Annotated in this window: 41 protein-coding genes (1 of these 41 only partly in view); 18 read left to right on the forward strand and 23 right to left on the reverse strand. The window is 67.1% G+C overall.

The genetic code is table 11. The features are described from left to right. From VF167_16745 to VF167_16780, 8 genes are all read right to left on the reverse strand, one after another. Positions 1–758 carry the 5' portion of a sulfatase gene (locus VF167_16745; protein ID HEX6927074.1) on the reverse strand. Its footprint begins 703 nt before the window's first position, so 758 of the gene's 1,461 nt are visible here — the first part of the coding sequence; its start codon is at positions 756–758; its stop codon lies beyond the left edge, outside the window. A 74-nt stretch (positions 759–832) separates the two neighbouring features. Next, a complete protein-coding gene (locus tag VF167_16750) occupies positions 833–2,386 on the reverse strand; it encodes a RagB/SusD family nutrient uptake outer membrane protein (GenBank protein ID HEX6927075.1) in 1,554 nt (517 codons plus the stop codon). A 79-nt stretch (positions 2,387–2,465) separates the two neighbouring features. Further along, the gene (locus tag VF167_16755) at positions 2,466–5,498 is read right to left on the reverse strand and encodes a TonB-dependent receptor (GenBank protein HEX6927076.1); all 3,033 of its coding nucleotides are present in this window, start codon (positions 5,496–5,498) and stop codon (positions 2,466–2,468) included. Positions 5,499–5,528: 30 nt separating this feature from the next. Next, positions 5,529–7,271: an arylsulfatase gene (locus VF167_16760; GenBank protein ID HEX6927077.1), complete on the reverse strand. Its 1,743-nt coding sequence runs from the start codon at positions 7,269–7,271 to the stop codon at positions 5,529–5,531. Between the two features lie 100 nt (positions 7,272–7,371). Next, on the reverse strand, positions 7,372–9,393 hold the full coding sequence (locus VF167_16765; GenBank protein ID HEX6927078.1) for a glycoside hydrolase family 2 TIM barrel-domain containing protein: 2,022 nt from the start codon (positions 9,391–9,393) through the stop codon (positions 7,372–7,374). Positions 9,394–9,458: 65 nt separating this feature from the next. Then, on the reverse strand, positions 9,459–10,922 hold the full coding sequence (locus VF167_16770; GenBank protein ID HEX6927079.1) for a sulfatase-like hydrolase/transferase: 1,464 nt from the start codon (positions 10,920–10,922) through the stop codon (positions 9,459–9,461). 83 nt (positions 10,923–11,005) lie between these two features. Beyond that, a complete protein-coding gene (locus VF167_16775) occupies positions 11,006–12,085 on the reverse strand; it encodes a glycoside hydrolase family 43 protein (GenBank protein HEX6927080.1) in 1,080 nt (359 codons plus the stop codon). 86 nt (positions 12,086–12,171) lie between these two features. Next, a complete protein-coding gene (locus VF167_16780; protein ID HEX6927081.1) occupies positions 12,172–13,203 on the reverse strand; it encodes a LacI family DNA-binding transcriptional regulator in 1,032 nt (343 codons plus the stop codon). Positions 13,204–13,592: 389 nt separating this feature from the next. Here VF167_16780 and VF167_16785 point away from each other — a divergent pair, with 389 nt between their 5' ends. From VF167_16785 to VF167_16800, 4 genes are all read left to right on the forward strand, one after another. Then, complete coding sequence (locus VF167_16785; GenBank protein ID HEX6927082.1) at positions 13,593–16,730, forward strand: TonB-dependent receptor; 3,138 nt, start codon at positions 13,593–13,595, stop codon at positions 16,728–16,730. Positions 16,731–16,770: 40 nt separating this feature from the next. Continuing rightward, the gene (locus tag VF167_16790; GenBank protein HEX6927083.1) at positions 16,771–18,246 is read left to right on the forward strand and encodes a RagB/SusD family nutrient uptake outer membrane protein; all 1,476 of its coding nucleotides are present in this window, start codon (positions 16,771–16,773) and stop codon (positions 18,244–18,246) included. 132 nt (positions 18,247–18,378) lie between these two features. After that, entirely contained in the window at positions 18,379–19,374 is a 996-nt protein-coding gene (locus tag VF167_16795; protein HEX6927084.1) for a glycoside hydrolase family 43 protein, read from the forward strand. A 74-nt stretch (positions 19,375–19,448) separates the two neighbouring features. After that, positions 19,449–21,923: a glycoside hydrolase family 43 protein gene (locus VF167_16800; GenBank protein ID HEX6927085.1), complete on the forward strand. Its 2,475-nt coding sequence runs from the start codon at positions 19,449–19,451 to the stop codon at positions 21,921–21,923. A 111-nt stretch (positions 21,924–22,034) separates the two neighbouring features. Here the strand turns inward: VF167_16800 and VF167_16805 are convergent, their stop codons facing one another. Both VF167_16805 and bla read right to left on the reverse strand, forming a co-directional pair. Continuing rightward, positions 22,035–23,312 (reverse strand): serine hydrolase domain-containing protein, encoded by a 1,278-nt coding sequence (locus VF167_16805; GenBank protein HEX6927086.1) that lies wholly within the window; start codon positions 23,310–23,312, stop codon positions 22,035–22,037. Positions 23,313–23,335: 23 nt separating this feature from the next. Next, positions 23,336–24,247, reverse strand: a complete 912-nt coding sequence (gene bla, locus VF167_16810) for a subclass B3 metallo-beta-lactamase (GenBank protein HEX6927087.1) — start codon at positions 24,245–24,247, stop codon at positions 23,336–23,338. Between the two features lie 115 nt (positions 24,248–24,362). On the opposite strand from bla, the gene VF167_16815 reads away from it, so the two are divergent. Then, the gene (locus tag VF167_16815; GenBank protein HEX6927088.1) at positions 24,363–26,171 is read left to right on the forward strand and encodes a stage II sporulation protein M; all 1,809 of its coding nucleotides are present in this window, start codon (positions 24,363–24,365) and stop codon (positions 26,169–26,171) included. On the opposite strand, the gene VF167_16820 is transcribed toward VF167_16815, so the two are convergent. The 7 genes from VF167_16820 to pgm all read right to left on the reverse strand — a co-directional run bounded on the left by VF167_16820 (position 26,138) and on the right by pgm (position 33,548). Beyond that, positions 26,138–27,484 (reverse strand): DUF58 domain-containing protein, encoded by a 1,347-nt coding sequence (locus tag VF167_16820; GenBank protein ID HEX6927089.1) that lies wholly within the window; start codon positions 27,482–27,484, stop codon positions 26,138–26,140. The two genes, VF167_16815 and VF167_16820, sit on opposite strands and share 34 nt — an antisense overlap. 3 nt (positions 27,485–27,487) lie before the next feature. Next, positions 27,488–28,441 (reverse strand): MoxR family ATPase, encoded by a 954-nt coding sequence (locus VF167_16825; protein ID HEX6927090.1) that lies wholly within the window; start codon positions 28,439–28,441, stop codon positions 27,488–27,490. 5 nt (positions 28,442–28,446) lie between these two features. Then, the gene (locus tag VF167_16830; protein HEX6927091.1) at positions 28,447–29,619 is read right to left on the reverse strand and encodes a DUF4350 domain-containing protein; all 1,173 of its coding nucleotides are present in this window, start codon (positions 29,617–29,619) and stop codon (positions 28,447–28,449) included. Then, the gene (locus tag VF167_16835) at positions 29,612–30,253 is read right to left on the reverse strand and encodes a DUF4129 domain-containing protein (GenBank protein ID HEX6927092.1); all 642 of its coding nucleotides are present in this window, start codon (positions 30,251–30,253) and stop codon (positions 29,612–29,614) included. The genes VF167_16830 and VF167_16835 overlap by 8 nt, the downstream gene beginning before the upstream one ends. 164 nt (positions 30,254–30,417) lie before the next feature. Next, positions 30,418–31,323, reverse strand: coding sequence for a hypothetical protein (locus VF167_16840; GenBank protein HEX6927093.1), 906 nt, complete (start codon positions 31,321–31,323; stop codon positions 30,418–30,420). 73 nt (positions 31,324–31,396) lie between these two features. After that, complete coding sequence (locus VF167_16845; GenBank protein ID HEX6927094.1) at positions 31,397–31,906, reverse strand: OsmC family protein; 510 nt, start codon at positions 31,904–31,906, stop codon at positions 31,397–31,399. 1 nt (position 31,907) lies between these two features. Continuing rightward, a complete protein-coding gene (gene pgm, locus VF167_16850; protein ID HEX6927095.1) occupies positions 31,908–33,548 on the reverse strand; it encodes a phosphoglucomutase (alpha-D-glucose-1,6-bisphosphate-dependent) in 1,641 nt (546 codons plus the stop codon). A 117-nt stretch (positions 33,549–33,665) separates the two neighbouring features. Between pgm and VF167_16855 the strand changes: the two genes are divergently transcribed. Both VF167_16855 and VF167_16860 read left to right on the forward strand, forming a co-directional pair. Then, positions 33,666–36,497 (forward strand): glycoside hydrolase family 2 TIM barrel-domain containing protein, encoded by a 2,832-nt coding sequence (locus tag VF167_16855; GenBank protein ID HEX6927096.1) that lies wholly within the window; start codon positions 33,666–33,668, stop codon positions 36,495–36,497. Between the two features lie 154 nt (positions 36,498–36,651). Beyond that, a complete protein-coding gene (locus VF167_16860) occupies positions 36,652–37,464 on the forward strand; it encodes a hypothetical protein (GenBank protein HEX6927097.1) in 813 nt (270 codons plus the stop codon). A gap of 16 nt (positions 37,465–37,480) precedes the next feature. Here the strand turns inward: VF167_16860 and VF167_16865 are convergent, their stop codons facing one another. Then, on the reverse strand, positions 37,481–39,937 hold the full coding sequence (locus VF167_16865; protein ID HEX6927098.1) for a PAS domain S-box protein: 2,457 nt from the start codon (positions 39,935–39,937) through the stop codon (positions 37,481–37,483). Between the two features lie 796 nt (positions 39,938–40,733). On the opposite strand from VF167_16865, the gene VF167_16870 reads away from it, so the two are divergent. From VF167_16870 to VF167_16905, 8 genes are all read left to right on the forward strand, one after another. Next, positions 40,734–42,284 carry a TolC family protein gene (locus VF167_16870; GenBank protein HEX6927099.1) on the forward strand — a complete coding sequence of 517 codons (1,551 nt, stop codon included), beginning with the start codon at positions 40,734–40,736 and terminating at the stop codon, positions 42,282–42,284. A gap of 23 nt (positions 42,285–42,307) precedes the next feature. Beyond that, positions 42,308–42,697 (forward strand): BlaI/MecI/CopY family transcriptional regulator, encoded by a 390-nt coding sequence (locus tag VF167_16875; protein ID HEX6927100.1) that lies wholly within the window; start codon positions 42,308–42,310, stop codon positions 42,695–42,697. Between the two features lies 1 nt (position 42,698). Further along, entirely contained in the window at positions 42,699–45,185 is a 2,487-nt protein-coding gene (locus VF167_16880; protein HEX6927101.1) for a M56 family metallopeptidase, read from the forward strand. A gap of 192 nt (positions 45,186–45,377) precedes the next feature. Next, on the forward strand, positions 45,378–47,183 hold the full coding sequence (locus VF167_16885) for an AAA family ATPase (GenBank protein HEX6927102.1): 1,806 nt from the start codon (positions 45,378–45,380) through the stop codon (positions 47,181–47,183). Positions 47,184–47,229: 46 nt separating this feature from the next. Next, positions 47,230–47,814, forward strand: a complete 585-nt coding sequence (locus VF167_16890; GenBank protein HEX6927103.1) for a DinB family protein — start codon at positions 47,230–47,232, stop codon at positions 47,812–47,814. A 369-nt stretch (positions 47,815–48,183) separates the two neighbouring features. Next, positions 48,184–48,513, forward strand: coding sequence for a hypothetical protein (locus VF167_16895; protein ID HEX6927104.1), 330 nt, complete (start codon positions 48,184–48,186; stop codon positions 48,511–48,513). Further along, entirely contained in the window at positions 48,498–49,340 is an 843-nt protein-coding gene (locus VF167_16900; protein HEX6927105.1) for an arginase family protein, read from the forward strand. The genes VF167_16895 and VF167_16900 overlap by 16 nt, the downstream gene beginning before the upstream one ends. 45 nt (positions 49,341–49,385) lie before the next feature. Further along, the gene (locus VF167_16905) at positions 49,386–49,973 is read left to right on the forward strand and encodes a DinB family protein (protein HEX6927106.1); all 588 of its coding nucleotides are present in this window, start codon (positions 49,386–49,388) and stop codon (positions 49,971–49,973) included. Positions 49,974–50,033: 60 nt separating this feature from the next. On the opposite strand, the gene VF167_16910 is transcribed toward VF167_16905, so the two are convergent. Together VF167_16910 and VF167_16915 are read right to left on the reverse strand one after the other, a co-directional pair. Continuing rightward, positions 50,034–51,527, reverse strand: a complete 1,494-nt coding sequence (locus VF167_16910; protein HEX6927107.1) for an RtcB family protein — start codon at positions 51,525–51,527, stop codon at positions 50,034–50,036. A 21-nt stretch (positions 51,528–51,548) separates the two neighbouring features. Continuing rightward, positions 51,549–52,448 (reverse strand): universal stress protein, encoded by a 900-nt coding sequence (locus VF167_16915; GenBank protein HEX6927108.1) that lies wholly within the window; start codon positions 52,446–52,448, stop codon positions 51,549–51,551. A gap of 313 nt (positions 52,449–52,761) precedes the next feature. Here VF167_16915 and VF167_16920 point away from each other — a divergent pair, with 313 nt between their 5' ends. The 3 genes from VF167_16920 to VF167_16930 all read left to right on the forward strand — a co-directional run bounded on the left by VF167_16920 (position 52,762) and on the right by VF167_16930 (position 55,650). Continuing rightward, on the forward strand, positions 52,762–53,214 hold the full coding sequence (locus tag VF167_16920; protein HEX6927109.1) for an Hsp20/alpha crystallin family protein: 453 nt from the start codon (positions 52,762–52,764) through the stop codon (positions 53,212–53,214). Positions 53,215–53,573: 359 nt separating this feature from the next. Further along, complete coding sequence (locus VF167_16925; GenBank protein ID HEX6927110.1) at positions 53,574–54,287, forward strand: CDP-alcohol phosphatidyltransferase family protein; 714 nt, start codon at positions 53,574–53,576, stop codon at positions 54,285–54,287. 7 nt (positions 54,288–54,294) lie between these two features. Beyond that, positions 54,295–55,650: a nicotinate phosphoribosyltransferase gene (locus VF167_16930; GenBank protein HEX6927111.1), complete on the forward strand. Its 1,356-nt coding sequence runs from the start codon at positions 54,295–54,297 to the stop codon at positions 55,648–55,650. Positions 55,651–55,724: 74 nt separating this feature from the next. Here the strand turns inward: VF167_16930 and VF167_16935 are convergent, their stop codons facing one another. The 3 genes from VF167_16935 to VF167_16945 are packed head-to-tail and all read right to left on the reverse strand — an operon-like array spanning position 55,725 to position 57,596. Beyond that, positions 55,725–56,180, reverse strand: a complete 456-nt coding sequence (locus VF167_16935; GenBank protein ID HEX6927112.1) for an archease — start codon at positions 56,178–56,180, stop codon at positions 55,725–55,727. Positions 56,181–56,194: 14 nt separating this feature from the next. After that, the gene (locus tag VF167_16940) at positions 56,195–56,656 is read right to left on the reverse strand and encodes a YbhB/YbcL family Raf kinase inhibitor-like protein (protein ID HEX6927113.1); all 462 of its coding nucleotides are present in this window, start codon (positions 56,654–56,656) and stop codon (positions 56,195–56,197) included. Beyond that, a complete protein-coding gene (locus tag VF167_16945; GenBank protein HEX6927114.1) occupies positions 56,589–57,596 on the reverse strand; it encodes a hypothetical protein in 1,008 nt (335 codons plus the stop codon). Before VF167_16945 ends, VF167_16940 begins: the two co-directional genes overlap by 68 nt. Between the last annotated feature and the right edge of the window lie 75 nt (positions 57,597–57,671).

Genomic DNA, 57,671 nt, shown 5'->3' on the forward strand with positions numbered 1-57,671 from the left:
AGCATGTCCAGCAGCCGTCCCACGTTGCGGTCCATCTTCGTGATGTCGGTATAGTAGCGCGCCCGCGAGGCCCGGTACTCCGGTGTGTCGATGTGGCGCGCCGGCACGTCCACCTCTGCCGGGTCGTACTCGGCCTTCTCGGGCCAGTGTACGTGTGGGCTGTGGTCGGCAACGATGAGGAGGAAGGGCTTCCCCGCGGGACGCTGGCTCAGCCAGGTGTCCACCGGGTCGAGCACGAGGTCGGTCCAGAGCACGCCGTCATTCTCGTGCCCCGGCTCCTTCTGGTTGGTCCCCTCGATCAGCTCGAACGGTAGCGCCTCGCGCGGGCCCACGTGCAGCTTTCCCGCGAGGGCCACGTCGTAGCCGAGCGGGGTGAGGTACTGCACCAGCGAGCGAGTCCCATCGCGGACGCCCGTGTGGTTGGCGTGCGCCCCGCTGCGGAACGGATACAGCCCTGTGTAGATCGAGCTTCGGGAAGGCGAGCAGGTCGGCGACGCCGCGAAAGCGCTGGTGAAACGCAGCGCTTCGCTGGCCAGCTCCTGGAGATTTGGTGTTCGCACTACCTGATTGCCGTACGGCTGGATGTCGCCGATCCCGAGGTCGTCCGCGATGAAGAGGACGATGTTGGGCGGCGTTTCGGGAGCGCCCTGAGCATGCGCAGTTGGTGCCGCCAGACCCGTGGCCAGCAGGCCGAGAGCCGTCAGCCACAGGCGGAGAAGGGGCGACCGTCGATCGGGCGAGCGGTTCGTCACGTTCATTTCTTCACGGTGTGTCAGTGAGCGGGTACGGCGCGCCGGTCGCAGGTTGCCGACCGGGCGCCGCCGCCCTGGGCTCAGTAGCCGGGATTCTGCTGGATGCTCGGGTTGTAGTTGACCTCGACCAGCGGGATCGGCAACAGCTCCGACTTCGGGTGGGGCGCGCCGAAGGTGTTGTAGTCGAAGCCATTGAAGTCGCGATCACGCGCGACGAGCACCTGCTTTTCCGCCTCGTCCCGAGGGAGAAGGTCGTGTCGGACGAGGTAAGGCCAGCGCGCCATCTCCCACCCCAGCTCCAACAACTGCTCCTTCTCCACGATCGCGCGCATCTCCTCCTGCGTGCCCAGCGGCACAGGATCGAGTCCCACGCGCTCCCGCACCTGGTCGATCGCGGTCTTCGCCGCCGCGAGATCCCCCATCTCCGCTGCCGCTTCAGCGTACATCAGCAGGACGCCGGCGAAGCGGATCACCGTGAAATTCACGGGCGAGTCGAAATCGTGAGTGTCCAGCCAGTGCTGCGACCACTTCTTCCAGTAAATGGTGGTCGGTCCCGGGTTCGGATAGCGGTCGAGGAACTCTCGACCGAACACGATCATTCCTCCGGGCTTGTTCCAGAAGATGGTGTAGTCGAGGCGCGGGTCGGGCGCTCCGGCGTTGGTCCCTGCATCCTGCGGCGCGGCCAGGCAGGCCTCGGGATCGGGGAAGAACTGGCAGAAATACCAGGGGGTCGGCTGGGTCTCGATGAAGCTCGGACCCTGCGGGCCGCGTAGACGCGGCACGTCGAAGCCACGGGCGCCGCTGGTACCCGCGGTGGCAGCGTCGACGAACTGGACCTCGAAAACCGACTCCACGTGGTTCTCATCCTGGTCGTCGAAGAGCGCGCCGTACTCGGGCAGCAGCGAGTACTCACCCGAATCGATGACCTCCTTCAGTATCGCTGCGGCTTCCTCCCACTCCTGCTGCTGGAGGTGCACCATGCCCTGGAGCGCCGTGGCTGCCCCGCGGGTCGCCCTGCCCAGGTTCGCTCCGCCCTGACGGTACTCGGTGACGGGTGGGAGAACCGTGCGAGCTTCCTGGAGGTCCGCTTCGATCTGCGCCCACACCTCCTCGGGAGGCGCCTGTTCGGGACGGGCGCTCGCCTCCAGCGGCTCCAGCACCAGAGGGACGTTCCGATAGAGGATCAGCAGGTTGTAGTACATGAGCGCCCGGATGAACTTCGCTTCCGCAATCGTCCGGTCGCGGACGGCGGCGTCCATGTCGATTCCGGGCGCACGCGCGATGACCTGGTTGGCCCGGAAGATCGTGTGATAGTGGTCGTCCCACGCACCGGAGCTGAAGCCGTTGCCGTTGTAGTTCAGCAGCTGGAAGTGGAGCACTCCGTTGAGACCACCGTTGGCTCCCAGCCCATGGGCGAGGTCGGAGCGGCCGTCGTACAGGAGGTTTAGGTGACGGCCGTAGGTGCCGTCCAGCGTGAGTCCCGCGTACGTCGCAATGATGCCCTCCTCGAGGTCGCTGGCGGTGCGCCAGAATGTATCGGTCGACCGCTCGTTCGGGTTCGGCTGCGTCAGGTCGACGCACCCGGCGAGCAGGGCGGAGGTCAAAAGAGCGTAGCCGAATCGGATCAGCTTCATGGTTGCGTCCCTGAAGATGGCTTGGATCGTCCACGGGCGTGGCGAGCACGAAGCTCCTCTCCGCCCGTGGAGTCGTTGATCAGAGGCTCAGGTTCATCCCGACCGAGATGGTCCGCACGTTCGGGAAAATGTTGGCGTTGTCGACACCGCGGGACAGGACGCCCGATCCCAGAGCCTCCGGGTCCCAGCCGATGTAGTCGGTGACGGTGTGCAGGTTCTGAGCGTTGACGTAGAGACGCACCGAGCTGCCGACGCCGATCGCGCTGCTCGTCGACGCGGGAAGGGTGTATCCCAGTTCGACGTTCTGGATGCGCAGGAAGGAGCCGTCCTCGAGGAAGCGGTCCGAGTCGGCCTTCATGTTGACGTTGCCGCCCGAACCGTAGATCGCCCTGGGGGTCGATGTGTTCGGATTCTCCGGCGTCCAGGGCTTCAGCCCCTTGCGGTAGTGCGACGCCTCGAAGGTCTGCTCGGTGAGATACTTCGGACCGCTCCAGACCAGCTGTCCGTAGGATCCGCGCAGGCCGACGCTGAGGTCGACGTTGCGGAATCCCATGTCGAAGTACAGGCCTCCCTCGAAGTCAGGGAATGAGCTGCCCGCCACGTATTTGTCGTCGTCGTTGATCAGACCGTCCTGATTCAGATCCACATAGCGCACGTCGCCGGGCTTCGCGCTCGGCTGCAGCACCACCACGGTGCCGTCTTCGAGCGTGGTGGTGTGGGCCTGAACTTCCTCTTCACTCTGGAAGAGCCCGTCCGTCTTGACGACGTAGAACGCGCCTACAGGGCCGCCCACCGAGGTCCGCGTGACCCCGAGGTCCCCCATGATCGGCTCGCCGTTGTTGCCGAGGGAGAGCACCTCGTTGTCGATGGTCGAGACGTTGGCGGAGGTGCGCAGCGAGAAATCCCCCCGCTCGTAGCGATGGGCGAGCTCGACCTCCAGGCCGCGGTTGCGGATGCTCCCGATGTTCAGGAAAGGTCCGTTGCGGGCACCCAGCGAGGAGGGGAGTGGCGGACGTACCAGGAGCCCCGACGACTCGTTGATGAAGAAGTCGGTGGTGAGTGAGAAGGCACCGAACTCCGCGTCCAACCCGAAGTTCGTGGCGGTGTTCTCCTGCCACCGAATGGCGGGGTTGGCGATGTCGAGCTGGATGGCGCCGGGGATGATCGTGCCGGAACTCCCCAGCGGGTAACTGTGGTTGGAGGCAATGAGCCCGGCATACTGGTAGTTCGGGATTCCCTGGTCTCCCAGCGTACCGTAGCTGGCCCGGAGCTTCAGGAAATCGGCGTACCTTCCCAGCAGCGGCAGCGACGCGAAGAAGGGCTCGTCGCTGACCACCCAGCCGAGGGAGGCGGAAGCGAAGTTCGCGTAACGTCGGTCGGGCCCGAAGCGGGAGGAGCCGTCGCGCCGGAAGCTGGCACTGAGCAGGTACTTGCCGGCGTAGGAGTAGTTGGCGCGCACCAGGTAGGAGCGGAGAGCATACTCCTGGATCGCGCCGGAGTTGGTGGGCTCGATGGTGCCGGCGTTGATCACCCGCAAATCGAGATCGGGGTAGCCCCGCCGCGAGGCGCCGAGCGTCTCGCGGTCCTCGCTCTGCTCCGTGAAGCCGACCACGGCGTTCACGCTGTGGTCCCCGAAGGTCGTCTCGGCGGTGAGCAGGTTCTCATACAGCACCGACGTTCGCGCGTCGCGGCTGTTGAAGTACGAAGCTGGCTGCTCGACGTCGCGGTAGCGGAGCTCGGCGTTCTCCGAGAAGGCCTCGTCGGTGATCGTCTCGTAATTGAATCCCAGGTTGAAGCGGTAGCGCAGAAAGCTGGTGAGCGCCGCTTCCGCGAAGACCGTCCCGAAGGCCTGGTCGAGCTGCCGGGTCACGTCGTTGGTGAGCTGCAGGCCGACCGGGTTGGTGGCGAACGTCTGCACCTCGTCGGTGCCGTATCCCCACCCGCTGGGGTTGTTGGGATCCTTCACGCGGAGCACCGGCGCCATCCTGAGCGCCTCGCGCAGCGGGTTGCCGGTCATGTCGGCAAGGACCGATCGCGAGAGCGCGATGTTCTCGCCCACGGTCAGGATTCCTCGCCGGAGCTCCGTGTTGACCCTCAGGTTGCGCCGATCGAAGCCGGTTCCGATCACGGCCCCTTCCTGGTCCAGATAGCCGGCGCTCACAAGGTAGTTGGCGCTCTGCGACGCACCCGAGAGGGTGACGTCGTGGCTCTGGATCATTCCGGTCTGGATCACCTCCTTCTGCCAGTCGAGGTCCGGGTAGCCGGTGAAATCGGTGGCGGAGCCGTCCGGCATGAAGCCGTTCTGGTAGGCCTGGTTGATGATCTGCGCCCACTCGTCACGTCCCGCGAGCGGGATCAGGCGCGGAACGCTCTGCGTGCCGACGTACGACTCCGCGGCGATCCGCATCTCGCCGCTTTGCCCTCGTTTGGTGGTGATGACGATCACCCCGTTCGCGCCGCGGGCGCCGTACTGGGAGGCAGCCGAGGCGTCCTTCAGCACCTCGATGGAGGCGATATCCGAAGGGTTCAGGTTCGGATTCGCCTCCATGTACATGCCGTCGACCACGTAGAGCGGCTGTGTGTTGCCGCCCACGAAGTTCACCCCGCGAATCTGCACCCGTCCCGTCGAGCCGGGCATACCGGACGACTGGATGTTGACGCCGGCGATCTTCCCCTTCAGCGCCTCCTCGAGAGTGGCGGTCTGTGCGTTCGCGATTGCGGTCGAATCCACGCTCACCACCGACCCGGAGACGTCACGCTGTCGCTGGGTCGTATAGCCGACCACCACCAGCTCTTCCAGCTCGAGCGCCGAGGGCTGGAGCGCGACGTCGATGATCGAGCGACCGTTGATGTCGATCTCCTGGGTGGCGAAGCCGATCGAGGAGACGATGAGTTGCTGTGCACCTGCGGGAGCGGTGATCTGGTACGCGCCCTGGGCATCGGTAACGGTACCCTGGTCGAAGGCATCCACGCGCACCGTGGCGCCGGCGATGGGTTCCTGCGTTTCCGCGTTTGTCACGCGTCCGCGGATGGTTTCTTGGGCAGTCGCCGATGTCGCAAGGGCGAACAGGGCAATGCCCAGCATCGAGCTGACTCTAGCGGCTTTGCTCATAGGACTCGGAGGAGTGTTCTGGTTCGGGGCCTACGGCCTCGGCAGCACCTGACTGCTGCGTGCCCAGGCAGTCCACTTCGCTTCCAGCTCTCGCACCCGCTCGGGATGTTGCTCGGCGAGGTCGTGCAGCTCGGTCCGGTCGGTGGCGAGGTTGTAGAGCTCCCAGGGTTGGTCGGCGCCCGTGCTGACGAGCTTCCAGTCACCACTGCGGACCGCTCGCGCACCCATGTGCTCCCAGAAGTAGGCATCGTGCCCCTCCCGCTCCTCCCCGCGGAGGATCGGTAGGAGGCTCTTGCCGGCCAGGGGAGTGATCCGACGCCCCTGATAGGTGGCGGGGTAGTCCACTCCCGCCGCATCGAGCACCGTCGCCATGAGGTCGATGACGTGACCCGGCTGGTCCGTGATGCTGCTCGGCGGAACCTGCATCTCCACCGGCCAGCGGATGATGAGCGGCGTGGCGATTCCGCCCTCGTGGGCGCGCGCCTTCCAGAAACGGAACGGAGTGTTGGCAACGTTGGCCCAGCGAGGGCCGATGCCCGCGTGCACCGTCTGCGGACCCGGCAGGACTTGCTTGTCGACGGGGAAGACGACGGGGCGACCATCACGGGTACTGCCCGGTCGGTCGAATCCCGGACCGAACTCGGAGGGTCGCTCGGGGCTCGCGCCGTTGTCGGAGAGGAAGAAGATGAGCGTGTTTTCCAACTCGCCGGTCCGTTCCAACGCGCCGATCAGCCGGCCGATCCCCTGATCCATGCGGTCGACCATGGCAGCGTGCACAGCCATCGCGCGCGCGTCGAACTCCCGGTGCGGGTTCTCTGCCCAGGTGAGCTCGGGGTCGATGCGGGGCGAAAGCGGCGCGGTCTCCGATGAGAGCAGACCCATCTCTACCTGGCGACGGTAACGCGCTTCCCGGATCGCCTCCCAGCCGATGTTATAAGTGTTCTCGTACCTGGCGATGTCTCCGGGGAGGGCGTGTAGCGGCCAATGCGGAGCCGTGTACGCCACGTAGAGGAAAAAGGGTGCGTCGTCCCGAGCGTAGCGCTCGACGTAGGCGACCGCGGAGTCGCTGATAGCGTCGGTGTGGTAATAGCCCTCAGGAACCGAGTCGACCGGCTCGAGCCCGTTGACCAGGCTGAAGGGGTCGAAGTAGTCGACCACACCCCAGATGTTGCCGTAGTAATCCTGGAAGCCGCGGTTGACCGGGTACTGCTCCAGTGGCGAGAAGGGGCCGTAGTCCGCCCGGTGCGCCAACCAGGCGAGTTGCTCCTCCTCGTTCTGCCGCCGCAGAGTGTTGGAGACGTGCCATTTTCCCACCATCCCCGTGCGATAGCCGGCGTCGCGCAGCACCTCCGCGATCGTGACGGTGTTTTCGGTGAGATGACCCCGGTAGCCGGGCAGACCGCGGTCGAAGGTCCCGGCACCGATTCCCGCCTGATGGGGATAGAGGCCGGTGAGCAGCGAGGCGCGTGTGGGATAGCAGCGAGCTGTGTTGTAGAACTGGGTGAAGCGCAGGCCTTCGGCCGCCAGGCGATCCAGGTTAGGGGTGCGGATCTCTCCGCCGTAGCTGCCGATGTCGGAGAACCCAAGATCGTCCGCCAGGATGATCACCACGTTCGGCCTCTGACCGGCGGCTTCCCGCGATCGATCAGCCGTGCCTGGCGGCTTTGCCGCGCCGGCGCAGGCCGACAGCAGAATCGCTGCGGCACAGCCGGCGAGCGCCGTGGCAAACCGGAGTCGGCGGGGGAAAGATTTTTCCCAAAGGATGCGGGCCATCGCTCATCGACCAGGGTTGGAGGAGTCTTTTGCTGGGAAGCGGCCGTGGCCGGGCCTCCGCACCACGGTTGGAGGTGCGGCGGGAGGCCCGACTACAGGATCATCTGCCGGTTACGGGTTCGTATAGAGGAGCATGCAGCTCCTTCAGCACCGCCGGATCGAGTTTGACCACCTCACGGTCGTACGTGAGCAGACCGTTCACCTCCCCTTCCACGTCGGTGGTCTGCGTGTAGACGGCCGCCCGGATGGCGTGGGTTCTCCGTCCCTCCTTGATCTGGTCGAACCTTGCGCGGTACTGGCGGAGGAGCTCGTCTGCGTCTTGGTAGGTCTGGTATCCCCAGTTTCGATCGCTCTGCCAGAGGTGTCCCTCGACGGGATAGCCGAGGCCGCCGAACTCATCCATCACCGCCACCCGCTTCTTGTCGAGGTCAGGCAGGAGGTTACGTCGGCCATCGCGCGTCCGATCCCAGATGTCGATGTCGTAGCTGTGCTGGGCGACGAAGTGGCCCGCGGGGACGTCTTTCCACCCGCTCGCGGCGTTCACCAGCCGTGACGGATCGCGCTCCGCGACGGCCGCGGCAATGCGTCGGGTGTCGTACTGCCCCCATCCTTCGTTGAACACCACCCAGGTGACGATCGAAGGGAAGTGGTGCAGGCCGTCCATCATCCGCTGCAGCTCCCACTCGAACTGGGCGGCTGACTCGGCGCGCCGCAGCATCTCCCCCTCGTCCTCCTCCATGACGTGCTGCTCGCTGCTGCGCTCCTTGAAGCGCTCGTTGCCCATCATCATCCCGCTGGGCATGTCCTGCCAGACGAGGATGCCCAGGCGGTCGGTCCAGTAGTAGTAGCGAGCCGGCTCGACCTTGATGTGCTTCCGCAACATGTTGAAGCCCGCCTCCTTCAGGAACTCGAGGTCGTAGCGCATCGCCTCGTCGCTGGGCGGGGTCAGCACGCCGTCCGGCCAGTAGCCCTGGTCGAGTGTGCCGTACTGGAAGAGCGGCTGGTTGTTGAGCATCAGCTGCGGATAGCCGTCGGGGCCGGGGGCGACCGAGATCTTCCGCATGCCGAAGTAGCTGTCGACCCGATCGATGGGCGTGGCATCCGCGGGAATGGAGAAGAGCGCCTGCTCGGCGTCCCCCCGCCGAACGATACGGCGCGGCCCGGTCTCCACCTGGGGGAGCTCCACCGGATCAGGAATGCGGAAGAGCTCCACGCGCAGGTCGTAGAGGAAGGGGCTATCCGGCGACCATAGCTTCGCATCCGGAATGGTGAGGGTATGCACTCGGTCGATGCGGTTGACCGACTGCGCCACCTCGCGATCTCCGTCGAGGGCGGTGACGCGCACGGCGAACTCGTCCGAGTTCATCGCCTCGTGTCCCAGCACGGCTACCGCCAGCACGCCGCGGTCGACATCGGGAGTGACCTTCAGCTCACCGATCGACGCCTCGCGCGGCACCGGCTCCAACCAGACGGTCTGCCAGATCCCGGTGGTCGGCGTGTACCAGATCCCCTGGGGCTGTAACCGCTGCTTGCCCCGGGGCTGGTCACCGGTGCTGGTGGGATCCCACACTGAAAGGGTAATCTCCTGCGGCTGTCCCGGGCGGACGTAGTCAGTGATGTCGATGGTGAACGGATCATAGCCGCCGCGGTGGATGCCGGCCGGAGCGTCGTTCACCCACACCGTGGTCTCCCAATCGACCGCGCCGAAATGAAGGAGGACCCTCTGGCCCTCCCAGCCGGCGGGAAGCTCGAAGGAGCGGCGGTACCAGAGGCGCTGATCCGGCAGCACCGGTTTTCCCACGCCGGAGAGCGCGGATTCGACCGTGAACGGCACCAGGATGGAGCCGTCGAACCGTGCGGGTTCGGACGCCGACTTCTCCGTGATCGCGTACTCCCAGAGGCCATTCAGGCTCATCCACTCTTCCCGTACCATCTGAGGGCGCGGGTATTCGGGCCACACGTTGTCGGGGGTCACGGCGCGGCCCCACCGGGTCATGAGCGGCGCTTCCGCGGGAGTCCATTGCGATGCCCCCGCCCCGCCCGTCACCTGAGCCCGGGTCGCAGCCGGTATCGAGCTCGCGAGCAGGACGGCGAGGAGTGTCTGCTTACGAAGTGAGATCATCGATCGGTTCTCGGAGGAGGAGGTTCGGTTCACGGATCAGGACTCACGCTCGGGATCGAACGGCCTCACGGGGCCGCCGAGCGAGGCGGCCCGGCGTTGTGCGCGAGTGATTGCCACCAGGAAAGCGTCTGTGCCGTCAGCCGCTCGACAACCTCCGGGTGGGCGGTTGCAAGGTCGGTTTGCTCGTAGGGGTCGCTCGAGAGGTCGTAGAGCTCCGCGCCGCTACCGTCCTGCTCGACCAGCAGCTTCCATCGCCCCTCCCGGACGGCCAGAGTGGGAGTAACGAATTCCGGGTTGCCGGGCTTGAGGTCGTTGGGGTAGTACCAGTAGATCGGCGAGGTCCGGTCGACCGTTTCGCCGAGCAGGGCTCGGCTCATGTCCTCGCCGTCGAGCTTCACTTCTTGCGGCAGGGAAGCGCCGGCAATCCGTGCGAGCGAGGGGAAGAGATCCATCGCCGCGATCACGGTGGTTTCATCCGCCCGCCCCGCGGGCACCCGGCCAGGCCAGCGGACGATCAGAGGCTCCCGGATACCCCCTTCGTAGAGGCTCCACTTCCTCCCCTTCAGGCCGGCGGTGCTGCCCGGCGGCTCCACTCCCGCGCGGTAGTAGCGCGGCCAGTCGGTCGGGCCGTTGTCGCCCGTGAGCAGGATGAGGGTCTCCTCTGCGAGCCCCAGCGAATCGATCGCGGCGAACAGACGGCCAAGCTGGCGGTCCATCTCGTCCAGCACGGCGAAGAAGGCCTGCTCGTACTCGTTGCGAGCGATGCCCGCGTACTTTTCAGCCAGCGCGGGATCGGGCAGGTGCTCGTCGTGGACGTCGTTCGGCCAGAGGTTGATGTAGAAGGGCTGGTCGCGGTGCCGGCCCATGAAGTCGATGGCGCGATCCACGTAGTGGCGCGTCATCTCGTGTTTTTCCGTCCAGCGGATCTCCCCCCGGCCCAGGTCGGCGCTCTGCTGGTTGAGGCCGTTGGGAGCGTTGTCCGGCCAGAGATAGCGGTCACCCAGCCCCTCGAAGGAGGTGAGGGACTCGTCAAACCCGTATTCGGTGATCAGGGGCGCATCTCCGACGTCACGGCCACCCCCCATGTGCCACTTGCCGAAGTGGCCGGTGGCGTAGCCGGCGCTCTGCAGGGTGCGAGCGAGAGTGGGCGCGGAGAGGTCGAGCCAGTCGGCCATTCCGCGCGCGCGATTGCGCTCGCGGGAGTTCAGGAACGAATGGATCCCCCAACGGGAGGGATAGGTGCCCGTGGTGATGGCCACGCGCGATGGGGAGCAGATGGGGGAGTTGACGTAGAAGCGCGAAAAGAGCGTTCCCTCGCGCGCGAGTCGATCGATGTTCGGCGTGGGGACCTGCGTGTTACCGGTTACGCCGAAATCGCCATAGCCGAGATCGTCTATGAAGATGAGGACGATGTTCGGCGGACGCTCACGGGCGGGAGCCTCTTCGGGAGCGCCTCCGCAAGCGCCCACCAGCAAGAGTAGCAGCACCGTGACCACCGCCCCCCATGGCCCCCACGGTGGCGGTCTCACTCGCCAGCGCCCGCCGCGCGCCGGCCGTCGTCGCTGCCCACCCCGCAACCGCACCTCTCCGCCCGAACTCACGCGCCCCACCCTCACTCCGCCTCCCCCGACGGACGTGGGATCGGCTGCCCGATCGGCACGGGCGTCCCGAAATCGGGTGTGCCATCATCCCGCCATTCGATCCGCTGCATGCGGGGCGAGCGTCGTCCACTGCAGCCCATCCCCGGTTCCGGATTGGCGTGATAGATGATCCAGTCCTCAGTACCGTCCGGAGACACGAAGAACGAGTTGTGGCCGGGAGCGTAAGCGCCCGCCTCGGGCGATCCCTGGAAGACCGGTGTCGGCGACTTGGTCCACGAGGCAGGGTCGAGCAGGTCGCTGTCGGCATCCGCGCTCAGCATCCCCAGGGCGTAGCTGTCCGTCCAGCAGCCGCTCGCGGAATAGACGAGGAAGATGCGGTCGCCGCGCGCCAGGATCTGCGGTCCCTCGTTCACGTCCACGTGGGGCGGGCCGTTTGCCGGATTCTCCCGGTGGATGTCGCCCACCTTCTCCCAGTCGTAGGTCGGGGTGGAGAGGAGCACACGCTCGCCGGCCAGCGTCCAGGGGTTGCTCATGGGAGCGATGTAGATGTTCTGCACCCCGTTCTCCGCGCCTGGCCAGCCGGACCAGAGGAAGTAGCGCTGCCCTTGGTGCTCGAAGACCGTCCCGTCGATGGCCCAGCGGTCGGACGGATCCGAGACCTTCCCCCGCAACGTCCACTCTCCCTCGAAGGGATCGGCGGAGGGGTTCTCGATCACCCACATCCGGTGGTTGCGGTTCGCGCCATCGTCGGCCGCGAAGTAGATGTACCACTTCCCGTCCAGGAAATGGATCTCCGGAGCCCAGATGTTCTTCGAATTGGGCCCGCTCTCCGGCGGCGTCCATACCACCTTCTGCTCCGCCTCCGCGAGCCGGGAGAGATTGGTCGTCCGGCGGAGGGTGAGATTGTTCCCGGTGGTGTGCATGTAGTAGTAGACGCCGTCCTTCTGCAGCACCCAAGGATCCGGACCGGAAGGGAGGAGCGGATTGGTGAAGGTGGCCTCGCCACTGCCGCTCCCCTCGTCGGCTGTGGTGGTGCCGCAGGCCGCGGCGACGAGTACCAGGAGCAGCAGCGGAACGGCTCTCGATCTCATTGGGAATCGGGTCTGGTTGCGGTTGCGGTTCCTCTCAGAGGCCGGGAATCGCTCACCGGGTTCGTGGCGCGCCGGCGAAAGGATGGTCATCCGTTGAGCGCGCGGGTCGAATCGCGCACCACCAGGCTCGCGTCGAGGTGCACCTTCTCGAAGGTGGGGTCGGCGCGGCTGCTGATCTGCTGGATCAGCATTTCGGCGGCGCGCCTCCCCATCTCTTTCTTGGGGACGTGCACGGTGGTCAGCGCCAGCGGGAAGTAGTCGAGGATCGGCAGGTCGTCGAAGCCGATGACCGATACGTCCGCAGGGACGCAGATCCCCAGCTCCCGTAGCGCCCGCATCAGGCCAAGGGCGACGAGGTCGTTGTAGCAGGTGACCGCGGTTGGCCGCTCCTCGGCCGCCACCTGGCTGAAGTACTCGAGGCCGGCTCGGTAGCCATCCTCCAGCGAGTCTCCCGCGTTCACGACCATGCCGTGATCGAAGATCAGGTGGGACTCGCTGAACGCCCTGCGCACGCCCTCCGCTCGCTCCTCTGAGTGCTGGGAGTAGCTGGGCCCTGCGAGGTGGATGATGCGGGAGTGTCCCTGTCGGATCAGGTAACGGACTGCTTCGGCGGAGGCGCGGATGTTGTCGACATCCACCAGGTTCGCGCGGATCCCACGCACGTCCTCGAGGAGGACGAACGGGATCCTGGCGCGCTTCATCTCGAAGATGTGGGAGAGATCCGTATCGTCATTCAGGATCGGCGCGACGATCAGCCCGTCCAGGTGCTGCTCGGCGGCCTGCTCGACCAGCCGTCGTTCCACGTCGAACTGCCCCTCCGAGCTGCTGACGGAGACGAGATAGCCGTGCTCGTGCGCAACCTCCTGCACGCCTGTGAAGATCTCAGCGTAGTAGGGGTTCTGGATCTCCTTGACGATCAGGCTGATGGTGCGGCTTGCCGTGGGTCGGAAGCGGCGGCGAGCTGCGGGGCTGGGGCGATAGTTGAGCTGTTCGATCGCCTTCATGACGCTGCGCCGCGTCGATTCCCGGAGGGTGTCGCGGTTGTTGAGCACTGCGGACACAGTGGACTTGGACACCCCCGCCAGAGCCGCAACGTCCGAGATCGTCGGGTGCTTCATGCTCGTCCGGGAAGGAGACGCCGCCTCGATGCCCGGGCTGGATCTCCCTCGTCGCCGCCCGGGCATCACCTCCTGGTTCCTTGAACCGGTTCGAATATCGGCCATGAACCGCGCGGAAGGCAAGGTTCTTGTCTCGGCCGTCGAGACACGGTTTGGCTTTCACACAAGAATATTGCGGCCTTCCGGGGCTACATTTATCGTGCAGAACACTCCAGGGGCACAACCATCCGTGCCCGGGTGGTGGTTCTCGAACCGGTATTCTGACCGTCGCTTTCCCGTCCGGTCCGGGTCGTCGAACGCGCAGTCTGGCGCGGCGTATCCGCGCTGCCGGCTGTCATCCACAGGCCGGCCGAGCCGGCCCCGTCCCATCCCTTCGCAGGAGAGGATCTATGCAAACGGATCCATCTGTTCGAGACCGGAGAAGGCCTCCACACCTCTTTCGCTGGCTGACCTCCGGTCGGTCCCTGTGGCTCGCGGCCCTCTTCTCGGCGCTTCCCACGCTGTCGTGGGCGCAGACCGAGGTGAGCGGGCGGGTGATCGACGCCCAGACGAGCGCTCCCCTTGCGGGGGCCCAGGTGACCGTGCAGGGCACGAATGTCGGAACGGTGACGAACGCGAGCGGCGACTATTCGCTCACGATGCCAGCCGGGTCGTCGACCCTGGTCTTCTCGATGCTCGGCTACTCGTCGCAGGAGGTCGCCACCGAAGGCCGGTCGGTTGTGAACGTGGCGCTCATGCCCAGCGCCGTGAGCCTGGAGGGGTTGGTGGTGGTCGGATACACCACCCAGGAGCTGCGCGACATCTCCGGCGCGGTGGCCGCGGTGTCCGACACCGAGCTACAAGCGCGCAAGGTGGCGACCCTGGAAGAGGCGCTGAAAGGGCGGGTCGCCGGGGTGAACATCAAGACCTCCGGGGAGCCCGGCCAGGCGGCTGCGATCACGGTTCGCGGGCAGAACTTCCTCTACAACTCGTCCCCGCTCTATGTGGTGGACGGGTTCTACATGACTCAGAACCCCAATCTGAACCCTGCCGACATCGCCTCCATCCAGATCCTGAAGGACGCTTCGGCCGCGTCGCAGTACGGGGCCCAGGCGGCCAACGGCGTGGTGGTGATCACCACCAAGCGAGGGCAGGCGACCGGGCGTAACGGGCTCCGGATCAGCTCCTATTATGGCGTACAGGAGATGAACAACCGGATCGAGGTGATGAACGCCCGCGAGTGGGCCGAGTTCGCGAAGATGGCCTACGAGAACGCGCGGGCGCAGAACCCGAACGCCGATCCGGTCCCGGCGGGGGTGCTGGCGATCCTCGACGGTACCCACACGGTCGATACCGACTGGCAGGACGTGATCCTCCAGGACGGGGCCATCCAGGACCACAACGTGTCGATGTCCGGGGCCACCGAGGATGCGAACTACTTCCTGAGCGGCGGCTACACCCGGCAGGAAGGCACGATCAAGAAGACCGACTTCGAGCGCTTCTCCCTGCGGGTCAATTCGGAGCTTCGCCGCGGTCGGCTCACGCTGGGCGAGAACATCTCGCTGTCCCGCTCCAACCGTAACAACCTCGTCCTGAACGAGGGCTCTCCGCTGATCAATGCCATGCGCATGCCGCCGGGGATTCCCGTCTTCGACGAGGCCAACAACCCGCCATACGGCTATGGGAGCGCGTTCCTGCCCAACTTCGGTACCAACCCGCTGGGCCTCATCGAGCAGCGGGATGACCAGTTCCAACGGAACCAGGTCTTCGGAACGGTTTTCGGTGAGTACTCCCTGCTGGACGGGCTGAACTACCGGCTCAACATCGGCTTCAGCTACGACGACCTGGAGAACCGCTTCTTCCAGAAGGCCGGCGGTCTTCCGCGCCAGAACAACCCGCGTGACCCGGCCTTCCTGAACGTAGGTCGTGACGACTACACCTCGCTGCTCTTCGAGAACCTGCTCAGTTACAACCAAACCTTCGGCGGCCTCCACGATGTGAACGCGGTGGTTGGCTACACCGAGCAGAAGACCGAGCGCGACTGGCTGTGGGCCCATCGTCGCGGCTACGCGGACGAAAGCCTGCGGCAGATCGATGCGGGAACGGAGAACTTCGACAACCGGGGCTTCGCCATCGAGTCCCGCCTTCGCTCCTTCCTCGGTCGCATCAACTACTCTTACGACGGCCGCTACCTGCTGACCGCCAGCTTCCGCCGGGACGGCTCCAGTCGCTTCGGACCGGGCAATCGCTGGGGCAACTTCTGGTCGGGGTCGGCCGGCTGGGTGGTCAGTGAGGAGCCCTTCTTCAGCAGCATCCCGCTGCTCGGCGGCGCCAACTTCCTGAAGCTGCGGGCCAGCTACGGTGTGCTGGGGAACCAGGACTTCGCGGACTACCAGTTCGCCGGCCTGGTGGTGCAGAACCGCAGCTACCTGTTCGGTGAGTCGGTCGCTCCGGGAGCGATCCAGCTCGACCTGGCGAACCCGGACATCAAGTGGCAGGAGAACACGCAGCAGAACTACGGCTTCGACCTGAGCATGCTGGACAACCAGCTCTCGATCACGGCCGACTACTACATCTCTCGCTCCGACGACCTGTTGGTGCGCGCGCCGCTGCCGCCGACGCTCGGTTCCGGCACCGCGCCCTTCATCAACGCGGGGTCCGTGCGCAACCGGGGCCTCGAGCTCTCCCTGACGCACCGGTACGGTCGGGGCAACTTCGAGCTCAACACCACCGCCAACCTCACCACCATCGACAACGAGGTGCTGAGCCTGGGCAACGGTGCCCAGCCGATCATGGTCGCCGGCGTCGCGCGCACGGCGGTTGGCCATCCGATCGGGACGCTCTGGACATACAAGATGGACGGGATCTTCCAGAGCGAAGAGGAGGTCCAGAACCACACCACCACCCTCGAGGACGGCACCGTGGTGGTGCTGCAGCCCAACGCTCAGCCGGGTGACGTGCGCTACGCCGACCTCAACAAGGACGGCGCGATCAACGATCAGGACAAGTACGCCGCGGGCGACGCGGTACCCGACCTCGAGGGCGGCCTCTTCTTCGACGGGCGCATCGGCCGCTTCGACTTCACGGCGGGTCTGAGGGGCAGCTTCGGCAACGAGATCTTCAACGAGGTCCGCTGGTGGATGCTGCGGATGGACGACAATTCCAATCTGCCCAAGGGAACGAAGCCCTGGACCCCGGAGAACCCCAGCGCCACCACGCCGCGTGCGCTGATCGGGGGACTGGCCGCGGACAACGCTCGCCGCGAGTCCGATCGCTGGGTGGAGGACGGGTCGTTCGTCCGCATCCAGAACCTCCAGATCGGCTATTCGCTCCCTGAGAGCCTGCTGAGTCGCGCGGGGCTCGATGCTCGTGACGCGCGGGTCTACGTGAACGTGCAGAACCTCTACACATTCACCGACTACACCGGCTTCGACCCGGAATTCGTGGGCTTCCTGAGCGACGTCTCGACTCTCGAGCGTGGGATCGACTTCGGGCGGGTGTATCCCAGCCCGCGCACGATCTCCGTCGGCTTCGATATCGGCCTGTAAGCGGAATCATCGCACCCGGACTCTCAAGAGAGACGATCCCATGCGCATACATAGACTGATCGTACCTCTGGCGATCACCTGCCTGGCGGCAGCGTGCACCGACCTGGAGGTCACGAACCCGAACCAACGCACCACGGACACTTTCTGGCGCTCCGAGGTGGACGCCATCGCCGCGCTGAACGCCGCCTACGGCGGACTTCAGGCCAATGGCGTGTACGGACGCTGGTATCACTTCGCCAGCGACGCCCGAACGGACGTGGCCACCAGCCGAAGCCCGTGGACCGACCTGCAGAACTGGACCAAGACGGTGCTGGTGACCTCGAACTTCGAGGGAAACCGGGACACCTGGATCCACCACTACCAGGCGATCTACCGCGCCAACCAGGTCATCACCAACGTCCCCAACATCGAGATGGACGAGGGGCTGAAGCGGCGCATCATCGCGGAAGCCACCTTCCTGCGCGGGCTGCTCTATTACAACCTCGCCATTCTCTTCGGGAACGTGCCCATCCTCACCGAGCCGATGCAGGCGGGTGAGTTCCCCACGACCGCCCCATACGAGCAGGTCATCGCCCAGGTGGAGAGCGACGCAACCGCCGCCGCGGCCGATCTACCGCTCTCGTACACGGGCAACGACGTGGGCCGTGCCACCCGCGGCGCGGCGCTCGCGCTGAAGGCGCGCGTGCAGCTTCAGCAGCGGCGCTGGGACGAAGCGGCCGCGACCTTCCGGGAGGTGGTGGAGTCAGGGCAGTACGAGCTGGCCCCCACCTTCGACGAGAACTTCACCCTGGAAGGCGACAACAACGTCGAGTCGGTGTTCGACGTGCAGTTCGGCGGACCGGAAGTGCTGGCCGCCGGAACACGCGGGCTCAACATCGCGAAGATGGCGGGTCCGCCGACGATCGGCTTCACCGACCTGCAGCCCACGGAATGGTATTTCCAGCAGTTCTTCGCCGAGACCGGCACACCCGACCCGCGGCTGGACGCGACCATCTTCTGGAACAAGCCCGGCGGCATGGACGTTCACGGGCAGCCATTCGCGGAGCGATACCCCACGGGGTTCAAGGACACCCCCATCGACAAGACGTATTTCTGGAAGAAGTTCGGGGAGTACTGGCTGCCTCAGCAGGACTGGGACGCGGCGATCAACTACAAGGTGATCCGCTACGCCGACGTCCTGTTGATGTACGCGGAGGCGCTGAACGAATCGGGGAACACCTCCGAGGCGGCCACCTACCTGAACATGGTGCGGAACCGGGTGGGCCTCCCGGACGTGCCGAGCACGCTCAGCCAGGCCGAGATGCGTGCGCGCATCGAGCACGAGATGCTGATGGAGCTCGGCTGGGAGAACAAGCGGCTTCCCTACCTGAAGCGGCACGACAGGTTCAACCGGGCGACCATGGAGCCGCACGACCCGGATTTCGCCTTCTTCGTGGACGGGAAGTCGGAGCTGCTGCCGATTCCGCAGTCCGAGATCGACGTGAACCCGAACGTGGTGCAGAATCCCGGTTGGTGAGGCCGGCGAGATTCTCACCCTGAAGGTGCAGGATCAGGACGGACGAGCCCGAGGAGCCGGGAAGCCCCGGCGACTCGGTGTCTCGTCCGTTTCCGTCCCCGCTGACCGGCTCGAGAGAGGAGGTGGCAGACCGTGAGGTGGACGCTACTGCTCGCTGTGCTTCTCGCTCAGGGAACTGCCTCGCCGCTGGGCGCACAGACATTCACCAATCCATTGATCAGCACGCCGGCCGCCGACCCCTGGGTGATCCGGCACGACGGCTGGTACTATTTCACCTCGACGGGCGGGGACGAGATCTCCATCCGCCGCTCGCGCACGCTGACGGGACTGGATGACGCGGAGCCGGTGCAGGTGTGGCGCGCCCCGGCCTCGGGACCGCAGAGCAAGCAGGTGTGGGCGCCGGAGCTCCATTACCTGCAGGGGAAGTGGTACCTCTACTATACCGCCAGCGACGGCGAGGACCGGAACCATCGCCACTACGTCCTGGAGGCGGTCACGGATGATCCGTTGGGGAAGTACGTCGACCGCGGACGGGTGGATCCCGAGCTCGACTCCTACGCAATCGACGGCTCCGTTCTCCAGATGCCCGACGGATCGCTCTACTGGGTCTACACGACCGGCCACCTGGAGATCGCGCCGATGACCAGCCCGACCCGGGTGGACGGCTCCCGGCGCGCGCGCATCGCCAGCCCCACGCTCCCCTGGGAGCGGGGCTGGATCGAAGCTCCGCAGGCGCTCGTGCGCGAAGGCCGGGTCTTTCTGGTGTACTCTGCCGGACACAGCGCGACCCCGCATTACGTCCTGGGTCTGCTGACCCTCACCGGGAGCGATCCGCTCGACCCCGGCGCCTGGCGAAAGCACGACAGCCCCGTTTTCCAGCCTTACATCGGACCGGAGGGCGCGGTTTACACCACCGGTCACTGCAGCTTCACCACCTCTCCCGACGGCAAGGAGGATTGGATCGTGTACCACGGCAAGGACTGGCGCGACGCAGCGCTGCAGGGCTTCGCCGGCCGGATGACCCGCGCGCAACGATTCGGCTGGCATGCGGACGGAACCCCTGACTTCGGCCACCCCATCCCCAGCGGGGTGGAGATTGCGGTCCCGTCGGGGGAGGGTGCGCCGTGAAGGCTCACGGATTCTGCCGTGCGGATGCCAGGGCCGGGAGTGTGTTACGAAGCTGCGGGACGGGAGCGGTCGCGTTGCTGCTGTCGCTCGCTGCACCGCACTCGGCGCTGTTGGCGCAGACGACGATGGGCGACAGCGGGGCGCCCGCGGTGGTCTACACCAACCCCGTCCTGCCGCATGCCGACCCGTCGATTCTGAAGTGGAACGGGGAGTACTACCTGTACGCCACCGGAAACCCGATCCGGGCGTATCACTCCACCGACCTTGTGCACTGGACGGAGATCGGCCCGGTCCTCTGGGGCTCGGAGGAACCGTACGCCTGGAACCAGACCGATGTGTGGGCGCCGGAGGTGATCTACCGCAACGGCACCTTCTACATGTACTACACGGCGTCGAAGGCCTCGCCCGACTGGCGTGTGGGTGAGATGGCCCGGCGCATCGGCGTGGCGACCAGCGAGAGTCCGGCCGGGCCCTTCGTGGACAGCGGCGAGCCGCTGACCCCGGGTTGGGGGATCGACGGGCACGTCTTCCGCGATCCTGACAGCGGCAAGGACTATCTGTTCTACAGCTACCTCTACGATCCGCGGCTCCCCGGGGCGGGACTGGTGGTGGACTCCATGCCGGATCCGATGCGGGTCGGTGGGCGCCCATCGCACGTGACGCGGGGCAGCGAATGGTGGGAGGACAAGGACGCCGATCCGCAGAACGGCAGCCTGCGCTACACCAACGAAGGCCCCACGGTGCTGAAGAAGGACGGCACCTACTACCTGATCTACAGCGGCGGTTCCTGGGACCTTCCCACCTACGCCCTGGCGTATGCCGTCTCGGACCGGGTGATGGAGGGCGGTCTCGACGGACCCGGCTGGACGAAGGTGATGCCTCCCATCCTGCGGAGCACCCCGCTGGTCGAGGCTCCCGGCCACAACAGCGTGGTCAAGGCGCCTAACAACGTTGACGACATCACCGCTTACCACGCGCGTGTGGTCCCCTTCACCGGCCCGGGAGACCGGCAGACCTTCGTGGATCGGCTGTACTGGAACCACGAACGGCTCTACATGCAGCCCCCCTCGACAGGTGGCCTTCCCACGCCGGACCTCCCGCTGTTCCGCGATCTCTTCGATCGCGAAGGCGGCCTGGGATCAGGGTGGGAGGTGGCGAATGGGTCCTGGCGGATCGAGTCAGCCGAGGCGAGTGGGTCCGGCACCGCGTTGATTGCTACGGAGCCGCTGCAGCATTACCTGCTGGAGGCCAACGTGCGCCTACCCGCCCGCGGGGGTGAGGCGGGCGTCGTTGCCTTCCGCAACGGCGACGACGTGGTGGAGGTCCTGCTAGACGCCGAACGGCGTGCGCTCAGACTCGCGGGCCGCGTGGGGGGTGAGGCCGTTGAGGGCACCTCGGTTCCAGTGGAGGAGGGGTTCCGTTTCGACGTCTATCATCAGCTACTGGTCACCAAGAACGCTCATCGGTTGCAGGTGGAGCTGGACGGGGTGCGAGTCGCCTCGCTCGAGCTGGAAGCCCTCGACGCCGCTGGCCGGGTCGGGCTGCTGGCGCGAGGGGGACGCGCCTACTTCGACGGCATTGCGCTCACCTCGTGGTTCCGTGACGCCTTCGACCAGCCGGACGACACCTGGGAGATCTCTGGCGGCAGCTGGATGGTGGACGAGGGTGCCCTGCACCAGGGGGCGGGAGGCGCCGACCGCTACGTTGCGCTCAAGGGAGAGCCGGCGGAGAACTATGAGTTCTCGGCGAGCGTGCGCTGGCGGGACGAGGAATCGTCACGGTCAACCGCCGGCATCGTGGCCGCGGCGACCGCCTCGGGCGACCTCGTCCTCGCCGGGTTCGACCACGAGATCTGGCCGTTCGGACGATTCCACGTTCGCCACGTAGTGAACGGGCAGGTGGTCCATTCCCTCAGCGTGGAGACTCCGCGTGGGTTCCTGTTCAATGTCTTCCACACGATCTCGGTCACCAAGCAGGGGGAGGCGTTCACCTTCACGCTGGATGGCCGGGAGATCGTGGCGGTACGCTTCCCGGTCGGGGAAGCACGGGCCGGCCTTTACACCGAAGGGGTGCGTGCGGCCTTCGACGACGCGTCGCTGAAACGGATCGTGGTTCCTCGCAACCGCGTGCTGAACGGCAGCTTCGAGGCGGAGCGCTGGCCGGAGGAGGGCAATGCGGCGGCGAATCCATGGCGCCTGACGGGTGGCGCGATGGTCAACTTCTGCTGCGCGCACAGCGGATTGTACCGGCTGCTCCTCCGTCAGCCGGAGAGCGTCGCCGAGCAGACCGTGCGCGGCCTGGAGCCGGGGTCCTATACGCTGTGGGCGTGGGTTACCACGCGGGATGCCGAGGGAGAAGTCGTCGTCTCGCCGGCCGGCGGCGCCCCGGTGCAGCAGAGCGTTGCGGGCGAGGGATGGCACCGCGTCTTGGTCGAGTTCGAGGTGCCGCCCGGCTCGGGCGAGGTGACGTTGCGGTTCTCGGGAAGGTTCGAGGGAAATGCGCCGCTGGTCGCGGTCGACGACGTCTACCTCTTCGAGCGGGGATCGTAGCGGCAGGTAGGGAGCCTGGTAGGCAGGGAGCCCGCTTACCTTTCAGGTGGGATCCGAGGGGGTGGGTGGGCGCAGGTCGCCCGTCCCCGCCCCCCGTTGTGCGGGAGCTCCCTACGGCTCCACGAGTGCCTGGTACACGGCGGTTTCGAAGGCGTCGCGGACGGCGTTGTTGGAGAACGGTACCACTTGGAGCATCAGCACTCGCACCAGGCCGTACTGCGGGTCGACTTCGTAGGCTGTGCCGTAGGCGCCGCTCCAGCCGAAGCTGCCCACGGAGCTGAAGCCGCTCGCGCCCATCCGGTCGATGGTCTCGAAGCCGAGACCGAAGCCGATCCCCTCCCCCCGCAGGTCACCGATCTGGTTCGTGGTCATGAGCGCCACTGTCTGGGGCGCCAGGATGCGCACGCCATCCAGCTCGCCGCCGCGGCGCATGGCCTCGAGAAAGCGCGCATAGTCGCGAGCGGTGGAGAGCAGGCCCGCTCCGCCAGCGAAGCTGACGCGCGGCCCGTCCACGTAGTGGCCCTGCCCGCGGGCATTGTCGGGCGCACGCAGCACCTTGCCATCCTCGCCCGGAGTATAGACCGTCGCCAGTCGGTCGCGCTTCTCGCGGGGCAGGTAGAAGTGCGTGTCGGTCATCCCCAGCGGCTCCGTGATCCGCTCACGGATGAACTGGTCCAGCGGCAGGCCGCTCGCCCGCTCCACTACGCACCCGAGGATGTCAGTGTTGTAACCGTAGACGAAGGCCTCGCCCGGTTGCCGGACGAACGGGAGCGTTCCCAGGCGGTCCATTTTCTGGCAGATCGGCTCCTCGTCGTCGGCGGTGTACCAGCCGTAGGCTTCGCCGTACCCCAGGTCATGACGCTGGTACGCCTCGGCGACGTGCGGTTCGCCTCCGTAGGAGATGCCCGCCGTGTGCGTCAGTAGATCCCGGATGGTGATCTTCCGTCGCGCGGGCTCGATCCTCACACCGCTGTCGGTGCGGACCGCCACCGTGGTGCTGTCGAAGGAGGGAAGCCACCGGCTGACCGGGTCATCCAGCGCGATCTTCCCCTCCTCCACCAGCATCATCACCGCCGTGCTGGTGATGGCCTTCGTCTGCGAGGCGATGCGGAAGATGTCGTCGGTGCGCATGGGCCGCCGGGCCTCCCGGTCCGACCAGCCCACCGCCTCTTCGTAGACGACTTCGCCATCGCGCATCACCAGCGCGACTGCACCCGCGATCACCCCCTCGTCCACGTAGCGCTGGAGGGTGGATTCGATGCGCTCCAGACGAGCCGGGTCGAAGCCGTGAATGGTGGCGGGGGCATCGGCCGCCTGCGCAGTTGCGACTGTCGGCAGGCTGGTCCCGACCAGAGCGGCGACCAGCAGGCAAAGCCACGTTTTCCTCATCGGCATCTCCGGATCCGGGAAGGTCACGGCGTGGTTAGTTCGACTTGCTCCTGCGCGATGCGGCGTGCGAGCGCCTGACGGGCGTTTTCTGCGTACCGCTTGCATCCGTTACGGTCGATCAGGCCGTCGGTCGCGTCACGTCCCCGCTCGAGGCGCTGCCAGAAATTGGACGCTCCCGGATGCGGGGTGATCAGAATATCGCAGCTGAGGCTGTCGAGCACCGCAAAGGAGCGCTCGAAGTCCTGAATTGCGTGCGGGTAGGTGTCGTTGCGGCTGAAGTAGAACCCGTCGGCCGAGACGGGAGTCTGACTGTCGCCGTAGACCAGGTCCACGCACCGGTCCTGTTCGCAAGCGCGCCAGGCCCAGGTGGTGCCCCCCGGCGTGTGCCCCGGAGTGAAGTGCGCAGTTACTGCAATGGGACCGACGCGCAGCACCTCGCCGTCCTCGACCGTGCGCACCTCCGGTACCGGATCGATCGGGAAGAGCGCGCCGTGCTGGGGATCATCCGCACTGGAGTAGCCGGTCTGCAGCACGGTCGCGCTCCAGGGGCTGGCGGCTACCTCGGCGCCGGACGCCTCCTGCAAGGCGGCGATGCCGCCCGCGTGATCATAGTGGACGTGCGAGTTCAGGATCAGACGTACGTCGCGCAGATCGAATCCCAGGGCGTGAATGTTTTCCGCAATCGGTCTGGCGGATTCGGCGAGCCCGCCGTCGATGAGTACGTGTCCTTCGTCGGAAGTAATGAGGATAGCCCCCAGTCCCTCCGTTCCCACCCAGTAGCTGTTGCCGAAGATCCGGACCGGCTCGTGTGGCCGATTCCATTCGACGCAGGGGTCGCATCCGGGTGTCGGCGGGGCCTGAGGTACATCGACCTGGCTACACCCCGCCAGGGCAAAGCCCGAGATCGTGGCGACAAAGATGGAACGAAGGTGCATACCTTGACTGTAGTCTGTCGAGCGGGGTCCGCGCTCGCGGCGGCGGACATGAGGAGCGAGAATATATTGCGTCGAGCCGGATGTTGAAGGTATGCACCCGCCGCCTGTCTCCGCGATGATCCAGCAGTCTATCGGCACGTTCCAGCAGCATACTTCTCTCGAACGAGAAGTCCGGATCGAGACACCGGAGCACGTCGCCGTCGACTACCGACTGGCTGACCTCGGCTCGCGCTTCACGGCGCTGTTGATCGACGGCGGAATCCTTGTCGCGGTGCTGCTGTTTCTGCTGGTCGGGGTGCCCGCGATCCTCAGCCGGATCGGGAGCGTGGCCGGCTCCTGGGTGACGGGTTGGGGGATGGGAGCGGTGATCCTCCTGTCCTTCGCCCTCAGCTGGGGATACTTCGTGGTCTTCGAGGCGGCCTGGCAGGGGCGTACCCCGGGCAAGAGGTGGATGGGCATCCGGGTGGTGCACGACGGAGGCTTCCCTCTGACCCTGCAGGGGGCGGCGATCCGCAATCTGCTCCGCGCCATCGATAGTCAGCCGATCTTCACCTGGCTGATCGGCGGAGTGACGATGCTCCTCAGCCCCCACACCAAGCGGCTCGGCGACCTGGCAGCGGGAACGATCGTGGTGCGTGAGCCGAAGGAGCTGGTGATCCCGGAGATCGTAGCCGCTGAGGCGGCGCACCAGGGTGCCCCGCTGCTGGACGAGCGGGAATTCACCGCCCTCGACACCTACGTCGGGCGGCGCGAGGGGCTGGCAGAGGGCGGGCGGCAGCGACTGGCGGAAAAGCTCGCGGGGCGGCTGACCCGGAAGGCCGAATGGCGCGCCGAGGAGCTCACCGCTGACGAGTACCTCCTGAACCTCCACGCCGCCGAGCTGGCGCGTCGCAGTGGAGCCTCGGGTGCGGGTGCCTGGTCGCGCTCTACGGAGCTGGTGCGCCAGCAGCGAGAGCGCTGGCAGGAGCTGCAGCGGTTGGTGGAGCGCGCGGGTGCCTCGCGCCTCGCGTCGTTGTCCGAAGCCGAGCTGGCCGACTTTGCGGCTCTGTACCGCGAGGCGACGGCCGATCTGGCGAGAGCGCGGACGTACGGAGCCTCTCCGCAGCTCCTGATGTCGCTGGAGCGGCTGGTGGGATCGGCGCACAACCAGCTCTACCAGCCGCCCCGCCGCAGGCTGTCGGACTTGCGCGTGTGGGTCTCCAGGGGCTTTCCGGCACTGGTCCGTCGGAGGTGGATCCCCATCGCTGTCTCCGCCACGCTCTTCGTGGTCCCGGCCGCGCTGGGGTTCGGAGTCGCACGGCTCGACCCCGGCTGGGCGCGAACCGCGCTTCCGGCCGAGATGGTCCGTCGCGCGGAGGAGGGGATCGATCGGGAGGCGCAGGGGCGCGGATACGTCGAGGTCCGGGACGTGGTCATGCCGGTGATGGCCAGCGGCCTGATCTCCAACAATGTGCAGGTCACCTTCTTCGCCTTCGCGGGAGGGATGATCGGCGGCCTCGGAACGGCGGCCATTCTGGTGCTCAACGGCCTCTTTCTGGGCGCTGTGGCTGGCCTCTTCGCCAACCACGGACTCAGCCTCTATCTGTGGACCTTCGTCCTTCCCCACGGGGTCATCGAGCTCACGGCGATCGTGATCGCCGGTGGGGCCGGATTGTGGCTGGGCTCCGCGCTGCTTCTCCCTGGTCGCCTGACCCGCCGCGAGGCACTCGAGATCCGGGGACGCGAAGCCGTCTCACTCGTTGCCGGTACTACCCTGTTGCTGGTGGTGGCCGGTCTCATCGAGGGCTTCATCTCCCCCTCCTCCCTTCCCCGGGTGGCAAAGCTAGGGCTTGCGGCCCTATTCGCGCTCGGGCTGGTCGGGTACCTGGCAGGCAGCATGGCGGGCCGCTCCTATACCCTCCCGCGCCGCTTCACCTCGAGGTAGCGGTTCACCACGGTGGGTACTGCCCGTTCGGGTGTCGTGTCGGCCACGAGCACGCCCGCGCGGCGCATGGTGGCCAGCGCGACGTTGCGCAGCAGGAGGAGCTCCTCGGCGGCTGCCCGTCGGTAGGCGCCCGATTCGTCCTCGACCGGGGCGGTGGCGACGCGCTCCAGGGCGGGATTGCGGATTGCGACGGCCAGCGGGAGGTGCCGCCGGGTGGCCGCGGAGACATTGGCGAGAAGCGCGGACGAGGCTCGCGCGTCGATGACGTCGGTGAAGAGGACGATCAGGGAGCGCCGCCGCAACCTCCGCCCGAGGAAGGCGAAGGCACCCGGGTAATCCGGCTCCACGAGCCGAGCCTCGATCTCCGAGAGAGTGTCGACCAGGCGGCTGAGGGGAGCGCGAGCGGGAGGAAAGAAATGGTGGACCTGGTCGGAGAAGACGAACAGGCCGACGCGATCTCCGTGTTGCGCCGCGACCTCGGCGAGAAGCAGCGCCGCCGCCAGCGCACTGTCGATTCGTTCCCTTCGCACACCATTGCCGCCAGCCTCGGAGAGCTCCTCCGTCATCAGCCGTCCCGCGTCGATCGTCAGTAGGACGTTCTGGCTCCGCTCGGTCTCCGTCTGGCGAACGATCAGCGTGCCGTGCTTTCCGGAGGCTTTCCAGTCGAGCCGCCGGGGATCGTCGCCGCGGACGTACTCCCGGAGGCTCTCGAACGAGCTCCCCTCTCCCGGCTGGCGCATTGCCCGCAGTCCCATCTCGCTCAGCCGGTGCCTGTGAGCCAGCAGGCGATAGCGCCGAAGATCGCGCAGCCCGGGCTGCACTCGCACCTCGGCGGGAATCGACTCGCACCGCTGGTACCAGACCAGTCCGAGGGGGCCCAGCAGCCGCAGATACACGTCTCCCAGATTTCCTCGGCCGCGCTCCACCGCCCTCACCCGGTAGGCGAAGCGTGCCTCGGCGCCGGGAGGGATCCAGGCGCTGTCCGCGTCTCGATGGGTGAGAGTGGGTTCGGCTCCGCCCTCGTCCCGTGCTCGCCTGAGCTGCGGCGTGAGGTCGTCTGTGACGCGAACGCGGACCGGGCGATGATCTATGTTCTCGACGGTGATCGTCACCTTGCCTTCCTCTCCGTGCGCCAGACGTGCGGGGGCGGTGCGACTCACGCCGATGTGCGTGCGGCCTGCCCGCCGCGCGTCCACCGCAGCTGCGGCGAGCAGGAGCAGATCCGCGAGAAGGCCCGCCGTCCCTGACACCAGGAAGAGCGGAGCAACGGCTGTGAGCAGCAGGAGCAGCCTGCGGGCGGGGAGGAACGTCACCTTTCAGCCCGGCGCTTCGACGCGTTCCAGGGCGGTGAGTATGCGGCTGTCGGGGCGCTCTCCCTCGAGCTCGGCCTCGGGAGAGAGCAGGATGCGATGGCGCAGGACAGGAAGCGCGAGCGACTTCACGTCGTCCGGGGTGACGAAGTCGCGGCCCGCCAGGAGCGCCTCGGCTCGCGCCGCAAGGAAGAGGGACACGCCCGCGCGGGGGCTCGCGCCCAGCGCGAGTGCGGCGTCTTCCCGCGTCGACCTCACGATCGCGGTGATGTAGTCACGAATCGATGGCTCCACGTGCACGGCCGCCACTGCCGCTCGCAGCCGGAGGAGATCCTCCGCCGAGGCAACCGGCTCGATCCCGAAGCTCTCCGTCCGATCCGAGCTGAAGCCGTCGGCGTACAGGTCCAGGATGGCCCGCTCCGCCTCGGCGTCGGGATACGGCACCACCACCTTCAGCAGAAAGCGATCGAGCTGCGCCTCGGGAAGCGGGTACGTCCCTTCGTATTCGACCGGGTTCTGGGAGGCGAAGACGGTGAAGGACGGGGGCAGCGGCCGCGTTACCCCGTCGGTGGTGACCTGGCGCTCCTGCATCGCCTCCAGCAGCGCCGACTGCGTCTTGGCGGGGGCGCGGTTGATCTCGTCGGCGAGCAGGAGGTCGGTGAAGATCGGTCCCGGATGGAAAACGAACTCGCGCCGCAGCTCGTCCAGGATGCTCGTGCCCGTCAGGTCGATCGGCATCAGGTCGGGCGTGAACTGTACCCGTCCGAAGCGCACGTCGAGGGTGCGGGCCAGGGCACGGATGGCCAGCGTCTTGGCCACCCCGGGAACCCCTTCGAGCAGGACGTGCCCGCCCGCCAGCAGGGCGACCAGCAGCTGGTGAAGTACCTCCTCCTGCCCGAGCACCACGCGGCTGAGTTGGGCCTCCACCGCCCGCGCGCGCTCCGTCGCCTCCTCCATCATCGTCGTCACGTTCGCCTCTTCTCCGCAATCAGCTCGTCCAGCCGAGCCGCCAGGGTGGTCAAGTTCTCTTCCTTCTGCGCCGAGTGGGTGCCCTTCCGGGAGCTCACGAGTCCGCTCGACAATTCGCTCGGCGCCTCCGAAGGGAGACTCCGTAGCACGCGCTCGACGTCAAGGGGTCCGGGGTGCGCGGCGCCGAGTCGGCGCGCCGCCCCGGCCAGCAGCAGGTGCCTCGCCCGGCCACGAGCTCCGCCGGCTTCGTAGGCCCGCGCGAGGGCGTGGAGATGCTCCAGCGGCGAGCGGCGACGCGGGGGTGCCGGCGCCTCCGCCGAGCCGAAGCGTGCGCCGAGCAGGAGCAGCAGCAGCCCGCCGACGAGCAGGAGCTGCACGGTCATCCAGCCCGCAGGTTGGCGGGCGAGGAAGGATATCAGCGCGCCGGCAGGGCTTCCGCCACCGCGGAAGCCGTGGTGATACTCGTCGAACTGCAGCTCCTGCCCTCCTGCCGTGAGCTCGCGGGCCAAGCGGGCGAAGAGCAGGGCAGCACCGCTCTCCCGCAGCGCCCGATTGGAGAGTGGCTCCGTATCGCTCCAGGCGAAAATTTCCCCATCCCTCCGCGTCATCCGCACTACGGCCACCCGTTCGGCGTCGATGCGGAGCAGCGCCTGCGCGCCCTCCCGGAACGCTTTTGCGCTGTCCGGGAAAGCGAAGCGGAAGCCGCGAACGCTGTCGATCCCTGCCGTCTGAGGTGCCGCGACCGTCACGGAAGCGGTGCGCAGTGTCGACAGCGGCAGAGTATCCGGGGAAGCTCTGCCGAGCGAAAGCCCCAGGGCCGCGAGCAGCGGGTCCCCTGGCGACGGGGCGTAGATCAAGCGGCCGCCGTCCTCGACCCACGCGAGGAGAGCGCGGGCCTCGAGCGGCGTGAGCTCGTCGGTCGGCCGCAGGATGACCATCGCTTCCGGCAGCGGATCCCCCTCGACCAGGGGACTCAGCCTGCGCTCTGCGGGGATCCCGAGCTCCTGCAGCATCAGGAAGAGAGCGAGGGTCCCGCGAGGAGTGGCGCGAAAGCTGGTGGGACGGGGATCGAGATTGCTGCGGCCATCCCGGTCCGAGGTGAGGAGCGCCAGCACCAGCGCCGCCCCGAGCAACAGCGCCACGCCTCGCCAGCTCGAACGCTCACCCATGGTCGACTGCATGCTCGGGCGCCGAGCTGGCAAGGTCGCGCAGCTTTCCGAAGTCGCTCTCGTCGGCCGGGCGGGCTCCGAAGGCCACCGGTTCGAACCCCCGCAGGAACCGATCGAGTAGTCGGCCCGCCTGCGGGTCGCGTCGGCTCTCCCGGCGGTAGTCTCCGGGCGTCTTCGAAGGATCTAGATGGACTGTTCCGCGTGCGGCCAGTCTGCTCAGCAGGCCGTGATACAGCGCGAAGGCAGCGTCCCGCCATCGCCCCGCCGCGGCCAGGGAAGACGCGAGCGCCTCCCACTCCGCCGCGCTCGCCGGAGGGGCAGCCAGTTGGGATCGCGCTTCTTGCGGCCCGCGACCATCCTTCCGTGCCCCCGCGTGCGAAATCACCCGCAGCAGCAGATGCCCCGCCAGCGCTCCGAAGCCGACAGCGACGAGCACGAAGAGCGCCAGACCCTCGCCCTCGCGGAGTTGGAAGGAGGGGAGGAGGTCCCGCAGCAGGTCGACCAGCGAGCGCAGTGCGCGGCCGATCAGCTCCCGGAGCGGCGAGGCGGACCGTTCGGTGAACTCTGGACGGGAGAAGACCCGTTCCAGCGCCCCTTGAACTTCCTGCGGGGTCTGCCACCACACTGCCATCATCCGGTCACCGGTCAGGCCGCGGAACCGCGTTCGTTACTGCTGGCCGCCGCCCGAGCTCCGCTGCCGTCAGGCACCTGGCCATCCGGTCACCGCATCGAGCCACGACCGAGCAGCGGACGAGCGGGTAACACAAGGACAGGTAGCGCACAGCCACACCCCGTCGCTCAACTGAGGGCCGGCTCCGACGGCTGATCGAGCGCTTCTGCGACCAGATCGATGTCGTAGCCTTCCGTCCGGACCCGGCGGTCGAAGTAGAGCAGGGTGAAGCATCCGACCATGAACGGCGTGGTCAACGCGGTGCAGACGACGGTGACCAGCTGCTGGAGGACCACCTGGCCGGGGCTCAAAGCGGCGGCCGACTCGACGTCCCACATCGCGCCCCCGATCCCGACCAGGAAGGAGATTCCAACCAGCGGAAGGATCGCGATGATGCTGCTCACGATCACCAGCCCGAGGATTCGAAGCCGCGCCCCGCGGGCGAGCCGATCGGAGCGCCGCAGCGAAGCCCACACCCCCAGGTCCTCCACCACCATGGCGGGAATAACCGCGAAGAAGCTGGCCAGGACCACCACCGCGACCAGGAACGCCACCAGTGACAGGATCGCAAGGACGAACCCCGCAGCGGTGTCGCCCATGTTCATGCTCGCGAGCAGGAGCGCCGCCAGAGCGAGGACGAGCGCCACCGCTATCAGCAGGACGAGGCCGGCGAGCATGATGACCAGGCCTGCCCCGGCCATTCTGGGGAGGACGCGCAGCGACCGCGCGTAGCCGTCGCGGACCGAAGTTTCTTCGTCGCGAAGCTGCCGTGCGGTCTGCCGCGTCAGCGCACCCCATACCAGGCTCCAGAGCAGCGCGCTCAAAACGACCGCCGCCATCATACTCCCCGCCGCGGAAGGGTCGGCCGCGGCTGAATCTTCCGAGATCACCGCTGCCTCCATCATCCGACCGGCCAGCGCCAGGGGAATGGCCGCCAGCAGCGAGGTCGTGAAGAGGGTGGTGAAGTCGCGCCGGTAGAGCGTGAACGCTCCGTCGAGCAACTCGCCGAACGCAAGGGGACGCAGTGATGGCACGGATTCAAGCTCCGTCGTACGGGGGAAACTGAAGGAGGGCTCCGACCGGCCTACCTCCCGCTGGGAACCGCGGTCAACGAGCCGGCGAGGCTTCCAGGTTCACCTTCACGCCGCCCTGAAGAGTCTGCAGAACCACGCAGTAGCGCTCCGTCAGCTTCAGCAGGGTCGCCAGCTGGGCCGCGTCGGCGGAGGTGTCGAGCTCGGCGCTCAATCGAATCGCAACGAAGCCCACCGGCGCATCGCGCGCTACGCCCAGCGTGCCGCGGAAGTCGAGGTCGCCCTCGGCTCGAATCGTCCCGGAGAGGAGGTCGACGCCGATGGCCGTCGCCACCGCCTTCATCGTCACGCCGGCGCACGCCACCAGCGCCTCCAGAAGCATATCGCCCGAGCAGGCCAGCTCGCCCGTGCCTCCTGTGGCCGGGTGCAAACCCGCTTCGACGAGCGACCGACCAGTCTCCACACGGCAGGAGAGGTTCTCGCCGAGGCGCCCCTCTGCGCGCAGCGTCACCAGTCCTGCCGCCGGATCCTCCCGGTAGCGATCCTTCAGGGGCGCCTGGATGGCCCGGAGTTCTTCCGCGTCCACGTCAACCCCGCAGCGCGGCGCTCACGATCTCCCTTGCTTCCTCCTGGATGCGCCTCAGGTGATCGGGTCCTCGGAAGCTCTCCGCGTAGATTTTGTACACGTCCTCCGTGCCGGAGGGGCGAGCGGCGAACCAGCCGTTGGCGGTCACCACCTTCAGCCCGCCGATCGGGGCGTTATTTCCCGATGCGCGGGTCAGCTTGGCCACGATCGGATCCCCCGCCAGCTCGTGGGCGGTGACCATCTCCGGCGAGAGCCGAGACAGCCGGGCTTTTTCTTCGCGCGTGGCGGGGGCGTCGATCCGCTCGTAGACGGGGGATCCGAAGCGCTCCTCCAGCGCGCGATAGTGCTCACCCGGGTGCCGGCCGGTAACGGCGGTGATCTCCGCGGCGAGCAAGGAGAGGAGAATGCCGTCCTTGTCGGTCGTCCAGACCGTGCCGTTGCGGCGGAGGAACGAAGCGCCGGCGCTCTCCTCTCCCCCAAAGCCGATGGAGCCATCGAGCAGGCCGGGAACGAACCACTTGAATCCAACCGGAACCTCGTCCAGCCGGCGACCGAGATCCTCGGCTACCCGGTCGATCATGGAGCTGGAGACCAGGGTCTTGCCGACACCGGCCGACGCCGGCCAATCGGGGCGATTGCCGTAGAGATAGTGGATCGCTACGGCGAGGTAGTGGTTCGGGTTCAGGAGCCCGTCGGGCGTGACGATCCCGTGGCGGTCAGCGTCGGGGTCGTTCCCGAAGGCGATGTCGAAGCGATCCTTCAGGTCGATGAGGCCGGCCATGGCGTCGGGCGAGGAGCAGTCCATTCGGATCTTCCCGTCCCGATCCACCCGCATGAAGGAGAAAGCCGGGTCGATGGCCCGGTTGGTTACCTCGATCTTCAGGCCGTAACGCTCGGCAATAGGGTCCCAGTACGACAGGCTGGAGCCGCCCAGCGGATCAGCCCCGATACGCAGTCCTTCCGCCGCCACCGCCTCCAGGTTCAGCACCTCGCCGAGCTCCGCGACGTAGGAGCCTACATAGTCGTGGCGGTGCGTGCGCGACGAGGCGAGCGCCTCCGACAAGCGAACCCGCTTCACCCCTCTGAGATCTGATTCGAGCAGCTCGTTCGCCCTCTTTTCGATGACCGCCGTCGTGGAAGTATCGGCCGGACCGCCGGTCGGTGGATTGTACTTGATCCCCCCATCCTGAGGCGGATTGTGCGAGGGTGTGATCACCACCCCGTCCGCCCTTCCCCTATTGCCGCCGCGATTGTGGATCAGGATGGCGTGTGAGACGGCGGGAGTAGGCGTGTAACCGAGCTCCCGATCCACAACCAGGTCCACGTCGTTCGCGGCGAAGACCTCGAGCGCCGTGGTGAACGCCGCTTCGGAGAGGGCGTGCGTGTCCATCGCCAGGTACAGGGGCCCGTCGATCCCCTCAGCCTTACGGTACTCGGCGATCGCCTGACAGGTGGCCAGGATGTGGTCCTCGTTGAAGCTGCTCTCCAGCGAGGTGCCGCGGTGTCCCGAGGTCCCGAAGGTCACGCGCTGCCCGGGTTGCGAGGGGTCCGGCGGGCTCGTGTAATAGCGACTCAGCAGGCGCGGCACATTGATCAGGAGCTCCCGAGGAGCGGGCTTGCCCGCGAGCGGGTGACGGGACATGGCTGTTGTAGCAGCAAGGTGGCGGGTTGTAGATTCGCGCGAACGGCGGCCTGCATCGAAGCGCGCTCGACAACGCTCGCTCGGCGTAGACCCTACCACCCAACCTTTCTCCTGTCCATGCGAAAGACAAGTCAGTGGATCGACCTGCGGCTGGCACGTGCCGCGTCTCTGGCAACCTTCGTCGCGCTGGCGGCGGTCGCGGGTCCGGCGGCGAGTCAGGACGCAAGCCAGGACATTCCTCTCCCGGAGCACCCGCGACCGGATCTCCAGCGACCGGACTGGGTGAACCTGAACGGCGCCTGGAACTTCCAGTTCGACCCGTCGGATGCCGGGCAGGACCAGGGATGGCCCTCCCGAGGTCTGCCGACACCGCGCCGGATCACGGTTCCTTTCGGCTGGGGATCTCCGCTCTCGGGAGTGCCGGATAGCGCGGACATCGGGTGGTACGAGCGAACCATCCGCGTCCCGGAGGACTGGAGCGGGCAGCGCGTCTTCCTGGTGGTGGGTGCGGCGGACTGGCACACGACCGCCTGGCTCGACGGTGAGCTGCTGGGGACCCACCAGGGCGGCTATGTTCCCTTCGAGTTCGAGCTGACGCCCCACCTGCGACCCGGGGAGGAGCAGCGCCTCGTCCTCCGCATCGACGACGCGGCGCGCGAGTTCAAGCTCGAGGGGAAGCAGGGCTACGGCAACGTGCGCGGCATCTGGCAAACCCCCTACCTGGAAGCCCGCGGCAGCACCCCGATCCGCAGCATTCATTTCTCTCCTGACATCCACGAGAGCCGCGTACAGGTCGAGGCGACGCTGCTGGAGCCCGCCTCCGCGGCCGGTACTCTCACGCTCGAGTTCGCCGACTCGTCCGTTTCCTCGGTCACCCAGCGGGTTCGGGCCGGCGAGCAGGTCGTTCGCTTCTCCGTCCCCATCCCCGATGCGCACCTCTGGTCGCTCGACGACCCGTATCTCTACGAGGTGACCGCCCGGCTCGCCGCGGGGGGAGCGGAGGACGAGTTGCACACCTACTTCGGTATGCGCGAGATCTCGGTGGTCGACCTCCCCGGCACCGACTACCGCTACGTTGCCATCAACGGCGAGCCCATCTACCTGCAGCTGACGCTGGACCAGGCCTACCACCCCGAGGGTTACTACACCTTCCCGAGCGACGAATTCGTGCGGAATGAGGTGTTGCGCGCCCGCCAGATCGGACTGAACGGCCTGCGTGTGCACATCAAGGTGCCGCTGACCCGGAAGCTCTACTGGGCGGATCGCCTGGGAATGCTGATCATGGAGGACCTCCCTAACTCCTGGGGAGAGCCGGACGCCGATGCACGGACGGAGTCCGAGGCGACGCTGCGCGCGATGATCGAGCGCGACTACAACCATCCGTCCGTCTTCTCCTGGATTCTCTTCAACGAGACCTGGGGGCTCCGGCACCGGGACGGCGACCAGGAGGTCTACCGCCCGGAGACCAAGGAGTGGGTCGTCTCCATGGTCCGCCTCGCCAAGGATCTGGATCCCACGCGGCTGGTGGAGGACAACTCCGTCTGCTGCGGCGTCGGTCACACCGAGACAGACCTCAACACCTGGCACTCTTATCTCCCTGGTTGGGAGTGGGAGGAGCACCTGCGGATCATCAGCGACAGCACCTATCCGGGTTCAGGGTGGAACTTCGAGGATGGGTGGGAGCAGGCTCGCCAGCCCAACCTCAACAGCGAGTTCGGCAACGTCTGGGGATACGAGGGGTCCACCGGAGACGTGGATTACACCTGGGACTATCACCGGGCGATCGAGGCCTTCCGACGCCACCCGAAAGTCGCCGGGTGGCTCTACACCGAGCACCACGACGTCATCAACGAGTGGAACGGCTACTGGCGCTACGACCGCTCCGACAAGGTGACCGGACTCGACGAGCTGGTCCCGGGAATGTCGCTGCGCGACTTCCACTCGCCGATCTACGTCGCCATGGAGGGCCCGCTCAGCCGCGAAGTGCAGAGCGGGGAGACCGTGAGTGTACCGCTGCGTGCATCCTTCCTGACCGGCCACGACGGTTACGGGAATTCCCTCCGCCTCGTCACCGAGCTGTATTGGTGGGACGCTCTGGGGCGCCGACAGACGCAGGGCGCACAGTCGCGGACCATCCCGTACCGGCCGTGGATGATCGATGACCTGGAGCCCCTCTCGATCACCATGCCCGAGGGGCCTGCGGTGGCGGTGCTGACGCTGCGCATCGAGGACGCCGCCGGGGCGGTCCTGGGACGAAACTTTACCACCTTCGTGGTCAACGGTGAGACTCCCTCGACCATGCAGCTCGAGGGTGGACGAACCGGCCGTCTGGTCTCCTTCGAGCCAGCGAGCTTCACCGCGGCCGAATGGTCGCGCAAACAATGGAACGTGCTGGACGGCCTGAAGGTGAACGGGGCCGGATCGGGATTCTTCGAGTACCGGATCCCGTGGCCTTCCGGCCTCAGCGCGGACGGACTGCAATCGGTCACGTTCATCGCCGAGTTGGGGGCGAAGCAGCTGTTCGGCAAGGACCAGGAGGGCGCCGCCGCAATCGAGGGCGACTTCATGCGGGGCGAGGGGACTCACGATCCTAGCCGCAACCCGAATTCCTATCCGATGACCGATGAGACCCCGTTCCCCAGCGCGGTGACGCTGCGGGTGAACGGGGTCGTAGCGGGGACCGAAGAATTGCACGATGATGCCGCGGACCACCGCGGAATCCTCTCCTGGCATTCGCAGCTGCAGGACCGCAGGCTGCGGGAGGCGGGTTCCTACGGGCAACTGGTGAGGATCGCCCTGCCGCAGGAGGCGTTGCGGCGGGCGCAGCAGGCGGGTGAGTTGGTGCTGCGCCTGGAGGTGGACGAGGCCCTGCCGGGTGGGCTCGCCATCTACGGGCAACGCTTCGGCCGCTTCCCGCTCGACCCGACCCTGGTCTTCGTGGAACGCTGATTCCCTTTACCTCCTTCTTCCCGGCCGGGTGGGGCTCGACCTGGATCGACCCCACCCGGCCAGTTTACGTCGGAGGAGTGCAACCGTATCATTCCGCTGCCGATAATTCCCTTGCAGTCGTGATCTGCGGAACACCCAGGGTTTCCTTCTGCCCATGCTCCTCCAGCACGGCGGGGAGTCCGATTCCTCCGCCACCTTCTTCGAGCTCAACGAGGAGTTGAGCGCCGCGCGCCGGGCCCTGCTCCACTTCGCAGAGGCGGAGGGAGTGCTGGAGTCGGTGCTGACCGATCCCTCCTTCCCCGAAAATCGCTACTCCAGCATCGCAGGCGTGAGGGCGTTCGTTACCGTGAGCGAGCTGCTCCGCGTCGTGGCGCGCGCCCCGGAGCCGGAAGACGAGCGGCAGGACGAGGAGGCGACGGCCGTATACGCCTCCCTCCTCCAACTGGCGGAGGTCTTCGATATCCTCATCGACCAGCACTCGCTCGTGTACGGCGATGCCGTTGCCCTGGCCGAGGGAATGCAGGACGGCTGGCTGGCGATGGGGGGATGCCCGACGAGGGGTGCCTGCTTGGAGGATGCGGCGGGGGTGTGTGGGCGCATGCGAGAGAACCTGGCGCCGACCGGTACCCTGGTCGAACAACTCGAATCGCTACCCGCGGCCAGCCGTGAGCAGGCGGTCGCGCGGCTTCGCGAAGTGGAGGGAGAGCCGTGGATGCGCGAGGCGCGCTACCTCGCTCTCCGCGCGGTCGACGCCTGTGTCCCCGCCGACGCCCTGGACGGAAGGGTGGCGCGGGCGCTGGAGGGGCTGCGGCGTCCACCCGAGCACCTGACGAACGTCAACGACCGCGAGGCACTGAGCGTGGCGATGGGCGACGCGGTGCTGGCGAGCCTGGTGCGCGGGTGCTCGCGTGCCTTCGTCTCGGCCGCATTGGAGCGTCCCTTCGCGGCGCTCGCCCCGGTGCACTGATGTCTCAGCCCCCGGGTCACCTCTCCAGCGCGCTTCGCAGGGCGCGCTCCAGCTCCTCGGGAGCGAACGGCTTCGCCAGGAAGGCTTGCTGCTCCTTCTCGATCTCCCGCCGGAGGACCTGGTCGCTGTTGTAGCCCGAGGTGAAGAGCACGCAAAGACCCGGGAGAGCCGCCGACAGTCGCCGAGCCAGCTCTCGGCCGCTCATTCCCGGCAGTACCAGGTCCGTCACCAGAAGGTCGAAGCGCCGACCCTCCTCGAGGGCTTGCAGAGCCTCAGTCGGCGTCGAGGCGACGAATACCTCGTAGCCCAGCCGCCTCATCACCCGCTCGGCCAGCGTTCGCACGCCGCTGTCGTCCTCTACCAGGAGCACTCGTTCGGAGGGGGCGGCTATCGGCGGCGCCTCGCCTGCTACCACCACCGACCTGCTCGGCTTTCTGAGGCGGGGCAGGTAGATGCGGAAGACCGTTCCCTTCCCCGGCGTGCTCTCCACATCGATTCGGCCGCCCGAGCGCTTCACGATCCCGTAGACGACGGAGAGGCCGAGTCCGGTGCCCTTTCCGCCGGATTTGGTGGTGAAGAAGGGGTCGAAGATCTTCTCGCGCACCTCGGGCGTCATCCCCTCCCCCGTATCCTCCACCGAGAGGCACACATATTCGTCCGGGGGGAGGTCGCCTAGCCGCCGGGCGGCTTCAGCCCCCAGCCGGACGGGCGTGGTGCGGACCGACAGCTTGCCGCCCTGCGGCATGGCGTCCCGGGCATTGACGGCCAGATTGACCATCACCTGCTCGAGCTCACGACGGTCGGCGCGGACGTAGGTGGGTTCCGCGTGGAGGTCCAGCTCCAGCTCTATATCCTCCCCGATGAGCTGGGCGAGCATACGCTGTGTGTCCGCCATCACGCTCCCGAGTTCGACGATCTCCGGCTGACTCGCCTCCTTACTGCTGAAGGCCATCAGGCGCCCCGCAACCCCGGCGGCACGCCAGGCCGCCCGCGAGATCTCCTCGATGTCCGGGCGGAGAGGGTCGTGGGCCGGCAGCGTACGCAACGCGAGGTCGGCAAAGCCGGTGATCGTCGTCAGTGCGTTGTTGAACTCGTGCGCGACGCCGCCCGCCATGCGTCCCACGGCCTCCATCTTCTGCGCCCGGATGAGCTGCTCCTCCAGCGCCTTCCGGTCGGAGATATCCTGAATGACGGAGATGAGGTAGTCGGGTCGACCATCCTCCTTACGAACGACCGATCCGGTAACGCTCACCCAGATGACCCCGCCGGACTTGTGGACGTACCGCTTCTCAATCGTGTAGCTCTCGATCTCGCCGGCGAGTAGCCGCTGGGTCTGGGCTTCGTGCGCGTCGCGGTCGGCCGGGTAGGTGATGTCGCGGAAGGTGAGGCGTAGTAGCTCGTCTCTGGAGTACCCGACGATCTCGGCCAGCCGCCGGTTCACCCGCAGGAAGCGGCCCCCGAGCTCGATGTGTGAGATCCCCACGGCGGCCTGATCGAAAGTGGAGCGGAAGCGTCGCTCGCTCTCCGCAAGCGCTTCCTCGGCCACCTTTCGCGCGGTCACGTCGCGCACCAGCCATACCCCGCGATCATCCCCAATCGGCGAGACCGACCCCGCAAACCAGACCGTCCGCGGGCCGATCCGAAGTGGGTACTCGATGTCGACGCTGCAGCCCTCTCGCAGGGCGGTGGCGATCCAGCCCGCGAACCGGTCCGCTGTCTCAAGCGGAAAAACTTCGTGGATGGTTCGTCCGATGAGCTGGTCGCGAGCGAGGTAGTCCGCCGGGGCGGAGGTCTCCGCAATGCTGAGGAAGCGGCCCTCGGCATCGAACTCGACCATTACATAGTCGCTCGCCCGGACCAGCCTCTGCAGCGCCGCACTCGAAAGCTCCGCTTCCTCCCGCGCCCGCTCGGCGGTGGCGTAGCGAAGAGCGTGATCCAGGGCGGTGGCCGCTCGCGCCGCCAGCCCCAGCACGAGCTCGAAGTGACCCTGCTCGTAGGGCTCCTCACCTTGCGACCGGCCGATCAACATCGCTCCGATGACCCGGTCGCGGATGGAGAGCGGGGCAAAGATCAGCGAACGCGCGCCGGCGGCCCGAGCCAGTGGCAGGTATCCCGGCGGCAGCGCGGCCTCGTCCGCGAAATCGCTTCCCGGGGGGAGCAGGATCGGTTCGGGAGCGTCGATGATGTTCGCTTTGCCGGCTCGCGGCGGCGCGATCGGCGGGACGCGGCGGAGAGCGCGGTGCTTCTCCGGGTCGAGGTGCACGCTCTGCTCACGGCGAAGGCTGCCGTCCGGCTGCAGAAGATCGATCACCACGAAATCCGCCAGACCGGGCACGATCAGCTGGGCGACGGAAGTGAGCGTCTCTCTGAGATCCAGCGAGGAGGCGAGCAGGTCGCCCGCACTGAGCAGGAAGGCGAGCGTCTCCTCCCGGTGGTCGAGCCCGGGGAGCACCGCGGCGGGTCTGTCACTCATGTCTGAGCGATCGTGGAGGAACTTGATCTGTCTCTATCCGCGCTTACGCAAAATGAACACCGTTTAAGACTCTTTCGACATTGTGGCAACCCGCGCCTAGCGAACATGCGGCAACCCCACGGAGGCTTGCAGGCAGTCTCTGCATCCCCACCTGATCCCGTGCGCTGGCGCGCAAGGCCCCTTTTCACCCGGTCCTTCGCGCTCGATTGCGTGACGAAAAGCATCTCTACCCGGGAAGCGGAAACGCTAACCGGGTGTGATCCGTAGTCCCAGAAGATGGCGAGGTGAGCAACGCCGGCGTGCCGCACGGTATCGAATCGGGGTAGATGGGTTCAACCGTCGGGCGCGCCAGGCAATCGAACCCTCCCACCACCGACGACCCCATGCAGGCCGCATCCTCGAGGCCCATCGCGGGGCTCCTGCTATTTGCATTCACCGCCTGCGGCCACGCTACCGCGGACGGCGGGTGGCGCGACGAAGCGGGAGCTCAGGTCCAACACTCCGAGCAAGCTCGGACCGCAAGTGTCGGGATGTGGGGAAACGACGACGGCTGGAGCGTCATCGATGCGGTTCACCTCGGCTCGGCCGCGCCCGCAAGCCCAGAGCCGAGTCCTGCCGTCGTCGGGGGCGAGTGCAACCAGCGCAAGCCACCAAGAGTCACGGCAGGGCCTCTGAGCGCCGGCGGAACGGGCTGAGCGGGATCCAACCTTTTCCCGTGGCTTGACAGCCACCGTCTCCCGCCGCAATTTGGAGGTTACTGCAAATTTTTGTGCATACCCCCCCAAAAAACAATCCGATGAATCAGACGGTGCGCTCTCCCTTCGTACCCTCCCCTGCGCGTATCGCCGGGCTTCTCGTAGTTCTCGGGCTTTTCGTCGGCGCGGCCCCGCTCACCGCTCAGAGCGGAAAGAAGGTGAACCTCACGCTGGAGTCGGCGGTGCGGATGACGATCGACGACAGCTACCGCGTGCGGCGGCTGCGACTGGACGTGGAGCGCACGCGGAGCCTGCTCCAGGCGCAGCGCGCCGGCTTGAAGTCGCGGGTGTTCATGAACTTCCAGACGCCCGAATTCGAGCGCATCTCGGAGAGTAAGTGGAACTCGACCCTCGGGCGCAACGAGATCGTGCGTGAGCACTCACAGCGCTGGCAGTTCGATTTCTCCATCGAGCAGCCGGTCATCCTGTTCGGTTATCCGACCAACGGCTATCTGTCGCTCAACAACCGGGTCTACCGCTACACCCAGTTTGCGGAGGACGAGGACCAGGACGACGTCCGCTATTACAACCGGTACTTCGTGCAGTACCGACAGCCGTTCTTTCAACCGAACTACCTCAAGAACAACCTGGAGGAGGCGGAGCTGGACCTGGAGAGCTCCGAGCTGGCCTTCCAGGCGGACGCCGTCAGCATCATCCAAGACGTCGCCGACGCCTATTATGATCTCTTTCGCGTCGGCTATCAGCGCCTGATTCTGGCAGACCTCGTCGAGAATCTCGAGAACGCGGCTGCCATGGCGCGGGAACGGGTGGCTCTCGATTCGTCACTGGTGATCGAGGCCAATCAGGTGCAGGTTGCGCTGGCGAATGCCCGGGCCGAGCTCGAGCAGACGCAGAGCAACTACCGGCTGGAGTCCTCGCAGATGAAGCAGCGGCTTCGCCTGCCAGAAGAAGACTCGCTGGTGATCGATCTCGACCTCTCGGTGGTCCCGCTCGAGGTGGATCTGCAGGAGGCGATCAGCTACGGATTGAACCTGCGTCCCCAGCTGCGCAGGCTCGGCATCGACGAGCGACGCAACGAGATCTGGGCGCAGGAGGCCCGCGGCAACAACGGCTTCCGCCTCAACCTCGAGGTGACCTACGGTCGCGAGATGCAGGATCCCGTGCTGCGGGACCTCATGGACGACCCCAGCAACAGCTACACGGTCGGTGTCTCCGGATACGTGCCGATCTGGGACTGGGGTGCGCGTAGTGCCCGCGTCCAGGCTCAGCGGCTCAGCCTGGAACGTGTGAGGCTGTCGATCGAGGAAACGGAGGAGGCCATCCGTCGCGAGATCGGCAACGTCGTGCGCAACCTGGAGGAATACCAGCAGCGAGCGATCAACATGCAGGAGAACCTGGAGCTGGCTCGCCAGGTCTCGGCCATGAGCATGGCGCAGTACTCCGCCGGCCGCGGGACGATGCTAGACCTGGTCCAGGCCTTCGAGCGGCAGGCTGACACCGCCGAGAACTTCCTCGACGCTTTTCTTGGCTACCGGGAAGCGATCCTGGACCTGCAGGCGATCACCTACTATGACTTCGAGCACGACATGCCCGTGCTCGAACGTTTCCAGCTACAGGACAGCTCCACTTGAGCACGCCCCCTTCATCCGAATCGATGAGCGATCCGGTCCATCTCCACCTGAGCCGCCGCGAGAGCCAGATCATGGACGTGATCTACCAGCTCGGTGAGGCGAGCGTGGCGGAGGTGGTGGAGCGCATCCCCGATCAGCCGGGCTACAATACCGTCCGGAACACCATGGCGATCCTCGAGCGGAAGGGTCACTTGCGGCACCGGCGCGAAGGGCAGCGCTACCTGTACGCTCCGCGGGACCCGGTGGAGAACGCCAAGACCTCCGCCCTGCGTCACCTGCTGCACACCTTCTTTGACGGCTCCCTGCCGAAGGCCGTGGTCGCGCTGCTCAGCGCCTCCGATCAGAGGCTTACCGACAAGGAGCTGGACGAGATCGCCGAGTACATCGAGCGCGTTCGGCGGGGAGAGAAGTAGGATGGAGTGGGCGGGTACCCTGTTGACGGGCGCAGCGATCTACCTGCTCGTCGTGATGCTGAAGGCGACGGCCATCCTGGCAGTCGCCTGGCTGCTTGCAGCCTCCGCCCCGAAGAGCTCGGCGGCTGTCCGCCACGGCATCTGGGCGACGGCGCTGGTTCTCGTCGGCCTGCTCCCGCTCGCGACTTCCTCACTTCCGCCGCTGGCCGTCCATCTTCCCGCGTTCGTGCGCGAGGGAGCCCAGGGGTCGACGCCTCAACCGGCATCGGTTGCAACTTCTGGCGCGACTGCCACGGCGGACGTTGCTGTCTCCACCAGTGAGTCGGGGTCGAGCGTTCTTCCGAGCTCTGACGGCGCCGCGGCCTCCGACCCATCCCCGCTCAATCGCTGGCCTCTCCTGCTGCTCGTGCTCTGGGTGGCAGGGACGGCCGCACGTGCGGCCTGGCTTGGCGTTCAGCTCCGGCGCGTCCGGCGGATGGTGGCCGAGGCCTCTCCGGTCACGCAGCTCTCGCCTCCAGCCAGGGCCGCCCGCCGAGCGGCGGCGACTCTCGGCGTGGGCGGGAGCTTCTCCTTGCGGGAAAGCGCTCGCGTTCCGACACCGGTCACCTGCGGCCTTTTCCGCCCGGTGATCCTCATCCCTGAACGGTCACGCACCTGGCCCGAAGAGCGCCTGCGTGTGGTGCTGCTCCACGAGCTCGCTCACGTCAGGCGCCGCGACTATCTCTCTTCCCTGCTCGCCGAGCTGGTGTGCACGGTCTACTGGCCGATTCCGCTCGTCTGGGCCGCCCGGGCTGCCATGCACGTCGAGCAGGAGCAGGCGAGTGACGACCTCGTGCTCGCCGCCGGTACGCCCCCGCTGGAGTATGCCGATCAGCTCCTCGCCGTCGCGAGGTCGTTGCGGCCTAGGGATGCCGCCCTCGCCGGTGTGCTCGAGATGGCGCGACCGGCCGGGCTCAGGTACCGGGTGAAGACGATCCTGGACACACGAACCCGTCGGGTGCCCCTGGTCTCCCTGCAGGGCCTTGCGACCCTCTCCGCTCTGTTGCTCTGCGCCGCTCCGCTGGCCGCCCTGCGACCCGCGGAGGACGGTGGTGTGAGCCTGGAGCCGGCCACCGCGCTGGAGACGGACGCCGTCGCTGCCGAGACTCCCACACAGGAGCTCTCGGTTTCCGCTCCGGCTGAGCCGGTCTACTTGTGGATCGAGGCGGAGCATGGAGTTCTGCTCGGAGGTCTCGCGACGGCAGAGGATCTCGAGGCATCCGCGGGACAGTTCGTCGAGCAGGCGCGGGAGCGCGGTGGCGGGGAGGTGCGTCTCTCGCTTCACCTGCCGCGTGCGGGCGACTACCGGCTGTGGATCCGGACCGCGTTGGCGGAAGAGGACTCGCCGCCTCGGCTGTCGCTCGACGGAGCGACGCGGCTCGCGCTGGACGGCGCCGAAGTCATCGACGCGTCTGGCTGGCGGTGGTCGCGGGCGGAGATGGCGGAAGATGGGCCCGTGCGGTTGGGAGCGGGCGTGCACACGCTCTCGATCCAGAGCGAGGCTCCCGGAGGTCGGATCGACCGCGTCCTTGTCACCACCGACGCGAGTTACCTCCCCTCCGGCACCGGAGCGGCGCCGCGCGATTTCGCCCCGATCTATCGCTGGGTAGAGATGGTTCCGGGTCCCCTGTCGGAGCCTCTCGAGCTGGAAGTGGAGGTCCCCGCCGCCGGGCAGTACGTCGTGTGGGGTCGAGTGAGGGGTGCGAGCGTCGATGCCAACTCGTTCTTCCTCTCCGTCGACGACGGCCCGGAGGTGATCTGGGACGCACCCCGACAGGTTCTCGACGAGGAGGAGGGGCGCTGGGTCTGGGATCCGGCCAGCGCACGGGACATGAACGGGCGCGAGGTGGACCCGCTCCTCTTCGACCTCGACGCGGGCAAGCATTCGATCCGCCTGACACCCAGGGAGCCGTCTACCGGGATCGGCGGATTGTTGGTCACCAACGACCTGGCGTTCCGTCCACAGGGTCGACCGCCGGGATCTCCGCCGGTCGACATCTGGCTGGAGCCCGAGAGTGCGAGCCCCGGAGACGCGCTGCGTGTTCAAGCCGCGGACGGAAGGCGCGAAGGATACCTGGAGGCGGTGCGCGATGGCCCCGACCGTAGCGAGCCGGACGGGCAGGTGCCCGCCACGCTCGTCTTCACGCTCCCCAGTCCGGGCATCTACACCCTCTGGGCTCGCACCGTGGCGCGATCGCAAAGCGAGGACTCCTTCTGGATCCGGGTGAACGGCGGCCGATGGATGCGCTGGAACGGCATTCCTACCAGTTCCGAGTGGCGCTGGTCGGCCGTGCACGATGGCGACGAGGGAGAGGCTCCAATCCAGCTCGCCCTGCCGGCTGGGGAGAACCGGATCGAGATCGCGCGGAGGGAAGGGGGCGCCCGGATCGAGCGCCTGCTGGTCACTAACGACGAGCACGCGAGCCCGGTCGCCCGACTGGCCGAGTGAGCCCGCCGACGGAACGTCGTCCGGCCGCCCCGGTACAACGCCGTTACCGAACAACGTGAAGCAGGACCCTCTCTCCGGGCTCAGTCCTCCCGGAGCAGGGGGCGTGTTTTCTCCTTTTTTTGCTGAGTGCCCGTAGTTGTGAAGCACCTGATTTCCCGCTCCAGAGAGCTGATTGCCACACCCCGTAGGCGCGTGGCGATTCTGCTGGGCATCCTTGTCTCCGCAGCGGTTCTGCTGGCGGGCCTACGGATCGTGGCGCAGAGCCCCCCGGAGGCACCGTACTCCGCTGTGGCGTCGGCGCTGACCGCCGGCACCGTCGAAGAGGTGGTGGTGGGCGAAAGCGGATCGCGGCTCAGGGTCACTCTCTCCGAGCCCCTCGTGGTGGGCGAGCGAGAGGCAAGCGTGATCGACGTGCTGGTACCGGGTCGCGCGGTGACGCTGGAGGACATGGAGCGGTGGGCGGCTGCGGGTGCCCAGGTGCTGGTGCGTGGCGAATCGGTCGGAAGTCGGGTGGGGCGAGGCGTGGGGCTGGCGCTGATCATCGGTCTGGGTGTGTTTCTGCTGTTGAGAGTGCAGCGGGGGGCGTTGGCTTCGCGCCGCTTCCGGACCGCGCCTGAGGATCGGAGACTTACGCTGGCGCAGGTGGGAGGAGCGCGCGAGGCGCGAGCCGACCTGGCTGACGTCATTGCGTACCTCTCCGATCCGGCTCGCTTCCAGGCCATGGGTGCGCGCTGCCCGAAGGGTGTGCTCCTCGTCGGCCCGCCCGGCACGGGGAAGACCCTGCTGGCGCGCGCGGTGGCGGGGGAGTCGGGTCGGCCAGTGATCATCGCCTCCGGCTCGGAGTTCACCGAGATGTACGTCGGGGTGGGAGCGCGCCGGGTGCGTGATCTCATCAAGCAGGCGCGGGCCAAGGCGCCGTGCATCGTCTTCATCGACGAGTTCGATTCGCTGGGTGGCCGCCGCGGCCGTCCGAATCGAAGCGGGGAGGAGGAGAACACGCTGAACCAGCTCCTCGTGGAGATGGATGGCCTGAGCGGGAACGAGGGGATCGTCTGGATGGCGGCGACCAACCGCGAGGACATGCTCGATCCCGCCGTGCGGCGGCCGGGCCGCTTCGACCGGGTGGTCGAGGTGGGGCTACCGGTTGCGTCGGACCGACTGGAGATCCTGCGGATCCATGCCGCCCGTCGCCCGATGGCGAAAGACGTGGATCTCGAGCGGCTGGCTGCCCTCACCGTGGGGTATTCCGGGGCGGATCTGGAGAATCTCCTGAACGAAGCGGCCATCATCGCCGTGCAGAGGGGGAACACGGAGATCACCGCCGAGGATGTGGAGCAGGCGCGTGACAAGATCGCGCTCGGGCGGATCCGGGCGGGCGTGGAGGTGAGCGACGAGGAGCGCCGGCTGGTTGCGCTGCACGAGGCGGGGCACGTGGTCACTGGTGTGATCGCCTGCCCGCAGGACCGGCTGCACAAGGTGACGATCGAGGCACGGGGCCGCTCGCTTGGCGCGGCGCACTTCGCTCCGGACACCGACCGCCACCTCTACTCCCGCAGCTACCTGGAGGGTATCCTGGTGAAGGCGCTGGGTGGCCGTGCGGCGGAGAAGGTTTTCTTGGGAGAGGATGCCGTGACCTCCGGGGCCGGCGCCGACCTGGTGCACGCTACCCGGGTCGCGCGACAGATGGTCGCCGAGTTCGGGATGAGCGAAGAGGTGGGCCTGCTCAGTGCGTCGCCTGCGGCCTTCGATGGCGCCCCGAGCGGCGACCTCCAGGCCCGCATCGATGCGGCGGTCCGTTCGCTGCTGAGCCGGCAGATGGACCGAGCGGAAGCGATCGTGCGTGAGCACCGCCAGGCAGTGGACGCCCTGGCCCGGGCGCTGGTGCGTCGTCTCGTGCTGGAGGCGTGGGAGGCTTATTCGATCCTGGCCCTGCACGGGGTAGAGATTCCGGGCACGGTCCTGAAAGCGGCCTCCAAGGAGGGTCGGGCGGCGGCCTGAGTCCCCCTTCAGCCTGTCCCATCTTGCGGAAGAAGGAACGGGCATCGTGGCGACGGCGGAGCTGACGCAGCGCGCGCTACTGGAGGATTGTGCGCGCGAGCTGGAAAAGATCAGCGAGGAGGCGCGCCGTTTGGCCGGGTCGCTGAGCGAGGAGCAGCTGCGCTGGGTTCCGCCCGACGGTGGGTGGAGCGTGGCCCAGATCTTCGATCATCTGGCCAGGGCCAACGGCTCGTACCTGCCGGGGATCCGCGCAGCGATCGCCCGCCAACGCGGCGATAACACCGCCCGCTCCGGCGCGCCGTGGAAGCCTACCCTATTCGGGCGGATGCTGGTCCGCTCGCTCGATCCATCCTCCACCCGGGCACTTCCGGCGCCGCGCATCTGGCGCCCCTCCACCGAGGCCTCTCCGCGCGCCCTGGAGGCCTTCCTCGAGAGCCAGACCGCCATTGCCGAGCTGGTACGCGACGCCGAGGCTATCGACCTCAATCGTGCTCGCCTTTCCTCCCCGGCCAGCCGGTTCATCCGCCTCAACGTCGGTGACGCTTTCCGCGTCTTTGTCGTGCACGACTGGCGACACCTGGGACAGGTCCGGCGCGTGATGACGCGCGCGGGGTTTCCGGCTACTGGCTAGTGCGGCTCAGTCGGGCAGCTCAATAGTAGAGTCCATATCCCACCGAGATATTCGGCCCCGGCCGGGGGCGAACCCACCAGCCGCATCAAGGTGGCTTACCGGTGCACCTCGTCCTTGCAATCGTCTTCGAACCCGCTATTCAGCGCACGAAACGAAAATTTAGACGATACGGAATCTTTCGCGGCTACATTGTTCGACGGCGCCGTGAACGGCAGGGCTTGTGTGCTCGAGATAGGAGGGGGTAGGGGACGGAGGCACGCCTGGCGGGGGTGTTGAGGCGAGCACGGATCCTGCGCGGAAGGTCTTACCCCATGCTCGACATTCACCGGAGAGATCTCACCACCGATGGACTTGACCCGTACCGCGCAGATGCACAATCTCAGAGACTTTCGCCCCGACGTCCGACTCGCGATCGAGCAACTCCACCGAGCCGGTTTCGATGGCGAGGCTTACGTGCTCGCGTCGGCGCTGGAGGGGGCCTACAGCTCCGCGCTGGAGATGGTGCAGGCGATCGCGGGTGCCGTCCGACGAGTGGAGCGGACTCTGGGGGCCGACGCCCCGCGAGAGGTCCGTGCTTCCTTCCGGCGAGCGCTGGAGGAGGTGGCGCGGGTCGTTGTCGTCCTGGGTGCGAGCCAGCGCGACCCTGGTGACGCGGGGACGCTTGCCCCTCCCGACGCATCGCCGTGCTCATCCAGCTGATTCTGGTCGACAACGATTCGGGTCGGACGGCAGCCCGCATGGGGCGCGGCCCTGAACAGATCCTGGGGGGTGGCGCGGCCGAGCGACTTCGCTCGGTCGGGCACCAGGTGGAGACGATCCGCGTCGAGTCGCGCGATGCGTTTCCGCTCGAGATCGCCACCGGATTCGAGCTGGCGCGGAGCCTGGCCCGACAGGTCCGGATGGCGACGCGCCAGCGAAGGTTCCCGATCGTGCTGGCCGGCAACTGCCTGGCGTCGCTCGGGGTTGTCGCGGGATATCCTCCCGGGCGCACCGGGCTGGTCTGGCTGGACGCGCACGCGGACCTGCAAACCCCTGAAACGACCGCGAGCGGCTTTCTGGACGGGATGGCGCTCGCCACGATCCTGGGCCTTTGCTGGACGCGCCTCGCGACCTCCCTTCAGGGATTTCGGCCAGTGTCCGCCCCGGACGTGCTCCTGCTCGGTGCTCGCGACCTCGAGGAGGCGGAACTGCGCAGAATCGAGGATCTGGGGATCTACTGGCGGGATGCGCGCGGCTTGCGCGGCGACTATGCCGGCGTCAGGGCGGCCCTGGAGGAGCTCGGCAGCAGGGTCGATCACGTGCACCTGCACGTCGACCTGGACGTGCTCGATCCGGAGGCCGTCGCTCCGGCGAACGCCTTCGCCGCGCCTGACGGTCTGCGGCTGGAGGAAGTGATCGGCTTGGTCGGGGACGTCCACGCCCTCGGGCTGGGTTCTGTGACCCTGTCGTCCTACGATCCCGCCGCCGATCCTGAGGGTCGCATCGTGGACGCAGCGATTTCGATTCTGGAAGCCATCTGCCGGTGAACGCTCGCCGGCTCTTCGCACCGCTAACCACAAAGCGAACGGTCCATGGCCATGCCCTTCGCGCTGACCCCTCCCGAAGCGGGCGAGTTCGCGCCATCCTTCGGCCGCTACATCGACATGGTTCGCGGCTCCGACCTGCGCGAGGTCCTGGCCTCGCAGCCCGACGCCCTGCGAGCGACGGGGGCCGGCCTGTCGGAAGGCGAAGCCCTCCGTCGCTACGCGGAGGGGAAGTGGAGCGTGAAAGAAGTAGTCGGTCACCTCAACGACACCGAGCGCGTCTTCTCCTACCGCGCCTTGCGCATCGCCCGGGGCGACGCCACTCCGCTGCCCGCCTTCGATGAGAACGCCTACGTGGAAATGGCCGGGTTCGACCGCCGCCCGCTGGGTGACCTCATCGACGAGTTTGAGACGGTACGCCGGCAGACGCTGTCGCTCCTCGCCGGGCTCGACGAGGAGGGCTGGCGCCGCATCGGGGTCGCGAGCGGAAAGCCCATCAGCACCCGCGCGCTCTTCTACATCACCGCCGGGCACGCTCGCCATCACCTGCGCCTGCTCGAAAGCCGCTACGGGCTGCGAATTCCCGACAGCGAACGCGGAGTCACGGCGGATCCGCCCTACGAGACGGCCGGATAACGTAACCCGGATCAGGCCGGATGGCGTAGCGCAGTGCCGCGGCGGGAGTGGGAGTGCACCTCAGCCTTTGAGCACCCCCAGGGGCTTCAGGCGCGCGACTTTGCGGGCAATTCCGGCGCGGTGCACCACCTCTACCACCTCGGCTACGTCCTTGTAGGCCTCCGGTATCTCCTCGGCCACCGTGGCGAAGGAGGCGGCGCGCACTTCGACGCCGCGTTGGCGGAACTCGTCGCGCAGGTTGCGACCCCTCACGGCTTTCTTCGCCTGGTTACGGCTCATGCGGCGGCCGGCCCCGTGGCAGGTGGAGCCGAAGGTCTCTCGATAGCCCGTCTCGGTTCCCACCAGCACAAAGGAGTAGCGCGCCATATCGCCGGGGATCAGGACCGGCTGCCCCAGCTTGCGGTACGCCTCCGGGACCTCGAGGTGGCCCGGCGGGAAAGCCCGGGTGGCCCCCTTACGGTGCACGCAGAGGCGGCGAGCCTGCCCGTCTACCTCGTGCGTCTCCCACTTGGCGATGTTGTGCGCCACGTCGTAGACCAGCGAGATCCCCAGCTCCTCCCACGGTCGCTCGAAGACGCGCGCGAAGGCCTCGCGGACGCGGTACGCCATCATCTGGCGGTTGCCGAAGGCGAAATTGGCGGCGGCGTTCATCGCCCCCAGGTAGCGCTGCGCCTCCGGGGAGTCCAGCGGCGCGCAGGCGAGCTGCCGGTCGGGAAGCTCGATCCCGTAGCGTACCGCCGCCTGCATCATCGTGTGGAGGAAGTCGTCGCAGACCTGGTAGCCGAGTCCTCGGGAGCCGGAATGGATCAGAACCGTGACTGTGCCGGGCTGCAGGCGGAGGCGCTCGGCGGCCGCCGCATCGTAGACCTCGTCCACGCACCCCACCTCGATGAAGTGGTTGCCCGATCCCACTGTCCCGAGTTGGTCGCGCCCCCGTTCCAGCGCGCGGGGGCTCACCTGCTCGGGATCGGCGCCAGGAAGCGCACCGCCCCCTTCGATGTGGGCCAGGTCGTCCGTTGTGCCGAAGCCCCGCCTGACGGCCCAGCCGGCCCCCTCCACCAGTACCGCCCGCACCTCCGCGTCGCTCAGCTCGAATCCGCGGTAGTGGCTGCCCACGCCGGCCGGAACGTCGCGCATGATCTGGTTCATGAGCGCCTCTAGCCGGGGTCGCACCTCCTGCTCCGTGAGATCCGAGCGCAGCAAACGCACGCCGCAGTTGATGTCGTAGCCGACGCCGCCCGGGCTCACCACACCGCCCTGCTCCGGGTCGAAAGCCGCCACCCCGCCGATGGCGAAGCCGTACCCCCAGTGGATGTCCGGCATGGCGAGCGAGCGCCCCACGATGCCCGGCAGGCAGGCGACGTTGGCGACCTGCTGCACCGCCGGGTCGCGGCGGATGTCTTCGATGAGCACCCGATCGGCGTAGATCAACCCCTCCACCCGCATCTTCCCCTGCCGGGGGATCACCCACCGATACTCGTCGAGCTGCCGCAGGTCAGGCACCTCCGTGCCACGGGTGTGGACTTCCGCCGTCGGATCGCGAACCACGCTCATGCTTACCTCCCTCTGCTCAGCCTACCCGCCCCTGTCTTCCTCCGCTCGGAGTCGCGGTGGCACGATCAGCACCGAGCACTCCGCACGGCGCACCAGCCGGGTGGAGACGCTGCCGATCAGCAGGCGCCCGAGGAATCCGCGGCCATGCCGGCCGGCGGTGATGAGCTCCACCTCGAGTCGCTGGGCCAAGCGCAGCAACTCGGGGGCCGGCTCTCCCTGCAGGGCGTGCGTCCAGATGGTTGCCCTGCCCGTGGCCGCGAGCTCCCGCCGACGCTCCTCCAGACTCGCCCGTACACTCTCCAGGGTGCGGTCCAGCCAGTCGCCCGTCATCAGCCCGGCATCCGTGGGAGGCATCCGCAGGACGTGCGCGAGGTGCAGCTCCCCGCCGGGCTCCAGCAGGTCGAGCGCCCAGATTCCTGCCTCACGGCTGAGCTCGCTGAAGTCCTCCGCAACCAGCGCCCGCTTCGGAAGGTTCCGTGCCTCGGGGTGCGCGGCGAGTACCGGGGCATGAGCGAGCTGCATCACCCGCAGCGCCGTCTCTCCGCCGGACCAGCGCTCGGCGCGACCATGTTGGCCCAACCCCAGCAGGATCAGTGCGGCGCCGTGCTCGCGCGCCGTGTCCGCGATCACCTCGGCGGGGGAGCCTACCTCCACCTTCACCCTCCAGCTCCGCGCCTTGCTCCCTAGTTCGGCAAGTTGAGCCTCCACGGCCTCCCGGAGCCGCTGCATGCCGAGCCGCTCGAGCTCGAGCTGGATTTCGGCCATCCTCTCTGGAGCCGCAACGTCGTAGAGCAGTAGCGGTTCCTGCACCGCGAGCACGAGCGGAGACCGCATGCCTCTTCTAACCAAGCCGAGCGCCAGGTGCAGCGCTCCCCTCGCCTCGTCGGTGCCGTCCGTCGCCACCAGCAGATGTCTGTCCATGGCCGTCCTCCCGAGTGCACGCCACTACCGACCGATTCTGCTTCAACTTGCACATCGCTTGCGGTAGAGCCATCGGGGAGATCCGGACTCCCCTGTCGGGGAGAGCCGCCTGAACTCCGCGGCTCGTCGGGCGCCACTCTACCCCGATTTCCATCTGCAACACCCGGGCTGAGAGGAGGCCTGTAAGCGATCGAAGATCTCCCCACATGAAGTGCCGGCCCTCCCCGACTGAAGTCGTTCTGTGCACACGGCAACTTGGGCTGTCGGGGGCAATGGCGCCCCCGGTATAGAGCACCTTTTCCAGGAGGTCAAAATGGCACTGGTGAAACGCAACGATTTCCCGCTACGTGGGCCTTTTCAGGAGTTGGCGGACCTGCGGCGGCGCATGTTCCAACTCTTCGAGGAGCCTTTTGCGCTACCGACGTTCCGCGAGCAGGTGGGCTGGATGCCCGACGTGGACATCGTTGAGACCGACGGGGAAATCGTGGTCAAGGCGGAGCTGCCGGGCATGAACAAGGAGGACGTGGATGTCGAGATCGACGGAAATGTCCTCACCCTCAAAGGGGAGAAACGGGAAGAGAAGGAGGAGAAGGAGAAAGAGCGGTACCTCTACGAGTGCAACTACGGCGCTTTCCAGCGCTCCTTCACGCTGCCTACGGAGGTGAACGCCGACGCCGTGAAAGCCGAGTTCAAGAACGGAGTGTTGAAGATCACGCTCCCCAAGACCGGCGAGCCGCGCGGTAAGAAGATCAACATCGCCGGCTGATCTCGGCGCCGGCGATTCGATCCGTACCCGGTCGTTGCCGGGACGAAAGCGATCGCTGAGGCGATCGCGCGCCGTCACGAGGAGCTCCGGGCCATCACCCGGCGAGAGGGGATCCTCTGGCGGACACTCGAGCCCCGGCGTCCTGCCGGCTGATCCGGCGGACGGGGGCGGTTGGACGGAAACCCGGGCGTTTCACCGTTGAGCGGGTGGAGCGCCCTTTGCTCGTCCGCCCTTTGCAGGGCGAGGGTAGTAGAAGTTTGACGGCCCTGAATCGATACTGGCCGGCGCGGATTTCGCTTGATAAGGTTTGCTGCGAAGCGTAGGAAAGTGTGCGCGGTACCCACGATCAGGAGGTTGTCATGAGGACGGATTCCGGGACCTGCTCCCGGGAGCCGGAGGACCCGGTCCTTGACCGGATTGAGCCAGTGCCTGTGCCGCTCCGGCAGCAGGACGTCGAGCCTGTAGATCTTCCGCAGTCCTTCTGGAGCTCGCTCCCCAACGGGCTCACTCGCTTTCGCCTGGCAAGCGTTCCTTTCCTCTGGGTCCTCGCGCTGCTGCGCGAGACCACCTGGCTGGGCGTCGGCGTGGCGGTGGCCGCGCTCACCGACGTGTTGGATGGGCCGCTAGCACGACGCCTTCGTCGGACCACCGCTGGCGGTAGCAGGCTCGATTCCATCGCCGACCACACCCTCACCGCCTCGCTGGTCCTGTGGCTCGTCTGGCTTCGTCCCGAGTTCTTCGTGCAGCAATACCCTCTGCTGGCCGCCTGGGCCGCGGTCGGGCTGACTGCACTCCTGGTGGGGTGGGTGCGGTTCCGGAGGATCGGGGACCTGCACCTCTACTCAGCCAAGGTCGCCGGAACCGTCGGCTATCTCTTCGCCATCTGGCTGTTGTTGTTCGGCACCTACAGCGTGAGGATCTTCTACCTCGTCATCGGGATCTGCATCCTAGCCTCGGCCGAAACCCTCCTCGTGGTGTCGACCCGCTCGAGAGTGAGCGAGCACCTCGGGTCGATCTTCCTGCGGTCTCCGCGTACTCCCGCGGATGGGACGGCAAGCCCATCGCGCCATTGACGGGAACATGCGCGACTCCCTCTCCGATCGGATGTCGGTGAACACCGCTCTCTTCACCGACCTGTACGAGCTCACCATGCTCCAGGCCTACTGGCGGGAGCAGATGATCGCGGAGGCCGTCTTCAGCCTGTCGGTGCGTCGGCTTCCGGAGGGGCGCAACTTCCTGCTCGCCTGCGGCCTGGACGACGTCCTGACGTACCTCGAATCGCTGCGCTTTACCGAAGAGGAGCTGGGCCACCTGCGCAGCCTCGGTCTCTTCGAAGAGGGTTTTCTGGAATGGCTGCGCGGCTTTCGCTTCACGGGCGATGTGTTCGCGGTGCCGGAGGGAACGCCGGTCTTCGCGGAGGAGCCCCTGCTAGAGGTGGTGGCCCCCATTGCGGAGGCGCAGCTGGTCGAGGCGTTCGTCATGAACCAGGTCCACCTGCAGACCGTGCTCGCTTCCAAGGCGGCGCGCGTGGTCCACGCCGCCGCCGGTCGCAGGGTGGTGGATTTCGGCATGCGGCGGATGCACGGCACGGACGCCGCGTTGAAGGCCGCGCGGGCCTTCCACGTGGCGGGGGTGGACGCAACGAGCAACGTGCTGGCGGGCGCGGTCTATGGCATTCCAGTCGCCGGCACGATGGCGCACAGCTTCGTGCAGGCCTATGAGCAGGAAATCGAAGCTTTCCGGACCTTTGCCAGGCTCTATCCCGAAACCACGCTGCTCGTAGACACCTATGACACTCTGGAGGGCGTGCGCCGGGTGGTGGAGCTCGCGCGCGAGCTAGGCGACGATTTCCGCGTGCGCGGGGTCCGACTGGACTCCGGCGACCTGGGGGACCTGGCCCGCGGAGCGCGAAAGATCCTGGACGATGCCGGCCTGACGCAGGTGGAGATCTTCGCCAGCGGTGGCCTTGACGAATTCGAGATTGCGGAGCTGGTGCGGCAGGGCGCGCCCATCGACGGCTTCGGCGTGGGGACGCGCATGGGGGTAGCCAGCGATGCCCCGGCGCTGGACATCGCCTACAAGCTCTCCTCCTACGCCGGGAAGAGTCGGCTCAAGTTCTCACCCGGCAAGCGGATCCTACCGGGGCAGAAGCAGGTCTTCCGCATGGAGGACGACGGGCGGGCGGTTCGGGATGTGATCGCCCGGTGGGGAGAGGATCTCTCTGGCCGCCCGCTGCTGCGCCAGGTGATGCGCGGTGGGAATCGTCTGCCAGATCTGGGGGGTCTGGACGAGGCGCGGGCACGCGCCCGGGAGGAGATCACCCGACTGCCGGACACGGTGCGCGGACTGGATCCGGCCTCTCCGCCTTACCCTGTGGAGCTGAGTCCCCGGCTTCAGGCCCACCTGGAGGAGATCACCCGGGCGTCGGGAGGGTAGTGCCCGATTGGCGACGAGAGGTTGGCGTTGGCGAAGCGGCGTTCCACGGAGATGGATCGGCGGGCGCCACCCGGCTAGACGTCGAAGACCACCCGCGCCCGCCACTCTCCCTCGGAGGACGTCACCTCGAGGTCGTGGTAGGTGACGCCCTTGATCTCACGGACCCCAGGCCCTGCGTCGCGGCAGCGGATCCGTCCTTCCAGCCGTTGCGGAGAGAGGTGGTCGAATTCCACACCGCTGTAGGCGCACCCGCCGACCTGATACAGGTACAACAACTCCCGCAGCCACTGGACTAGCAGCGTGTCCGCATCGACGGCCTCCAGCGAGATCGGCCGCGCTTCCGAGTCTTCCGAGCTCGACCCCGCTGGCGGCGAGGTGTCCTCCATCAGCGCCAGCATGCCGGCCGCGGCACGGCGGAAGAGCTCCTCCAGCGAGGGTGCGCGCACCAGGAGGCCGAGGTCGGCGGTGTGTTCCATCGCCTCGACCCCGACGGGAAGATCCGGGGCATGCTCGGGCGGCTGAGATTCCATGCTCCTCTCCTGGCTCACCCCCGCTGATACGTGCCCACCAGCGTTGCCTGGGCGAGCACGTGTCCCTCCATCGCCCGTTCGATCGCCTGTTTGGTGGGCGTGCCCAGGTCGCCGAGGACCGTGTCCAGGGCGTACAGCTTGTGGAAGTAGCGATGTCGGCCGATGGGTGGACACGGGCCGCGATACCCGACCCTCTTCCAGTCGTTGAGACCCTCGCGTGCGCCGGCAGGGACGCTGTCCTCGGGCAGCTCATGCGTATCGGCCGGCACGTCGTAGAGCACCCAGTGCACCCAGGTCGTCTTGGGCGCGGCCGGATCGGGCGCATCCGGATCGTCGACGATGAGGACGAAGCTGCGCGTCCCTTCCGGGGCGCCGCTCCAGGCCAGCGGCGGCGAAATGTCCACGCCGTCACAGGTGTACTGCGACGGAATCGGCCCGTTCGGTGTGAAGGCGGACGAGGTCAACGTGAGGGACATGACTTCCTCCGGGTAAAGGATCCATCACGCCGGTGCGCGGGGCCTCCCGGCGAAGAAAGGGAAAGTGGCTCAACGTGCTGTCAGCCAGCTCCCGCATCACCTCCAGCTCGTCGGGCATGAGGTGGTCTTCCGGGAGCCAGATCTGGCGCACCGGTGGACCGGCTGCCCGAGCCAGCCGCAGGGCCGCCTCCCGCGGCACCTGTTGGTCGTACAGGCCGTTGATCAGCAGGAGCGGGGTGGGTGAAATCCTGCCCACGTGCCGCGCAGGCTCCAATTCGCGGAAGTACCAGGCGAGAAAGCCCGCGGTCAGTCCGCGCAGGAGACGATTGCGCACCGGCAGGTTGGTGCGGAAGAGGAGGGGGAGCCCGCCGCCGCCGAAATGCAGCGCAACGCCCCGGAAGATGCTATCCGCGCCCGCGGGTGTGGCGAAGGGCACCCCGAAGCTGACCCCGACGAGCGCGATACGCGCGGAATCCACCTCCGGCATTCCGGCCAGGAAGCGGGCCGCCCCCCTCAGGATCCCGGGCATGGCGGAGGCTGATCGACGGATCCCGGGCAGGCGCTGCAGCAGGGTTCCGAGATCGAGACCTTCCGGGAAGACCTCCGGGTACTCCACTGCCAGCACCGCCACCTCGAGCGGACCGGGGATTACCGAGGCTGCTTGCCTGCCTGTCTCTCGACCCGCCACCAGGACCACGCCGGGCACCTTCCCGCCAGCCATCCGCTCGCCCGTCGGCAGACGCAGATAGGCCTGGACCGTATCTCCCCGCGTGTTGGCAAAGACCACGCTGAAGAGCCGCTCGCTCGAGTCGGCCTGGACGAGCTCCTGTCGCACGGGCTGCAGGACCTCGAGCCGGGTCACTGGAGGCGTGCATCCGCCCGCGAGCCCGATTGGCAGCAGAAGCCCCGTCCAGCTTCGTAGTCGTTGGTACCTGGGCACCGTCGTCTCCTTGCTTCCGCAGCCGGCGCAGGTTCCAGACCGGTGGGTGCGGGGAGGCAGGGGGTCGCGGGGAGA

This window comes from Longimicrobiaceae bacterium, from assembly GCA_036375715.1.
Classification (GTDB): domain Bacteria; phylum Gemmatimonadota; class Gemmatimonadetes; order Longimicrobiales; family Longimicrobiaceae; genus DASVBS01.

Coding starts and splice junctions, on each gene's coding strand:
- VF167_16860 (HEX6927097.1), top strand. CDS start 36,652: ATGCTCCTCCAGCACGGCGGGGAGTCCGATTCCTCCGCCACCTTCTTC.
- VF167_16825 (HEX6927090.1), bottom strand. CDS start 28,441: ATGATGGAGGAGGCGACGGAGCGCGCGCGGGCGGTGGAGGCCCAACTC.
- VF167_16865 (HEX6927098.1), bottom strand. CDS start 39,937: ATGAGTGACAGACCCGCCGCGGTGCTCCCCGGGCTCGACCACCGGGAG.
- VF167_16830 (HEX6927091.1), bottom strand. CDS start 29,619: ATGGGTGAGCGTTCGAGCTGGCGAGGCGTGGCGCTGTTGCTCGGGGCG.
- VF167_16775 (HEX6927080.1), bottom strand. CDS start 12,085: ATGAGATCGAGAGCCGTTCCGCTGCTGCTCCTGGTACTCGTCGCCGCG.
- VF167_16935 (HEX6927112.1), bottom strand. CDS start 56,180: ATGGAATCTCAGCCGCCCGAGCATGCCCCGGATCTTCCCGTCGGGGTC.
- VF167_16780 (HEX6927081.1), bottom strand. CDS start 13,203: ATGAAGCACCCGACGATCTCGGACGTTGCGGCTCTGGCGGGGGTGTCC.
- VF167_16750 (HEX6927075.1), bottom strand. CDS start 2,386: ATGAAGCTGATCCGATTCGGCTACGCTCTTTTGACCTCCGCCCTGCTC.
- VF167_16870 (HEX6927099.1), top strand. CDS start 40,734: ATGAATCAGACGGTGCGCTCTCCCTTCGTACCCTCCCCTGCGCGTATC.
- VF167_16790 (HEX6927083.1), top strand. CDS start 16,771: ATGCGCATACATAGACTGATCGTACCTCTGGCGATCACCTGCCTGGCG.
- VF167_16880 (HEX6927101.1), top strand. CDS start 42,699: ATGGAGTGGGCGGGTACCCTGTTGACGGGCGCAGCGATCTACCTGCTC.
- VF167_16785 (HEX6927082.1), top strand. CDS start 13,593: ATGCAAACGGATCCATCTGTTCGAGACCGGAGAAGGCCTCCACACCTC.
- bla (HEX6927087.1), bottom strand. CDS start 24,247: ATGCACCTTCGTTCCATCTTTGTCGCCACGATCTCGGGCTTTGCCCTG.
- VF167_16875 (HEX6927100.1), top strand. CDS start 42,308: ATGAGCGATCCGGTCCATCTCCACCTGAGCCGCCGCGAGAGCCAGATC.
- VF167_16765 (HEX6927078.1), bottom strand. CDS start 9,393: ATGATCTCACTTCGTAAGCAGACACTCCTCGCCGTCCTGCTCGCGAGC.
- VF167_16755 (HEX6927076.1), bottom strand. CDS start 5,498: ATGAGCAAAGCCGCTAGAGTCAGCTCGATGCTGGGCATTGCCCTGTTC.
- VF167_16940 (HEX6927113.1), bottom strand. CDS start 56,656: ATGTCCCTCACGTTGACCTCGTCCGCCTTCACACCGAACGGGCCGATT.
- VF167_16905 (HEX6927106.1), top strand. CDS start 49,386: ATGGCCATGCCCTTCGCGCTGACCCCTCCCGAAGCGGGCGAGTTCGCG.
- VF167_16920 (HEX6927109.1), top strand. CDS start 52,762: ATGGCACTGGTGAAACGCAACGATTTCCCGCTACGTGGGCCTTTTCAG.
- VF167_16835 (HEX6927092.1), bottom strand. CDS start 30,253: ATGATGGCAGTGTGGTGGCAGACCCCGCAGGAAGTTCAAGGGGCGCTG.
- VF167_16925 (HEX6927110.1), top strand. CDS start 53,574: ATGAGGACGGATTCCGGGACCTGCTCCCGGGAGCCGGAGGACCCGGTC.
- VF167_16760 (HEX6927077.1), bottom strand. CDS start 7,271: ATGGCCCGCATCCTTTGGGAAAAATCTTTCCCCCGCCGACTCCGGTTT.
- VF167_16895 (HEX6927104.1), top strand. CDS start 48,184: ATGCACAATCTCAGAGACTTTCGCCCCGACGTCCGACTCGCGATCGAG.
- VF167_16805 (HEX6927086.1), bottom strand. CDS start 23,312: ATGAGGAAAACGTGGCTTTGCCTGCTGGTCGCCGCTCTGGTCGGGACC.
- VF167_16910 (HEX6927107.1), bottom strand. CDS start 51,527: ATGAGCGTGGTTCGCGATCCGACGGCGGAAGTCCACACCCGTGGCACG.
- VF167_16855 (HEX6927096.1), top strand. CDS start 33,666: ATGCGAAAGACAAGTCAGTGGATCGACCTGCGGCTGGCACGTGCCGCG.
- VF167_16815 (HEX6927088.1), top strand. CDS start 24,363: ATGATCCAGCAGTCTATCGGCACGTTCCAGCAGCATACTTCTCTCGAA.
- VF167_16930 (HEX6927111.1), top strand. CDS start 54,295: ATGCGCGACTCCCTCTCCGATCGGATGTCGGTGAACACCGCTCTCTTC.
- VF167_16915 (HEX6927108.1), bottom strand. CDS start 52,448: ATGGACAGACATCTGCTGGTGGCGACGGACGGCACCGACGAGGCGAGG.
- pgm (HEX6927095.1), bottom strand. CDS start 33,548: ATGTCCCGTCACCCGCTCGCGGGCAAGCCCGCTCCTCGGGAGCTCCTG.